Origin of the sequence: Paraburkholderia sp. EB58, from assembly GCF_050436665.1 — a bacterium.
Classification (GTDB): Bacteria; Pseudomonadota; Gammaproteobacteria; order Burkholderiales; family Burkholderiaceae; genus Paraburkholderia.
On sequence record NZ_JBNDMQ010000004.1, the window covers coordinates 115,344 to 172,513 of the forward strand.

At 63.1% G+C, this 57,170-nt stretch carries 52 protein-coding genes and 3 pseudogenes (2 of these 55 cut by a window edge); 13 read left to right on the forward strand and 42 right to left on the reverse strand.

The annotated features are described in order from the left end of the window. Both P3T40_RS07690 and P3T40_RS07695 read right to left on the reverse strand, forming a co-directional pair. Nucleotides 1-70, reverse strand: partial view of an SDR family NAD(P)-dependent oxidoreductase gene (locus P3T40_RS07690; protein WP_429267091.1) — the start only. 716 nt of this gene lie to the left of the window's left edge; only the first 70 of its 786 coding nucleotides appear in the window; it begins with the start codon at nt 68-70; its stop codon lies beyond the left edge, outside the window. A gap of 67 nt (nt 71-137) precedes the next feature. After that, nucleotides 138-1,130 (reverse strand): alpha/beta fold hydrolase, encoded by a 993-nt coding sequence (locus P3T40_RS07695; protein WP_429267092.1) that lies wholly within the window; start codon nt 1,128-1,130, stop codon nt 138-140. Between the two features lie 75 nt (nt 1,131-1,205). On the opposite strand from P3T40_RS07695, the gene P3T40_RS07700 reads away from it, so the two are divergent. The 7 genes from P3T40_RS07700 to P3T40_RS07730 all read left to right on the forward strand — a co-directional run bounded on the left by P3T40_RS07700 (nt 1,206) and on the right by P3T40_RS07730 (nt 9,087). After that, complete coding sequence (locus P3T40_RS07700; RefSeq protein WP_429267093.1) at nt 1,206-2,036, forward strand: SDR family oxidoreductase; 831 nt, start codon at nt 1,206-1,208, stop codon at nt 2,034-2,036. A 134-nt stretch (nt 2,037-2,170) separates the two neighbouring features. Beyond that, the gene (locus P3T40_RS07705) at nt 2,171-3,748 is read left to right on the forward strand and encodes a DUF1302 domain-containing protein (protein ID WP_429267094.1); all 1,578 of its coding nucleotides are present in this window, start codon (nt 2,171-2,173) and stop codon (nt 3,746-3,748) included. Between the two features lie 63 nt (nt 3,749-3,811). After that, the gene (locus P3T40_RS07710) at nt 3,812-5,191 is read left to right on the forward strand and encodes a DUF1329 domain-containing protein (RefSeq protein ID WP_429267095.1); all 1,380 of its coding nucleotides are present in this window, start codon (nt 3,812-3,814) and stop codon (nt 5,189-5,191) included. 103 nt (nt 5,192-5,294) lie between these two features. Next, the gene (dmpE, locus tag P3T40_RS07715; protein WP_429267096.1) at nt 5,295-6,077 is read left to right on the forward strand and encodes a 2-oxopent-4-enoate hydratase; all 783 of its coding nucleotides are present in this window, start codon (nt 5,295-5,297) and stop codon (nt 6,075-6,077) included. A gap of 76 nt (nt 6,078-6,153) precedes the next feature. Continuing rightward, nucleotides 6,154-7,056 carry an acetaldehyde dehydrogenase (acetylating) gene (locus P3T40_RS07720; protein ID WP_429267097.1) on the forward strand — a complete coding sequence of 301 codons (903 nt, stop codon included), beginning with the start codon at nt 6,154-6,156 and terminating at the stop codon, nt 7,054-7,056. A 20-nt stretch (nt 7,057-7,076) separates the two neighbouring features. After that, nucleotides 7,077-8,108 carry a 4-hydroxy-2-oxovalerate aldolase gene (gene dmpG / locus P3T40_RS07725; RefSeq protein WP_429267321.1) on the forward strand — a complete coding sequence of 344 codons (1,032 nt, stop codon included), beginning with the start codon at nt 7,077-7,079 and terminating at the stop codon, nt 8,106-8,108. Between the two features lie 109 nt (nt 8,109-8,217). Then, on the forward strand, nt 8,218-9,087 hold the full coding sequence (locus P3T40_RS07730; RefSeq protein WP_429267098.1) for a tyrosine-protein phosphatase: 870 nt from the start codon (nt 8,218-8,220) through the stop codon (nt 9,085-9,087). Between the two features lie 34 nt (nt 9,088-9,121). Here P3T40_RS07730 and P3T40_RS07735 read toward each other — a convergent pair whose 3' ends face one another. From P3T40_RS07735 to P3T40_RS07870, 28 genes and pseudogenes are all read right to left on the reverse strand, one after another. Further along, nucleotides 9,122-10,714, reverse strand: a complete 1,593-nt coding sequence (locus P3T40_RS07735; RefSeq protein WP_429267099.1) for an aspartate:alanine exchanger family transporter — start codon at nt 10,712-10,714, stop codon at nt 9,122-9,124. A 200-nt stretch (nt 10,715-10,914) separates the two neighbouring features. After that, a pseudogene (locus P3T40_RS07740) lies at nt 10,915-11,547 on the reverse strand (bifunctional enoyl-CoA hydratase/phosphate acetyltransferase); the annotation flags it as partial. A 223-nt stretch (nt 11,548-11,770) separates the two neighbouring features. Then, nucleotides 11,771-12,847, reverse strand: coding sequence for a Rieske 2Fe-2S domain-containing protein (locus P3T40_RS07745; protein WP_429267100.1), 1,077 nt, complete (start codon nt 12,845-12,847; stop codon nt 11,771-11,773). Nucleotides 12,848-12,977: 130 nt separating this feature from the next. After that, a complete protein-coding gene (locus P3T40_RS07750) occupies nt 12,978-15,461 on the reverse strand; it encodes an efflux RND transporter permease subunit (protein WP_429267101.1) in 2,484 nt (827 codons plus the stop codon). 202 nt (nt 15,462-15,663) lie between these two features. Then, nucleotides 15,664-16,605, reverse strand: a pseudogene (locus P3T40_RS07755) (WD40/YVTN/BNR-like repeat-containing protein); the annotation flags it as partial. 22 nt (nt 16,606-16,627) lie between these two features. Next, the gene (locus P3T40_RS07760) at nt 16,628-17,833 is read right to left on the reverse strand and encodes an acetyl-CoA C-acyltransferase (RefSeq protein ID WP_429267102.1); all 1,206 of its coding nucleotides are present in this window, start codon (nt 17,831-17,833) and stop codon (nt 16,628-16,630) included. A gap of 20 nt (nt 17,834-17,853) precedes the next feature. Beyond that, nucleotides 17,854-18,348, reverse strand: a complete 495-nt coding sequence (locus tag P3T40_RS07765; protein WP_429267103.1) for a MaoC family dehydratase — start codon at nt 18,346-18,348, stop codon at nt 17,854-17,856. Further along, nucleotides 18,348-19,151: an SDR family oxidoreductase gene (locus P3T40_RS07770; protein WP_429267104.1), complete on the reverse strand. Its 804-nt coding sequence runs from the start codon at nt 19,149-19,151 to the stop codon at nt 18,348-18,350. Before P3T40_RS07770 ends, P3T40_RS07765 begins: the two co-directional genes overlap by 1 nt. Beyond that, on the reverse strand, nt 19,148-20,374 hold the full coding sequence (locus tag P3T40_RS07775) for an acyl-CoA dehydrogenase family protein (protein WP_429267105.1): 1,227 nt from the start codon (nt 20,372-20,374) through the stop codon (nt 19,148-19,150). The genes P3T40_RS07770 and P3T40_RS07775 overlap by 4 nt, the downstream gene beginning before the upstream one ends. Then, complete coding sequence (locus P3T40_RS07780) at nt 20,371-21,624, reverse strand: acyl-CoA dehydrogenase family protein (protein WP_429267106.1); 1,254 nt, start codon at nt 21,622-21,624, stop codon at nt 20,371-20,373. The genes P3T40_RS07775 and P3T40_RS07780 overlap by 4 nt, the downstream gene beginning before the upstream one ends. Before the next feature lie 4 nt (nt 21,625-21,628). Beyond that, nucleotides 21,629-22,507 carry an SDR family oxidoreductase gene (locus P3T40_RS07785; RefSeq protein WP_429267107.1) on the reverse strand — a complete coding sequence of 293 codons (879 nt, stop codon included), beginning with the start codon at nt 22,505-22,507 and terminating at the stop codon, nt 21,629-21,631. Nucleotides 22,508-22,590: 83 nt separating this feature from the next. Continuing rightward, complete coding sequence (locus P3T40_RS07790; RefSeq protein WP_429267108.1) at nt 22,591-23,742, reverse strand: acetyl-CoA C-acetyltransferase; 1,152 nt, start codon at nt 23,740-23,742, stop codon at nt 22,591-22,593. Then, nucleotides 23,742-24,803, reverse strand: a complete 1,062-nt coding sequence (locus P3T40_RS07795) for an acyl-CoA dehydrogenase family protein (protein WP_429267109.1) — start codon at nt 24,801-24,803, stop codon at nt 23,742-23,744. Before P3T40_RS07795 ends, P3T40_RS07790 begins: the two co-directional genes overlap by 1 nt. Before the next feature lie 63 nt (nt 24,804-24,866). Continuing rightward, a complete protein-coding gene (locus tag P3T40_RS07800) occupies nt 24,867-26,069 on the reverse strand; it encodes an acyl-CoA dehydrogenase family protein (protein WP_429267110.1) in 1,203 nt (400 codons plus the stop codon). Then, entirely contained in the window at nt 26,066-26,887 is an 822-nt protein-coding gene (locus P3T40_RS07805) for an enoyl-CoA hydratase family protein (RefSeq protein WP_429267111.1), read from the reverse strand. Before P3T40_RS07805 ends, P3T40_RS07800 begins: the two co-directional genes overlap by 4 nt. Nucleotides 26,888-26,915: 28 nt before the next feature. Further along, nucleotides 26,916-28,040: an NAD(P)H-dependent flavin oxidoreductase gene (locus P3T40_RS07810; RefSeq protein ID WP_429267112.1), complete on the reverse strand. Its 1,125-nt coding sequence runs from the start codon at nt 28,038-28,040 to the stop codon at nt 26,916-26,918. Further along, nucleotides 28,037-28,978: an enoyl-CoA hydratase gene (locus P3T40_RS07815; protein ID WP_429267113.1), complete on the reverse strand. Its 942-nt coding sequence runs from the start codon at nt 28,976-28,978 to the stop codon at nt 28,037-28,039. Before P3T40_RS07815 ends, P3T40_RS07810 begins: the two co-directional genes overlap by 4 nt. Nucleotides 28,979-28,986: 8 nt before the next feature. Further along, a complete protein-coding gene (locus tag P3T40_RS07820; RefSeq protein WP_429267114.1) occupies nt 28,987-29,784 on the reverse strand; it encodes a CoA-transferase subunit beta in 798 nt (265 codons plus the stop codon). A gap of 10 nt (nt 29,785-29,794) precedes the next feature. Further along, nucleotides 29,795-30,679, reverse strand: a complete 885-nt coding sequence (locus P3T40_RS07825) for a CoA transferase subunit A (protein ID WP_429267115.1) — start codon at nt 30,677-30,679, stop codon at nt 29,795-29,797. 20 nt (nt 30,680-30,699) lie between these two features. Next, nucleotides 30,700-31,596, reverse strand: a complete 897-nt coding sequence (locus tag P3T40_RS07830; protein WP_429267116.1) for a VOC family protein — start codon at nt 31,594-31,596, stop codon at nt 30,700-30,702. A 75-nt stretch (nt 31,597-31,671) separates the two neighbouring features. Next, on the reverse strand, nt 31,672-33,285 hold the full coding sequence (locus P3T40_RS07835; protein ID WP_429267117.1) for a FadD3 family acyl-CoA ligase: 1,614 nt from the start codon (nt 33,283-33,285) through the stop codon (nt 31,672-31,674). Between the two features lie 64 nt (nt 33,286-33,349). Next, entirely contained in the window at nt 33,350-34,477 is a 1,128-nt protein-coding gene (locus tag P3T40_RS07840) for a 2Fe-2S iron-sulfur cluster-binding protein (protein WP_429267118.1), read from the reverse strand. 11 nt (nt 34,478-34,488) lie between these two features. Continuing rightward, nucleotides 34,489-35,253, reverse strand: a complete 765-nt coding sequence (locus P3T40_RS07845; protein ID WP_429267119.1) for a glucose 1-dehydrogenase — start codon at nt 35,251-35,253, stop codon at nt 34,489-34,491. A gap of 26 nt (nt 35,254-35,279) precedes the next feature. Continuing rightward, on the reverse strand, nt 35,280-36,986 hold the full coding sequence (locus P3T40_RS07850; protein WP_429267120.1) for an FAD-binding protein: 1,707 nt from the start codon (nt 36,984-36,986) through the stop codon (nt 35,280-35,282). A gap of 10 nt (nt 36,987-36,996) precedes the next feature. After that, on the reverse strand, nt 36,997-37,515 hold the full coding sequence (locus P3T40_RS07855) for a flavin reductase family protein (protein WP_429267121.1): 519 nt from the start codon (nt 37,513-37,515) through the stop codon (nt 36,997-36,999). After that, complete coding sequence (locus tag P3T40_RS07860; RefSeq protein ID WP_429267122.1) at nt 37,512-39,299, reverse strand: FAD-dependent oxidoreductase; 1,788 nt, start codon at nt 39,297-39,299, stop codon at nt 37,512-37,514. The genes P3T40_RS07855 and P3T40_RS07860 overlap by 4 nt, the downstream gene beginning before the upstream one ends. A 12-nt stretch (nt 39,300-39,311) precedes the next feature. Continuing rightward, nucleotides 39,312-40,505 carry an acyl-CoA dehydrogenase family protein gene (locus P3T40_RS07865; protein WP_429267123.1) on the reverse strand — a complete coding sequence of 398 codons (1,194 nt, stop codon included), beginning with the start codon at nt 40,503-40,505 and terminating at the stop codon, nt 39,312-39,314. Between the two features lie 125 nt (nt 40,506-40,630). Next, nucleotides 40,631-41,770 (reverse strand): LLM class flavin-dependent oxidoreductase, encoded by a 1,140-nt coding sequence (locus tag P3T40_RS07870; RefSeq protein WP_429267124.1) that lies wholly within the window; start codon nt 41,768-41,770, stop codon nt 40,631-40,633. Between the two features lie 271 nt (nt 41,771-42,041). On the opposite strand from P3T40_RS07870, the gene P3T40_RS07875 reads away from it, so the two are divergent. Then, nucleotides 42,042-42,398 (forward strand): VOC family protein, encoded by a 357-nt coding sequence (locus P3T40_RS07875; RefSeq protein WP_429267125.1) that lies wholly within the window; start codon nt 42,042-42,044, stop codon nt 42,396-42,398. On the opposite strand, the gene P3T40_RS07880 is transcribed toward P3T40_RS07875, so the two are convergent. Next, nucleotides 42,395-43,576, reverse strand: coding sequence for a helix-turn-helix transcriptional regulator (locus P3T40_RS07880; protein WP_429267126.1), 1,182 nt, complete (start codon nt 43,574-43,576; stop codon nt 42,395-42,397). The genes P3T40_RS07875 and P3T40_RS07880 overlap by 4 nt on opposite strands. 262 nt (nt 43,577-43,838) lie before the next feature. Here P3T40_RS07880 and P3T40_RS07885 point away from each other — a divergent pair, with 262 nt between their 5' ends. From P3T40_RS07885 to ribBA, 3 genes are all read left to right on the forward strand, one after another. Continuing rightward, nucleotides 43,839-44,780 (forward strand): alpha/beta hydrolase, encoded by a 942-nt coding sequence (locus tag P3T40_RS07885; protein WP_429267127.1) that lies wholly within the window; start codon nt 43,839-43,841, stop codon nt 44,778-44,780. 69 nt (nt 44,781-44,849) lie between these two features. Further along, nucleotides 44,850-45,653, forward strand: coding sequence for an enoyl-CoA hydratase/isomerase family protein (locus P3T40_RS07890; protein ID WP_429267128.1), 804 nt, complete (start codon nt 44,850-44,852; stop codon nt 45,651-45,653). Further along, a complete protein-coding gene (gene ribBA, locus P3T40_RS07895) occupies nt 45,650-46,834 on the forward strand; it encodes a bifunctional 3,4-dihydroxy-2-butanone-4-phosphate synthase/GTP cyclohydrolase II (protein ID WP_429267129.1) in 1,185 nt (394 codons plus the stop codon). Before P3T40_RS07890 ends, ribBA begins: the two co-directional genes overlap by 4 nt. A 51-nt stretch (nt 46,835-46,885) precedes the next feature. On the opposite strand, the gene P3T40_RS07900 is transcribed toward ribBA, so the two are convergent. From P3T40_RS07900 to P3T40_RS07945, 10 genes and pseudogenes are all read right to left on the reverse strand, one after another. After that, on the reverse strand, nt 46,886-47,647 hold the full coding sequence (locus P3T40_RS07900) for an ABC transporter permease (protein WP_429267130.1): 762 nt from the start codon (nt 47,645-47,647) through the stop codon (nt 46,886-46,888). Continuing rightward, nucleotides 47,644-48,570 (reverse strand): ABC transporter ATP-binding protein, encoded by a 927-nt coding sequence (locus P3T40_RS07905; protein WP_429267322.1) that lies wholly within the window; start codon nt 48,568-48,570, stop codon nt 47,644-47,646. The genes P3T40_RS07900 and P3T40_RS07905 overlap by 4 nt, the downstream gene beginning before the upstream one ends. Before the next feature lie 182 nt (nt 48,571-48,752). Next, entirely contained in the window at nt 48,753-49,286 is a 534-nt protein-coding gene (locus tag P3T40_RS07910; protein ID WP_429267323.1) for a PaaI family thioesterase, read from the reverse strand. Between the two features lie 111 nt (nt 49,287-49,397). Beyond that, nucleotides 49,398-49,526 (reverse strand): annotated as a pseudogene (locus tag P3T40_RS07915) (GNAT family N-acetyltransferase); the annotation flags it as partial. A 99-nt stretch (nt 49,527-49,625) separates the two neighbouring features. Beyond that, nucleotides 49,626-49,991 (reverse strand): response regulator, encoded by a 366-nt coding sequence (locus tag P3T40_RS07920; protein WP_090692970.1) that lies wholly within the window; start codon nt 49,989-49,991, stop codon nt 49,626-49,628. Nucleotides 49,992-50,011: 20 nt separating this feature from the next. After that, on the reverse strand, nt 50,012-50,971 hold the full coding sequence (locus tag P3T40_RS07925) for a chemotaxis protein CheX (RefSeq protein WP_429267131.1): 960 nt from the start codon (nt 50,969-50,971) through the stop codon (nt 50,012-50,014). Between the two features lie 25 nt (nt 50,972-50,996). Further along, nucleotides 50,997-51,539, reverse strand: coding sequence for a hypothetical protein (locus P3T40_RS07930; protein ID WP_429267132.1), 543 nt, complete (start codon nt 51,537-51,539; stop codon nt 50,997-50,999). Nucleotides 51,540-51,547: 8 nt separating this feature from the next. After that, nucleotides 51,548-52,270, reverse strand: a complete 723-nt coding sequence (locus P3T40_RS07935; RefSeq protein WP_429267133.1) for a methyl-accepting chemotaxis protein — start codon at nt 52,268-52,270, stop codon at nt 51,548-51,550. A gap of 86 nt (nt 52,271-52,356) precedes the next feature. After that, the gene (locus P3T40_RS07940) at nt 52,357-54,738 is read right to left on the reverse strand and encodes an ATP-binding protein (protein ID WP_429267134.1); all 2,382 of its coding nucleotides are present in this window, start codon (nt 54,736-54,738) and stop codon (nt 52,357-52,359) included. Nucleotides 54,739-55,020: 282 nt separating this feature from the next. Continuing rightward, nucleotides 55,021-55,233 (reverse strand): hypothetical protein, encoded by a 213-nt coding sequence (locus tag P3T40_RS07945; RefSeq protein ID WP_429267135.1) that lies wholly within the window; start codon nt 55,231-55,233, stop codon nt 55,021-55,023. 272 nt (nt 55,234-55,505) lie between these two features. Here P3T40_RS07945 and P3T40_RS07950 point away from each other — a divergent pair, with 272 nt between their 5' ends. Then, nucleotides 55,506-55,805, forward strand: a complete 300-nt coding sequence (locus tag P3T40_RS07950; protein ID WP_429267136.1) for an inorganic phosphate transporter — start codon at nt 55,506-55,508, stop codon at nt 55,803-55,805. Between the two features lie 70 nt (nt 55,806-55,875). Beyond that, nucleotides 55,876-56,883 carry a lysylphosphatidylglycerol synthase transmembrane domain-containing protein gene (locus P3T40_RS07955; RefSeq protein WP_429267137.1) on the forward strand — a complete coding sequence of 336 codons (1,008 nt, stop codon included), beginning with the start codon at nt 55,876-55,878 and terminating at the stop codon, nt 56,881-56,883. A 14-nt stretch (nt 56,884-56,897) separates the two neighbouring features. On the opposite strand, the gene P3T40_RS07960 is transcribed toward P3T40_RS07955, so the two are convergent. Next, nucleotides 56,898-57,170: the 3' end of a glycosyltransferase family 2 protein gene (locus tag P3T40_RS07960; RefSeq protein WP_429267138.1), read on the reverse strand. The gene runs 477 nt beyond the window's last position; the window shows 273 of its 750 coding nt (coding positions 478-750); its start codon lies off the right edge, out of view — the gene reads right to left on this strand; its stop codon occupies nt 56,898-56,900.

Here is a 57,170-nt window from a genome sequence, read left to right on the forward strand (position 1 = left end):
TGCCGCGTGCCGCGCCGGTGATCGCGGTCACCTTGCCGCTCATGTCAAACAGCTGCTGGGGAAATGTCATACCGTCTCCGTGATAGTTATGTTTGCCGCTCGAGCGACCATCGTTGTGCCGCCAACCGAAGCATGCCTCAACTGGCGCGCCGCTCCGCGAGAAATTCCAGACATTCGCGATTGAAATAGTCCCGATGCTCGACCATCACCCAATGGCCGCAGCGATTCATCAGAACGAAGCGCGCGTCGGCGCAATGCTCCAGGAAACGCGACGCGCCGCCGGCCGGATTGAAGCGGTCGTCCGTGCCCCAGAAGCCGAGCACCGGACAGCGCACTTCGGCGAGGCGTGAGGTGAGATTCGGGACCCGCATGGTTGATAGCACTTCGGGGGGTTGCTGTTCGCACACCTGCATCCGTTCGTCGACGAGCGCATCCGTCACGAGGCTGCGGTCAAACACCAGCAATTCGAGCAGTTGCCGCATCGTGCCGCGGTTCATCTGCCGGTTGGTGAAGAGCGACACCATCTTCTGGATGCCCTCCATCCGGAAGTAAGTCTCGCGTTCCTCGACACCACCGGGCGCCATCATGATCAGGCTGTCCACATCATCGGGATAATCGAGCGCGTACTGCAACGCGATCGCGCCGCCGAGCGAATTGCCTAGCAGCGTCGCGCGGCCGATACCCAGCGCGCTCAACTGGGCGCGTAGGGCGGCCACGAAGAAATCGAGCGTATAGGCGACGTCAGACGGCTTGGACGACGCGCCATAGCCCGGCAGATCGACCACAATTGCCCGGTAGCCGGCTGCCGCGAACTGCGGGTAGTTGTGCTTGAAATTGCTGTAGCCGCTCGCGCCGGGCCCGCTGCCGTGAATGAACACGACCGGCGCGCCACTGCCTGCTTCGAAATGATGCAACCTCAAGCCGCCGGGTGCCTCAGTGAAAATCCCGATAGGCAAATTCGACGACTTTGGAATTTCCGGCACATTGAGCGCCTGCGGCGCTTTGAACTCGGTGGGCGTAGCGGTCATGCGCGCGTGTCTCCTGATCTCGCGCCGCGCCAGCAGCAGCGCAGCAGTGGGTGTGAGGTTCGCCAGCGAGACCATCATCTGCGTGGCCGCCCGGTGGCGCATCGTCTTTTCAGACTACGAGGCCAGCGGGCATTTCTCCTACCATCGGGCCAACTCGATCAGACGGAGACAGCAAACATGGTAACGAGAGCGACCGCGGGAAATGCGACGGCAGCATTCGATTTCAGCGGCAAGGTGGTGCTGGTGACAGGCGGCACGAAGGGTATCGGCGCCGGTATCGCCCAAGCGTTTCTCGATGCAGGCGCAACGGTCTATGTCTGCGGGCGCACCGCGCCAGAGGTCGTTCCGCAGGCCGCCCGCGGCACAGCTCGTTTTATCGGCGCGGACGTGCGCGACATCGACTCACTGGATGCCCTGCTCGCGCAGATCGAACGCGAAGCCGGACGGCTCGACGTGCTTATCAATAACGCCGGCGGTGCGCCGTTCGCACTCGCCGCGCAGGCTTCGCCGCGCTTTACCGAAGCGGTGATCCGTCTCAATCTGCTGGCGCCGCTGCAACTCGCGCAGCGAGCCAACGCACTGATGCAACGCCAGGCAACGGGCGGCGTGTTGCTGTTTATCGGTAGCGTCAGCGGCCTGCGCGCATCACCGGGCACAGCCGCGTACGGCGCAGCGAAGGCGGGCATCCTGAACGCAGTCCGCTCGCTTGCGGTGGAGTGGGCGCCGAAGGTGCGCGTGTGTGCAGTGAGTCCGAGTCTCGTGCAGACCGAAGCGGCCACCAGCGGACACCTCGGCAACCATAACAACGTCAGCGCGCTGCACAGCGTAAACGCCACGATTCCGGCAGGCCGCCTTGCAACCCCAGGAGACATAGCCTCCGCCTGTCTCTTCCTCGCATCGCCCCACGCGGCCTATGCATCAGGCAGCAATCTGATACTCGAAGGCGGCGGCGAAATCCCGGCGTTTCTTGCAGCAACCGGCCAGCAATCATTCGCCGTGCAGTCCTAAACCATGCGCACTCACCATCGCACCCTGGGACGCCCTGGGGCAAGCGACTAGTCCGTTTTGACGATTCTCCGTTGGCACGCGCCCCCTAACCTCTGATCACAACAAATTTCAGACGTGACTACAGAGGAGACAGGATGCAGATCAAGGGAACACAAGAGCGCGCACCAACAATGCGTTCAGTGTGCGCGGCTTGCAGGCTTGCCGTGCTGGCCATTTCGGTGGCCACGCTGGCCGCACCGGCCTGGGCCGGCGACACCATCAATCTGGGCACCGACACCACGCTCGATTACACCTTCACGCTCGGTTATGGTCTCGGCATGCGCACCCGTACGCCAAGCGGCGATCTGCTGACGCCCGCCAACATCAACGGCGACGACGGTGACCGCAACTTCGCAAAAGACAAGCTGATGGAAAACCAGGTGAGCCTGCTTGGCGAAGTGAACCTCAAGCACGACGACTGGGGGGTCTTCGTGCGCGCGAACGTGTTCTACGATCAGGCGTACCACCATCCGAACGACAACGACGCGCCATATACCGTCAACCACGGCGGCACGTACAACCAGTTCACCAGCGACACGAGCTATTTCGCCGGCGGCTATCCGCAGTTGCTCGCCGCCTACGCGTACGACACGATCCACCTGGGCGGCACGAGCCTGAACGTCAAGGTTGGGGACCAGGTCGTCGCATGGGGCGAAAGCGTGTTCTTTCCGAACATCGCGGGTGCCCAGGGGCCTGCGAATGCCACCGCCTCGTATGTGGCCGGTGCGGAGGTCAAGGACATCCTGCTGCCGGTGCCGCAGATTTCGACGCAATGGCAACTGGCGCCAAACTTCAGCCTGCTCGGCTACTACCAGTTTGCCTTCGAGCCCAACCAGCTGGTGCCGCCGGGTGCTTACTGGAGCTACTCGGACGTCGTCGGTCCCGGCGCGCAATACATCATCGGCCCAGGCGGCATCCGCATTCCGCGCGGCAATGATATCCGGCCGAACGGTGACGACCAGTGGGGCCTGGGCGCACGCTGGCGCGTCTTCGGCGACACGGAAATCGGCGCGTACTACCTGCACTACAACGACATGAACCCGAGTGTCGTAACGAGCTACTACCCCACGCTGCAGTACCAGGAAAAATACTTCGACCACATCAAGCTCACCGGCCTGAGCTTTTCGACCGATCTGTCGGGCGTGAACGTGGCGGGCGAAACCTCATATCGGCAAGGCGCCGCGGTGCTGGTGAATACGCCTGCCGGTGCAACCGCGACGCGCGGCGACGTGTGGCAATCGAACCTGTCCGCGATCTACTCGATCGGGCCGACTTTCCTCGCCGCTTCGCAAACCATCGTCGCCGAAGTGTCGTATGTGCACGCAGGCAATATCACACCAGTGATGGGGTCCTCGCAGTTGACCAACACACGCAATTCTGCCGCCTATGAAGTCGCGTGGACGCTCAGCTACATGAACGTATTCAACGGCTGGGACCTCGACGTACCGCTGACCTACGCGGACGACTTCACCGGCAAGTCCGCGCTCGACGGTGCGCTCGGCTCGCTCACCGGCGTGGGCGATCACCGGGTGACGGTAGGCGTGACCTTTACGCACCTAAGCAACCTGAAGCTCGGCCTCGTGTACGCGAAATTCCTCGGGACTCCGAATCCGGTCAACACGCCGCTGGCAGACCGCGATTACGTGCTCGGGACCGCAACTTATTCGTTCTGACGCTGTGCGCGTCGCCGCAACACCCTTTGAATCAGTCGTCTTTTACTGCAAGAGGATTTGGTCATGAGTCGAATTTTCCATCCCACGTTGCGTGTCTGCGTTCTCGCCGCGGGCACGGCGCTCGCCGTTGCCTCGTTCGCCAAGACGAGCCCCGAAGACCTTGCGAAACTCGACGGCCCGCTCACGCCGATGGGCGCCGAGCGCGCGGGCAACGCCGACGGTACGATCCCCGCGTGGAGCGGCAAGTGGTTCGGTACCCCGCCGGGGGTCGACTACAAGCCCGGCCAGCGTTTCCCGGACCCCTACGCAAGCGAGAAGCCGCTCTTCGTGATCACGGCGCAAAACATGCAGCAGTACGACGCGCACTTGAGCGACGGTGAAAAGGCGCTGCTGAAGAAGTACCCGGACACGTTCAAGATCCCCGTTTACCCGAGCCATCGCGATTTCCGCTATGCGGAGGACGTCTATAAAGACATTCGCCTCTACGCGGCCAACACGGCCATGACGAAGGACCAGAACGGCCTGAAAGACTTCCCGCCAGTCGCCCCTTTCCCGGTACCGAAGACCGGCGTCGAGGCGATGTGGGATCTGCGCTTCGCATCGGCCATCGAAGCGGAGAGCGCGACCTACGACCAGGCTGTCGTCTATCCCGACGGCAATATTGCGTGGGGCAAGGTGCTCTACGCCATCTATGGGCCGCGCGGCGCTGTGCCGTTCGACGCGAAGAACGATCTGAACTCGAAGAGCTTCTTCCGCCAGACCACCATGTTGCCGTTGTCGGATCGCGGCACCATCATCACGGGCTACGAGATGTGGGACCAGGAGGGGTCCGACACACGGCGGACCTGGTCGTACAACCCGGGCACGCGGCGGGTGCGGCAAGCGCCCGAATTCGGCTTCGATCAGCCTGAGGGTCCGGGCGGGTTCCGGACGGTGGACGACGACCGGCTCTTTAACGGTTCCGGCGAGCGCTATGACTGGAAGATCGTGGGCAAGCGCGAACTGTATGTGCCGTACGACAACTACAAGTTGATGGACCCGTCGATCAAATACACCGATCTGCTGACCAAGGGCCACGAAAACACCCAGTACATGCGCTTCGAATTGCATCGCGTGTGGGTGCTGCAGGCAACGCTCAAGTCCGGCTACCGCCATCAATACGCGAAACGCGTGCTGTACCTCGACGAGGATACGTGGAACGCCGTGGCTGCCGACAACTACGATGCACGCGGCACGCTGTGGCGCACCAACCTGGCTCCGACGCTCTACGCGTATGACGCGAAGACCTTCTACTCCACCTCGGTGTTCTATCACGACCTGATTTCCGGCGCCTATTACGCGGACCGCCTGTCCAATCAGGAACCGATGCCGGTGCTCACGCCCTCGTCGCAGATGACGGAGGCGTACTTCTCGCCTGATGCGATTCGCGGCGACGGCAACTGAGTCCCGGCGTCGCGCCCAGGTTCGCGCGTCTCTCTGGTCATGCGTTTGACAACACGCTGCATGACCGGAGTGTCGGACTCTCTCTCAACTCACTACCGCATCTATGTCCTCAACCCTTCATGCCACGCTCGGCGACGAGCTGTACCACGCCTGGCGCGACCGCACGCCGGTTGCACCTTTCTCCGCCCGAACGGGTGGGCTGTCGCTTGACGATGCCTATCGTGTCCAGCAGCGCTTCGTTGCGCGGCGTATCGCTGCCGGGGAGACGATTGTCGGCAAGAAGATCGGCGTGACAAGCCAGGCGGTGCAGGACATGCTCGATGTCCGTCAGCCTGATTTCGGCGTGCTGCTCTCGGGCATGCACTACCGCGCGGACGATGACATCGACATCTCGACGCTGATCCAGCCGCGCGCGGAGGGCGAAATTGCGTTCTACCTGAAGCACGATTTGCGTGGACCGGGTATCGACCGCATGGACGTGCTGGCAGCGACCGAAGCGGTGGGCGCCTGCTTCGAGATTGTCGATTCACGCATCCGCGACTGGGCTATCCGCATTGGCGACACGGTAGCCGACAACGCCTCGTGCGGCGTGTATGTGCTCGGCGAAGCGCGCGTCGCACCGCACACGCTCGATCTTGCCGCCTGCCGCATGACGATCGACAAGAACGGCGCGCGCGTGGCCGAAGGTATCGGCGCCGCGGCGCTCGGCCACCCTGCCGACGCAGTCGCGTGGCTCGCGAATACGCTCGGTGAACTGGACGTGCCGCTGCTGGCTGGGGAAATCGTCCTGTCGGGTTCGCTTGCGGCATTGATTCCCGTCACCGGCGGCGACCACTTGCAGATGCGCATCGAAGGCATCGGCAGTTGTGCCGTACGCTTCGTGTGACCTGTGCATGACTTGTGCGCGCCTTTTCAACGGACTCCCATCTGACCACCTTCATCTGACCATCAGGAAGCATTGAATGAGCAAGATCAAATGCGCGTTGATCGGACCCGGCAATATCGGCACCGATCTGCTGTACAAACTGCGCCGCAGTGCGGTGCTCGAACCGGTCTGGATGGTCGGCGTCGACCCGGCCTCCGACGGCCTTGCGCGGGCCCGAGAATTCGGCCTGAAGACCACCTCGGACGGCGTCGACGGCTTGCTGCCGCATATCGAAGCCGACGGTATCCGCATCGCCTTCGACGCAACCTCGGCCTACGTGCATCGCGAGCACTCCGATAAGCTCACTGCCCGCGGCGTGCGCATGATCGACCTCACACCCGCGGCCATTGGTCCATTCTGCGTGCCGCCTGTGAATCTCGGCGCGCAAATCGGCCAGGATGCGATGAACGTCAACATGGTCACGTGCGGCGGCCAGGCCACCATCCCGATGGTCCATGCTGTCTCTCGCGTGCAGAAAGTGGCCTATGGCGAGATCGTCGCAACGGTCTCGTCGCGCTCGGTCGGCCCCGGCACACGTAAGAACATCGACGAGTTCACACGCACCACGGCGCGTGCCATCGAGCAGATCGGCGGCGCCACAGTCGGCAAGGCGATCATCGTGATCAATCCGGCCGAGCCGCCGCTCATCATGCGCGACACGATCCACTGCCTCACCGAGGACGAGCCGGATGTCGTCGCGATTACTGCATCGGTTCACGCGATGGTCGAAGAGGTGCGTCAATACGTGCCCGGCTATACGCTGAAAAACGGCCCGGTGTTCGATGGGCGGCGGGTGTCGGTGTTCATGGAAGTCGAAGGACTCGGCGACTATCTGCCGAAATACGCCGGCAATCTGGACATCATGACCGCGGCCGCTGCGCGCACCGCCGAGGTCTTCGCTCAACAGATGCTGGCCGCCGCAGCGGCAGCCACCGTGTAAAGGAGCCGACCATGTCAACCATGTCTCTGGCAGGCAAGCGCATTACCGTGCACGACATGACATTGCGCGATGGTATGCACCCGAAGCGTCACCAGATCTCGCTCGAGCAGATGCGCTCGATTGCCCGCGGACTCGACGCCGCGGGCGTGCCGCTCATCGAAGTCACGCACGGCGATGGCCTTGGCGGTGCGTCGGTCAATTACGGCTTTCCGGCGCATACGGACGAAGCGTACCTCCAGGCGGTGATCTCCGAACTCAAGCAGGCGAAAGTGTCCGCGCTGCTGCTGCCCGGCATCGGCACCGTCGATCATCTGCGCATGGCGCACGAACTGGGCGTGCATACGATCCGCGTCGCCACCCATTGCACCGAAGCGGACGTGTCCGAGCAGCACATCGGCCTCGCCCGCAAACTGGACATGGATACGGTGGGCTTCCTGATGATGGCACATATGGCGCCGCCCGAGCAGCTCGTCGCGCAAGCGAGGCTGATGGAATCGTACGGCGCCAATTGCATCTACATCACTGATTCGGCCGGCCATATGCTGCCCGACGACGTCACCGCCCGGCTCTCGCTAGTCCGAGACGCGCTCAAACCGGAAACCGAACTCGGCTTTCATGGGCATCACAATCTTGCGATGGGGGTTGCCAATTCGGTGGCGGCGGTTGCCGCCGGAGCGAATCGCATCGACGCCGCGGCCGCGGGCCTCGGCGCAGGCGCGGGCAATACGCCGATGGAAGTATTCGTGGCCGTGTGCGAACGCATGGGCATTCACACCGGTGTCGATGTGTTCAAGATTTCCGATGTTGCCGAAGACCTCGTGTTGCCGATCATGGACGCGCCGATCCGCATCGACCGCGACGCGCTGACGCTCGGCTATGCAGGTGTCTACTCGTCGTTTCTGCTGTTTGCCAAACGCGCGGAAGCGAAGTACAAGATTGCGGCGCGCGACATTCTTGTTGAGCTCGGGCGCCAGCGCCTCGTGGGCGGGCAGGAAGACATGATCGAGGATACGGCGTTGACGCTGGCGCGGGCCCGCGGTATCGCCACCTGAACGCGCCACAGTGGCTTTTGTAGAAAGAAGCAGCGGGCGCGGCGCGAGTCACGCCCGCTATGCCGTTTGTTTGACTATCGAATGTTTGATGCAGGAGGATCGATCCGTCGTGCCCATTTCTCTCAACCGAACCCGTAACCTGACCGCTGCCGCGCTGCTGGGCGTCGCGAGCTTGACAGCCCAGGCACAAAGCAGCGCCGCACCCGACACGGACCAATACATCCCGCTCGAACGCGTGCAGAATACGCGCGACCTTGGCGGCCTCGCGACTGAAGACGGCCGGCGCATTTTGCCAGGGCGCCTGTATCGCGGCGGCAATCCCGCATTCGCTACGCCGTCGGATATCGCGCGTCTGAAGGCCATGCACCTGGACGTTGTGCTGGATTTTCGCGCCGTCAGCGAAAAGACACCTGCCGAACAGGCTTTCGCCGCGCAATTTCCGTGGCAGGCCGATCCGGTGCTTGCGGGGAATCTGTCGCCGGCTGCGATCGTGCCGATGCTCAAGCGCTCGACGCCCGCGCAGATGCACCGGTTCATGGTGGGGCTCTATCAGCAGTTCCCCATCGACTATCAGCCGCAGTTCGCGCGTTTCCTGAAGCTCGCCGAAGAAGACAAGACCATGCTGTATCACTGCACGGCGGGCAAGGATCGCACGGGTTTCGCGACGGTGCTGCTGTTGTCGGCACTGGGCGTCGATCGTGCGACGGTGATTGCGAATTACCTCGAGTCGAACCGCTATAACGCAGCGGGCAACGCTCAGGCTACCGCGCAGTTGCAGAAAATGGGTGTGGCACCCGAGGTGGTCGCGCCGCTGCTTGCAGTGGATCCGGACTACATCGGCGCGGCGATGGAAGTCATCGATCAACGCTACGGCGGGATGCAGCACTATCTCGTCGACGTGCTGCATGTCGATATCCAGCGGATCCGCCAGAACTATCTTGGGCCAGCGACCGTGGTGGGTGCCACCGGACAGCCTTGAGCGGCTTTACGCCGGTCGAGCTCGGGCCGCCGCTTCAGTGCCCAAGCAATGCCGGAACGATGTCGACGAACAGGATCTTGATGATCGTCATCCCCGGAAAAATCATCGCGTAGCCGATATCCGGCTCATCCGTCGGCGCCAGTTTGTTGGCGTATGCAAGGATGGCCGGATTGCCGCAGGCCCCGGCAACAATGCCCGCGACCTGGTCAAACGACATGCTGCAGACGAACATCCCCAACAGAATGACTGGGACAGCAAGCGCGAGCAGCACCACGGCACCGAGTCCCAGCATCAGCAACCCCGTCTCCGAGACGGTCGCGGCAAAGCGCGGGCCCGACGTCATGCCCACCTGCGCGAGAAACAGCGTCAGCCCCAAATTGCGCAGCACAAGATTGGCCGAGAGCGGGATGGTCCAGTTCAGGCCAGCGGTGCGGCGCAATTTGCCGAGGATCAACGCGACGATCAGCACCCCTGAGAGTCCCAGGCCAATCTTGCCGATCCCCGGCAGAGGAATGTTGACTGCGCCGACCAGGAAGCCGAGCGCCATCCCTATGCCGATGGAGATATAGCTGAATTCCGCGGTCCCCTTGATCGAATTACCGAAGAACTTGCGCAACGCCGCGAAATCCGCGGGGCTCGCGAGCAGCCCCACCCGATCGCCAAACTCGAGCACGAGGTCCGGGGTTGGCAGCAGATCGGTGTCACCGCGGCGAACATGCGCGATGACCGTGGCGTTGTTGCCCGGCAAACCGAGTTCGCCTAGCGTCTTGCCTACAACTGCGGGACGGGAGGCAAACACGCGCAGATAGTCGAGATGCTTGCGATCCTTGAGCATCCGGCCCGGCTCTGCCTCGCCCAGACTCTTCCCGGCAAGGTCGAGCGTCTGCCGGTTCGGTCCGACCATCAGCAGCACGTCATGCTCTGCAAGCACCACATCGGGCGTGGCCGGTTCGTTGTGATGCGCCCGGCGGCGCGCCACGATCTGCACATCGCCGGGCAGACCGCCCATCAGTTCGGCCACCGTCTTGCCCGCAAACTGCGGATTGCCTAGCGAGACTTCCAGTATCTCCATGCCGCTGCCTGAGGGCACGGCGACCTTCGGCTTGAGCAGCGCGAAAGTGATGTACAGCAACACGATCGGCCCCGCCACCCCGAATGGATAAGAGACCGAATAACCCACCGCCGGATCGTCGTTGCCAAGCCCGGCAATGGCCGCCTGCAGGGTGGCCGTGCTCGTGCCCGAGCCCGCGAAGAGCCCGAATGCGTGGCCCAGATTGAGTTGATAGATCTTCATGCACACAAGGCTCGCCACGCCGGATAGCAGCACACCAACCAGCGCGATGAGATTCGCCCTTCGTCCATAGGCGCTAGTGAAGCCGAGAAAGAACTGCTTGCCGTACTGTGCACCCACTGCATACAGGAAGAGCGCGAGCCCCAACGTACCGACCATGGCCGCGGGTGCCGACCTGGGCGCGAACCAGCCAATCGCCAGCGCGACAAACAGGACCGCTCCGACGCCGAGAGAAAATCCCTTGATGTTGATTTCTCCCACCCCATAACCGATCGCGATCGTGAGGAACAATGCGAACATCGGCTGCTGCTCAAGCAACGTCTTGACGAACTCCATGGTGGCCTCTCGTCTCGGTTCAATAGAGGGTGCAGCGCGTGCCCATCGGCAAGCCGTCGAGTGCCGTAAATCCCGTGGTGCTGGCGGCGCTCTTATTCAGCACGAGGATCGCGTCGCGCGTCATATGAGTGCCTTTGCAGGCTGTTCCCGCCTCCAGCGAGCGAACAGAGCAGCCACCGCGCATGATGCGAGGCGCGCCGTCCCCCGGTTATCTGGCCACGATCTGCCATCTTGCACAGCGCGCCAGCTTCAACCGTTGTGGGCATACTGGGGTTGACCGTTTCGATTGCTGAAAGTATCGCCACCTTCGGCAACGTGCGGCCAAGCGCATGAGCCAGATCGATCGCGTTCTGGATGATATGTACCTTGTCCTGCAAGGTTGGGAAGATATTGACGGCCGCATCGCTGATGATCAGCGGCTGCTCCAGCGCCGGCACGTCCATGACGAAACAGTGACTGATGCGCCGTTCGGTGCGCAGCCCTGTCTCGCGCTTGACCACGGCGCCCATCAATTCGTCGGTATGCAGACTGCCCTTCATCAACGCGTCGACCGCACCCTCGCCGGCAAGACGCACCGCTATCTCGGCCGACGCGTGACTGTGCGCGGCGTCGACGATCGAGTAGCCCGAGATGTCGAGTTCGCAATGCGCGGCAACGGCGCGGATTTTCTGCTCGGGGCCAATGAGGACAGGGGTGAGCAGGCTCTGCCTTGCCGCATCCACCGCGCCACGCAAGGCGCTCTCATCGCAAGGATGAACCACGCCACATTGCATCGGTTCGAGAGTCTGACACCTGGCAATCAGGCGCTGGTATTTCTCGTGCTTGTATTCCATCGTCTGCGACTCCCGGGGGCTTCGCGCGTCGACGCGCCTTTGCTTCGCCCTGGCTCACCGGCGCGTCCGGGCGACTTCGTCAGAGACTGACTGGATAACTTTAGTATCTCCGATTAATGTTTTCAATGTACGGCCGCCGCCAACCCAGGACATGGTGCGGTAGAACCATGCAACAAGCATGTTCACCCAGCACGCTGCAACTCGCGCCGGGTGACTTGCGCGCTTATTCTTCAAACACGTGATGCAACGGCGGCGGCGTGCCCGAATCGCGCACCTTGATCTCGAACACCTTCCGCGCGATGCTGGCCGGCCGCACATCCGCCGTGTCCAGATAGAACTGCGAATACCAGTCGCGCATCTGATACAACGGACCATCGCCTTCGCACAGCAACGGGTTGTCGATACGCGTCTTGGTGTCCCAGATAGCAACATCTTCATAGAACGCCGCCTGCGCCTGCTTCGAATACGCCCGCGCGATTTCCAGGTTCTGTTCGTCCGAGAGCCCGGGAATCTTCTTGACCATCACGCCATAGCGAAGCTCGAAGCTGTTCATATCAATAGGTACATGACAGTTCAACAGGATCGAGTGAATCGGATGACCGCCGCTCTGCCCCGTCATTTCGGTGATGTGGTACGCCGGTCCGAAATACGTGGACAAGGCGATAAGTTCGTCACCACCCAGGCGTTCGCTACGTCCAACCAGCAGTTGGGTCGCTTTATGCGCTTCGAACAGATTCGCAAAGTAATCGACCGGTGCACCATGCACGGTGGCGAAGTGCGCCATGTCCGAGATGTTGTCGACGAGCTCACGGCAATTGGTCCCGATCACCATCCTGTCGACGACCCAATCCGACCATTCGCCGCTAAAGCAGGCCTCGATGCGCGGAATCGCCACATCCTCACACGGCGCGTTGCCTTCAGGGTCATGCCACACAAACAGTAACTGATTCTGCTCGCAGGTTTGCCACGTGCCGATTTTCGCTTTCGGTGGAATCCGTTTGCAATACGGGATCGACTGGCAATTGCCGGCGCCGTCCCACTGCCAGCCGTGGAACGGACACACCAGCGTATCGCCCTCCACCCGGCCGGTGCTCAGATCCGCGCCCATGTGCGGGCAATAACCGTCCACCACATTGACGTGTCCCTGCGAATCCATAAAAGCAGCGAGCCGTCGCCCGAAGATATTCAGCGTGTGCGGGTTGCCATCCTTGAAATCGCTGGCGAGTCCGAGGCAATGCCAGCCGCGTGCGTAACGCTGCACGAGCGGCTGCGATTCGATCTTGTAGGGACGTGCGGACATGTCTTCTCTCCTCCAATTGAAAAACGGCGGCTCTTCGTGGTGGCCGCCGCTGTCGGTGTTGCTATGGGTGTTGCATGACTTCATGCCTGACGATAGACGCGGCCCGCGCCGCGTTCATCGTCCCGATGGACTAGAGGCGCAGCGAATTGCCATGCTCCAGCGCAGCGGGCTCAGCGTCGTGAGCAGCTGTACCGCGCGCAGGAGCGGACGTTGCCGCCCCGGGCACGGAGCGGCCCGCACGCCGCTCGGCCTGTTCGACACCTAGCCACGCAGCCAGCGCGGGCAGCAAAAACACCGCGCCGAACAGATTGACCAGAAACATGAACGCGAGCAGCACGCCCATATCGACCTGGAACTTCAACGCAGAGAAGGCCCACGTTCCCACGCCGATAAACATCGTCACTGCGGTAAACAGCGCCGCGGTGCCACGCTGACGCATCGCCGCGGCAAACGCGTCAGGCAGGCTCGCACCCGCACGCACCTCGTGCTGTAAACGCTCGTAAAGATAGATGCCGTAGTCGACCCCGACGCCCACGCCGAGCGTAATGACGGGCAGCGTCGCCACTTTCAGGCCAATGCCGAGCGACGCCATCACGGCATTGCACAGAATCGACACGACCGTGAGCGGCACGATGATGCACAGCACCGCGCGCCACGAGCAAAACGTCACGAAGCACAGCAGCGTGATCGCACCGAAGATCGACAGCAGCATGGCCACCTCGGCGTCGCCGACCGCTTCGTTGGTTGCCGCCATCACGCCGACGTTACCGCCAGCAAGGAGAAACTGGATATCCGGCGTGCGGTTGGCCGCCGACAAGCGCTTGATCTCGTCGACGATATGCGCGATGGTCTTGCCTTCGTGATTCGCCGTATAGATCAGTACCTGAATCGCCTGGCAGTTCTCAGTGTTCATGCCGTTGTCGGGATCGAAGGCACTGGCGCCTTGCGTGAGGCCATCGCTCGAACGCGGCAGCGCGCCCCAGCGCGGATTGCCTTCATTGAAGGCGGCAATCGAAACCTTCGCCAGCGACGGCACGCTCACCACCGACTGCACACCCGCCACGCCACGCATCTCCATCTCGAAGCGTTCGATTGCACTCATCACCGGATAGTGCAGACAGGCATCGTCGAAGCCGTGCGTCTCGACGATCACCGCCAGCGCGTCGACGCCAATGTTGTACTCGCTCGTGATGCGGGCATTGTCGAGGTTGTAGCGCGACGCGCTGCGCAACTCAGGCGCGCCCGAACCGATGTCGCCGATCTGCAGCCGGCGCGATTCCTTCGCGCCAAACGCCAGCAGCACCAGTGCAATGGCGAATACGCCCAGGGCGGGAACAGGGCGGGAAAACGTCGCAAAACGCGTCCACAGCCGGCTGCCGCCCGCAGCCGCCTTGCGTTGCGCGCGCGCCAGGGTCCGCGCTTCGAGCCGGGTGTAAGACAGCAGGATCGGCAGAAACACCTTGTTCGTGACGATCATCAGCAGCACGCCCAGGCACGCCGTGACGCCCAATTCGCGCACGATATCGATCTGGATGCGCATGATCACCATGAAACCCAGCGCGTTGGTCAGCAGCGCCACGGTGCCCGGCGCGAACAGCTTGCGAAACGCGTCGCGCGCCGCGTCAGTGGACGACATGCCCGCGACCAGCGCCTGCTTCCACGCGTTGGTCATCTGGACCGCATGCGATACACCGATCGAAAAGATCAGGAACGGCACGAGGATCGACATCGGATCAATGCCGAGACCGAGAATCGGCAAGGCGCCGAGCAGCCACACCACCGGCAGCAGCGCCACGAAGAGTGCAAGCACCGTGGTTTTCGCCGAACGCGTATAGGCAAACAGCAGCGCGGCGGTAATCAGGAACGCCAGCGCAAAGAAACCCACTACGCCACTGATGCCGGCCTCGACATCGCCGACGAGCTTCGCAAAGCCGATGATCTCGACTTCGACATCCTGATTCGAATAGCGCGCGCGAATCTGCTCCAGTTGTCGCGCCACGGCCCCGTAGTCGAGACGTTTGCCAGTAGCCGGATCTGTTTCCCGCAACTCGGCGCGGATCAACGCCGACTTCAGATCGTTGCCGACGAGGCGCCCGATCTGCCCCGAGCGCGCCACGTTACGACGTACTTTGGCGAGATCGTCGGGATTGGCACTGCTGAACTGGCCGGGCACCACCACGTCGCCGCGAAAACCGGCTTCGGTCACCTCGGTATAGCGGACGTTCGGTGTAAAGAGCGAAAACACCCGCGAACGGTTCACGCCCGGAATGAAGAACACGTCGTCGGTGGCGTGGCGCAGGTCGTCCATGAACGCCTGGTTGTAGATATCGCCGTGGCCCTTCCAGCGCAGACTGACGAGGATGGTATTGGCACCGGGGAATGCGCTCGCGTAGCGGTTGAACACCTGCATGTACGGATGCTGCATCGGGATCATCTTGTTGAACCCGGGATCGAGCCGCAGCCGCGTGGCGGAGCAGCCTAGCGCGACGGTGAGCGCGAGGCACAGGACGAGCAGCACACGCCGGTAGCGCATGATGGCGTCCGCGCAACGCTCCACGAAACGTGACAGGCGCGAAGAAGACGGCAAGGGGGAAGGACGGGATGAGGCTTTCATGGACGTCTCACGGCAAGGCAACGGGAAGCGCAGGAATCAAGGCACTTTGGCAGCGAAGGGCCGCGCAGCAGTAGGTGAGTTGAATCGCGCACGCTCGGGAAGGCGCGACGCTGCGCGCGGGTGACGCTGGCGAAGACGGCGGCGAATGCGCCGACGAGGGTGTCGATGAAGATGCCGAAGACTGCGACCGCGCAACGGCCGGCAATAGCGCCATGCCAGCCTCGCCGCCGAGGACGAGTTCCCCGTGCCCCGCATCGACGACCGCCGCCAGGCTCTGCACCCCGCCCACCTTGCGCACTGCAAAGGTTTGCCCGTCGTCGCGCGATGTAACAATCGCGCCGCCCTGCCCGACCAGCACAAGCTGTCCGTCCTTGAGCTGCGTCGCCCCGAAATACGAAGTACCCACGCCGCTATCGACGTGGGTCCACGTGTCGCCCTCATCCGTGCTACGCAGCACGTTGCCGCGCATCCCATAGGCGAGCCAGTCGCCGTCGGCGAGACTCATTACGCCGAACAGCGACCCTTGATATGGCACCGGACGTTTTTCCCAGCTCGCGCCGGCGTCGTCGGAGCGCAATAGCGTGCCGGTTTCGCCTGCAATGACGAGATGGCCGTGATCATCGCCTGCAATCGCATTCAAATGGCGGTCGCCGGCGGGTGTCTTCTCTTCATTCCACGTTGCGCCCGCATCGTGCGAGACGAAAAACTGGCCGAAGCTACCGGTTACGAACACATGGCCGTCCGCATTGCCCCAGACAGACAGCAACGGATCCGAGCGCTTGTGATCGAAATGCACTTCGTTCCAATGCTCGCCGCCGTCGACGCTGCGCACAATCCAGCCGTCATGACCCACCGCAATGCCAATGCGCGGCGAGATGAAGAATACCTGGGTGAGCGTCGAAGCCTCATCCGGCGCAACCGCCGCGCGATGCCACGAACTGCCCGCGTCATCGCTCAGCAGGATCACGCCACGCTCGCCGACCGCGACAAGCCGTGTACCCGCGAAGGCCAGACCGTTGATCTGCAGATGGTTCGCCTGAATCGTGGTCGCCGGGAAAGCCGGCAACGGACGCGGCGAGAACGCAAACAGCGCCGCGCCCAACACCGCTGCCGACAGCAGCAAACCAGGAAAGGTTGTTTTCATGTTTGTCTCCTCCGATTGCGGTCTATGCCGCTATTTCGAAGAGTGCGGCGGCACCCATGCCGCCACCGATACACATTGTCACGACGACATAACGCACGCCGCGCCGTCGCGCCTCGAGCAAACCATGCATCGTCATGCGCGTGCCCGACATGCCGAACGGGTGGCCGACCGCAATGGCGCCGCCGTCAACGTTAAGCCGTTCTGCGGGAATGCCGAGCTGATCGCGGCAATAGATGACCTGGCACGCAAATGCCTCGTTCATCTCCCATAGACCGATGTCGCCCACCGTCAGGCGATGCCGTGCGAGCAGCTTCGGCACGGCAAGCGCTGGACCAATACCCATTTCATCTGCTTCGCAACCCGCCACCGCCATGCCGCGATAGATTCCCAGCGGCGCGAGTCCTCGCGCACGCGCCTCAGCGGCGCTCATCACCACGACCGCCGCCGCGCCGTCCGATAGTTGCGACGCGTTGCCTGCGGTGATGAATTCGCCCTGGGCGACCGCTTCGCCGCCGCTCCATACTGGTTTGAGCGCCGCGAGACTTTCTGCGGTGGTGTCCGCGCGATTGCATTCGTCACGCGTGGCCCGCACGCTCTCGCTGCCGGCCGGTTTGCCTTCCTTGTCGAACAACGCCCTCTGCGCATCGAACGGCACGATTTCAGCGTCGAAGCGGCCCGCTGCCTGCGCCGCCGCCGTGCGCTGCTGACTGAGCAGCGCATAGTCGTCCTGGGCCGCGCGACTGATGCCGTAGCGGCGCGAGACCACCTCCGCCGTCTCGATCATCGCCATATACGCTGCCGGCTGCCGCGCGAGCACCGCCTCGGAACGGGCCCGATACGCGTTCTTGTGCTTGTTCTGCGTGAGCGTGATCGACTCGACGCCGCCGGCTACCACGACGCGCGCATCGCCGCACATCACGCTTTGGGCTGCGCTCGCAATCGTCATCAGGCCGGACGAACACATCCGGTCCATCGCCATGCCCGCCACCGAGGCGGGCAAACCCGCTGCAATCGCCGACAGGCGGCCGACGTTGTAGCCCTGGGTGCCCTGCTGCGCGGCGCATCCCATCAGGACATCGTCGATCTCTGCAGGGTCGAGCTGGGCGCGCTCCACGGCCGCCCGCACCACATGTCCACCCAGTGCGGGCGCTTCGGTATCGTTGAACACGCCCCGGTACGCTTTGCCGATCGGTGTGCGCGCAACCGAGACGATGACCGCTTCGTTCATGAAATATTCCTCTACGGGTTCTACAGGTAATAGCGGCTAATGGTGTCAGCGACGCAAGCAGGCTTGCGCTCGCCTTCGATTTCAACCGTCACGCGAATCCAGGCCTGCACACCGCCTTCAATCGCTTCGACACGCAGCAACTCGCCCACGCCACGCAAGCGCGCGCCGACGCGCACCGGTGCCGGAAAGCGGATCTTGTCGCAGCCATAGTTGACGCCGAGGCGCGCGCCATCGATGCGTACAATCTGCGGCAAAAAGAAATTGACGAGCGACAGTGTCAGGAAACCGTGCGCGATGCACGCGCCAAATGGACCGTGCTGCGCGCGTTCGGGGTCGACGTGGACCCATTGATGATCGAGCGTCGCGTCGGCGAAGCCATCGATGCGCGACTGCTCGATGGTGAGCCAGGCGCTTTCGCCCAGGCGCTTGCCGACCGCCGCCGCGAGTTCATCCGGATGGGCAAACACGCGAGCGTGCAGTGTGTTTTGCACCACAGGAGCGAGTGCGCTGTCCATCACGCGTGCTGACTGCTGACCGACAGGACTTCGCCTGTCATATACGATGCGTAATCGCTTGCCAGAAAGACCATCACGTTCGCCACCTCCCAGACTTCGGCGGCGCGCCCGAAGGCTTCGCGCGACGCCAGTTGATCGAGCAGTTCGGCCGAAGCCGCTTTCTTCAGAAAATCGTGCAGTGCAATACTTGGCGCCACCGCGTTGATACGCACGCCATAGGGCGCCGCTTCCAGTGCTGCGCAGCGCGTCAGGGCCATCACGCCGGCCTTCGCCGCGGCGTAGTGGGCCTGTTCCGCCTGCGCCCGCCAGCCCAGCACCGACGCGTTGTTGACGATCACGCCACGGCCACGTGCCTGCATGTGCGGTAGCATCGCGCGCGTCATGCGGAAGGTGCCGGTAAGGCTAATGTCGATCACCCGCGACCATTCGGCATCGTCCATTTCGACGATGCGGCGTGCGCCGCCGAGACCCGCGTTGTTGATCAGCACATCGACGCCTGCCATCCGCGCTTCGGCATCGGCGATCAGGGCGCGGACCTCTTCCTCGACCGATACGTTGCACAGGCGGCCATAGACTTCCTTCAGGCCGGTCTCCTCACGCAACGTCTCAACGGCCTGGGCAAGCCGCTTCTCGTGGATGTCGGAGATGAACAGCGCGCGGCAGCCTTCTTCCGCACAACGCTTCGCGGCGGCAAAGCCGATGCCGGCGCCCGCTGCGGCCGTGATCAGCACCGCTTTGCCGGCAAGCAGGCGATGGCCCGGCACGTAGGCCGGCGCGGCCCTGACTGCGTGGGATTCATTCATGACGTTCCTCGGGGTTCCCTGGGCATGCCGAGCCCGCGCTCGGCCATGATGTTGAGTTGAATTTCGTTGGTGCCGGCGTAGATTGTGTCGGCTCGCGAAAACAGGAACATGCCCTGCAGGCGCGTGCGCTTTTCGTCCTCAGCGCTGACCAGGTTGGCGTTCGGACCGAGTACGTCCATTGCCAGTTGGCCGAGCTCGCGGTGCCAGTTCGACCAGTAGTATTTGTAGATCAGCGCCTCGCGGCCCAATGCGCCGCTGCTCGTTCCATTTGCGCCGCCGCTTTTGGGTTCCGCGCCGGCTAGCATGCGCAGCGCGTTGTAGCGCATCACGCGCAAGCCGGTCCACGCGCGTGCGATTCGCTGGCGGACCACCGGGTCGTGGACGAGGCCTGCATCGCGCGCCGCATCGATCACCCAGTCCAGCTCGCGTATGAACTGCATCTGCTGACCGAGCGTCGACATGCCGCGTTCGAAACCGAGCAAGGTCATCGCAATGCGCCAGCCGTCGCCGGGCGCGCCGACCAGATCGCCAGCTGCCGCGATGGCCCCGTCGAAAAACACTTCGTTGAATTCCGCCCCGCCATTCAATTGCTTGATGGGACGAATCTCGATGCCGGGTTGCGTGAGCGGTATCAAAAAGAACGACAGCCCGCGGTTGCCACGCGATTCCGGATCGGTGCGTGCGAGCACGAAGATCCAGTCGGAGTCGTGCGCGAGCGAAGTCCAGACCTTCTGGCCAGTCACACGCCATGAGCCGTCTGCATCCAGCACGGCACGCGTGCGGACGTTCGCGAGATCCGAACCCGCGCCGGGTTCCGAATAGCCCTGGCACCAGAACTGTGTGCCTGCAAGAATGCCCGGCAGGAAGCGGGCGCGCTGGTCCTCGGTGCCGCACGCGATCAGCGTCGGGCCCAGCAGACCTTCACCGATATGCCCCATGCGGCCGGGGCCACCCGCTCGCGCGTACTCCTCGTGAAAGATCACCTGTTCGGCCACCGACAACCCGCGGCCACCGGCTTCCTTCGGCCAGCCGAGCCCCGTCCATCCGCCTGCTGCGAGTTCGCGCTCCCATGCCTTGCGCAGGGCCGGCCAGGCTTCTTCGTCGCCTGGACCGCCGCGATACCTGAGGCAGGCGAACTCGCCGACGAGATGAACGCGCATCCAGGCGGCCACTTCGGCGCGCAGCGTCTCGTGCCGGGTTGCTTGATCTGTTTCGTGGTTCATGGCGTAACTCCTGCCAGCACCTGGGCCGACGGCGACGCATGACGGGACACAACGGCGTCCACGAACGCAGTCGTCGAGGCGAACGACTCGCGCTGATCGATCAGTTGTTGTGCGACATATGCGAGCAATTGCTGCGTCGTGCCGAACTGCGCGCTCGATGCATAGGCCCGTTTGAAATAGAACTGCGGGTCGTATTCCCACGTGAAGCCGACACCACCATGCAACTGGATCGCTTCCTGCGCGCAGAAACGGAATGCGTCATTCGCGGTGGCTTTGGCAGTGGCGATATCGGCGAGTACCTCAGCCGCGAGCGTGCCGCGCGTGCCATGCGTGATGCCTGCGGCATCCCACACTTTCGCCGCGCCGAGCACGGCAGACCGGGTTGCTTCGACCTCGACCATCATCTGCGCACAGCGATGCTTGACCGCCTGGAATGAAGCGATCGCGCGGCCAAACTGCACGCGCTCTGAGGTGTAGGCCACGGTCAGATCGAGACACTGCTGCGCGCCGCCGAGTTGCTCGGCGGCCAGCGCCAATGCCGCGAACCATGCGGTGCGTGAGAGCGCCCATTCAGCAGAGCGCCCCTCAGCAAGCACTGCCGTCCGCGGCACTTCCACGGATTGCAGTTCCACTCGCGCCAAGGGCCGCGTCGCGTCGAGCATGACAAGCGGCGTGCGGGTGAGTCCGCACGCATCGGGGTCGATCTCAAACAGCGCCACCGCCTGCGCTTCGTTGGCGATGCGCGCGGGCACCAGCAGAAGGTCAGTTGCCGCGCCGTCGAACACCTGCTCGACCGTGCCGTACAGCCGATACCCCTGCGCCGTTCCCTCAGCGTGCACGCGAAGCTCGCTCACACCGAGGGGCGCCGTCATCGGCAGCGCCAGCGTGGCACTCACCTCGCCGCTCGCGATTCGCTCAAGCCACACGTCGGCCTGTGCGGAGTCACATTGTGCAAGCGCCGTCGCCGCCAGACATGCCGTGCTGAAGTACGGTACGCAGGCAAGACGCCGCCCCATCTGCTCCATCAGCAGGACCAGTTCCATCGCACCGAGCCCCGCGCCACCCGCTGCCTCCGGCACCGCAAGTGCGCACCAGCCGAGTTCGCCGGCAAGCGTGCGCCACAACGCCTCGTCGCGCCCGCCGCTGTGCTCAAGCGCATGCCTGACCGCCGCCGACGCACTGCGCTCCGTCAGCACATCCGCCGCGGCCTCGCGAATCATGGTCTGTTCTTCGGAAAGTGCGAGGTTCATCGCGTCAGCTTCCGTAGACCTGTTGCGCGGGGCGCGCTTGCGCGACCAGTTGCGCCACCGCAGCGCCGACCTCGGCCGCATTCCAGCGCCCGCCCTTGTCGACACGCGGCCCGGTACGCCAGCCTTCGGCGACCGCGATCATGCCACCGGCCGCTTCAAACACCTGGCCCGTCACCTCAGCGGATAGCGTACTTCCCAGCCACACCACGAGCGGTGCGATATTGGCCGGATCGAAGTAGTCGAAGGCACCGTTCGCGGGCTTTTTCATCATCTCCGCGAACACGCCCTCGGTCATCGAGGTGCGTGCCGCCGGTGCCAACGCATTCACACGCACGCCGTAACGAGCCAGTTCGGCTGCCTGCATTAACGTCAGCGCAGCAATACCTGCTTTAGCAGCGCCGTAGTTCGCCTGACCAATCGAGCCTTGCAGTCCCGCTCCAGAACTCGTATTGATGATACGGGCATCCACCGTCTGCCCCGCCTTCGACGCCTCGCGCCATTCACACGCAAGCAATTGCGACAAACAGAAATGTCCACGCAAATGCACGCGCATCACGTCGTCCCAGTCGCGCTCGGTCATGCTCGTGAACATCCGGTCACGACAGATACCGGCGTTGTTCACCAGCACATGGATCTCGCCGAATGCGGCATGCGCGGCATCGACGATGCGTTGCGCCGTGCCAAGGCGGGTGATGTCGTCGGCATTGGCGAGCGCACGTCCACCTGCGCGAATGATCCCGTCGCAGACCGCTTGCGCGGCCTCAGGGCGGATATCGTTGACCACCACGGCGGCGCCCTCGGCGGCAAAGGCGAACGCGTATTCGCGGCCCAGCCCGCCGCCCGCGCCGGTGATGATCACGGTGCGGTCTTTGCAGATTCCCATGCTTTACCTCGTGAAGGGTGATGCGAGTGATAGGTGTGATTCGGATGAGACGCCCGGAGACGCTCAGGGGCTCTCAGGGGCGCTCAGAGCCTCTCGATGATCGTGACGTTTGCAAGCCCGCCGCCTTCGCACATCGTCTGCAAACCGTAGCGCCCTTGCGTGCGCTCCAGTTCGTGCAGTAGCGTAGTCATCAGACGCGCGCCCGTGGCGCCCAGCGGATGGCCCAACGCTATCGCTCCCCCGTTCGGGTTGGTCTTCTCGTGCGGGTAATGCGTTTCGGCGAGCCACGCCATCGCGACCGAAGCGAACGCTTCGTTGAGTTCCACCACATCGATGTCGGCAAGGCTCAGGCCTGCTTTGCGCAGCGCATGCCGTGTCGCAGGAATCGGCGCGGTCAGCATCCACAACGGATCGTCACCGAGCACGCTCAGATGATGGATACGGGCGCGCGGCTTGAGGTCATAGCGATGCAAGGCATCCTCCGAGACGATCAGCAGGGCGGCGGCCGCATCGCAGGTCTGGCTCGATACCGCCGCGGTCAACGCGCCGCCCGGCAGCAGCGGTTCGAGCGAGGCCATCTTCGCCAGCGTCGTGTCCTTACGCGGCGTTTCATCGTGCGCGATACCGGCGAACGGCACGATTTCCCGCGCAAAGTGACCGCCTTCGATAGCGGCGAGCGCGCGCCGGTGACTTTCCAGCCCATAAGCTTCCATCGCTTCGCGCGACAGGTTCCAGTGGTCCGCGATTCGTTGCGCCGCGTGGAACTGCGATACGGGTGCGTCGCCGAAACACTCGCGCCAGCCACTGCTGCCGGAAAACGGGTCTGTAAAGCCAAGCGGCTGCGCCGCAGTCATCGCCGAAGAAATCGGAATCTGCGTCATGGTCTGCACGCCACCGGCGATCACCACGTCCTGCGTGCCGCTCATCACCGCCTGCGCGGCAAAATGCACTGCCTGTTGCGACGATCCGCACTGCCGGTCCACCGTTACGCCAGGCACAGTGAGAGGCAGGCCGGCCGCAAGCCAGCAAGTACGGGCGATGTTGCCCGCAAGCGGGCCGATGGTATCGACGCAACCGAAGATCACGTCGTCATAGTCATCAGCGGGAATAGCGTTGCGCGCCACCAGTTGTTTCAACACGAAGCCGCCGAGGTCCGCAGCGTGCACCTGCGCGAGCCCCCCCTTGCGACGTCCGGTCGGCGTGCGCAATGCATCGACGATATAGGCTTGTTTCATCACGATTCCAGTTCGAAAGTCCGGGCCGGCCCGATCGGCGCACGCGCCCCGATCAGCGTGTCGGCCACGCGTGCCTTGTGAAACGTCGTGTCGCCCCAACTGCCCGCGAGCGCCCAGATGCGTTTCATGAAAATCTGCAAGTCAAGTTCCCACGTGTAACCCATCGCGCCGTGCACCTGCATCGCGTGGCGGGCGGCCAGCTGGGCTGCGGCAGTCGCGGCCAGTTTTGCGTGCGAGACATAGAGAGCGCGCTGCGGGTCGTTATGCGCAATCGCGTAGGCGGCCCGATACACGACCGGTCGTGCAAACTCGTAACGGATCGCCACATCGGCCAGCAAATGTTTGAGCGCCTGATAGGAACCGATCGGCTTGCCGAACTGCTTGCGCTGTGCGCTGTAATCGATCGCGACATCGAGCACGCGTTGTGTCAGACCGAGCAGTTGCGCCGCGACTGCAAATGCGCCACGATCGAGCGAGGCCGCTAACAGCGGCGCCGCTTCATCCGCGGATGCAATGCGTGTGCTCGCATCTGGTTTCCAGTCGAGTTCAAAAAGCCGGCGCGATGGATCGACGCTTTCCACTGCCTGCCACGAACACGCATCCGGCATAACGCGATGCAGTTCGCCTTCGTGTTCGCAAAACAGCACCTGGGCGACGTGCGCGTCGCTGACATACGGATTCACCGGATGCGTAACCGCCACGCGTGCAGCCCCCGCTGCAATGTCGCGCAGCAGTTCGTCGCGCCAAGCGCCGGAAGGCAAACCATTGAGCATGCCTACCGCGACCAGCGAGGTATCGAGCAGCGGCTCGGGCCCGGCAAAATAACCATACGTTTGCGCGAGCAATGCCCACTCGACTTCCGAGAGCCCCATGCCGTCATAACTTTCGGGCACCGACACGGCCATCAACCCTTGCGAAGCAAACAGATCCCACAGCCGGTCCGAGCGTCCGGTCGGCGTGGCCCACAGCTCGCGGATCAACTCCGGGGTCATCTCGGTCATCAGGAACCGCTTGACCGTGCTCGCCAGCGCTTCCTGGTCTTCGTTGAATACGAAATCCATAATTTCTCGCTCAATCCTTTGACAGCTTGTCTGCACGATTCAAGACACACCTGCACGGACGCATCACGAGCGCGGCATGCCGAGCATCCGTTCGGCAACGATGTTTCGCTGAATCTCGTTGGTGCCTGCGTAGATCGGACCGGCCTGTGCAAACAGGAAGCCGTCGAGCCAGTTGCCGAGCGCGGCGTGTTGTCCTGTCGTGCGCGGCACGACTTCCGAGTGCGCGCCGAGAATCTCCAGCGCGGTGTGGTGCATGCGCAGATCCAGTTCGGACCAGAACACCTTGTTCGTGCTCGATTCCGCACCAATGTGACCGCCCTTCTGCAGCCGGCTCGCGGTGGCGTAGGTGGCCAGCGCGTAGGCCTGCGCATCCATCCATGCACTGGTGACCCGTTCGCGCAGCGTCGGATCGCGGTCGGCACCGGCTCGATGCGCGAGGTACAGGTCGCGCAGCGCCTCAGCAGTGCGCTGGAAGCGGGCGGGCGAGCGCAACATCAAGCCGCGTTCGAAGCCCGCAGTCGCCATCGCCACCTGCCAGCCCATGCCCTCGCCCGCGAGGCGGTTTTCAACGGGAACGCGTACGTCGTCGAAGAAAATTTCGGCGAAACCGGTGTGACCGTTCAACTGACGGATCGGGCGCACCGTAATGCCAGGCGTCGACAAAGGCACCATCAGGAAGGTCAAACCGTGATGACGAGCCGATTGCGGATCGCTGCGAAACAGGCCAAAGAGCCAGTCCGCCCACACCGCGCGGGTCGACCAGATCTTCTGGCCATTGAGGATGTATTCGTCGCCACCGTCATTGCCGGTTCCGTTGCTACTGCCGTTACTACGAATGGCACTCGCGCGAATCGCCGCCATGTCCGAACCGGCATTGGGCTCCGACCAGCCCTGCGCCCAGACATGCTCGCCCGCGGCCATTGCCGGCAGGAAACGGGCCTTCTGCGCGTCGGTGCCGAAATCCATCAGCGTCGGACCGAGCAGGAAGATGCCGTTCTGGTTGACGCGCATCGGTGCGTCCGCACGCCAGTACTCTTCTTCGAAGATCAGCCACTCGATCAGATCGCAGCCGCGTCCACCCAGTTCGCGCGGCCATGTCACCATGCTCCAGCGGCCCGAGTGCAGCGTGCGCTCCCACGCACGATGCGCAGCGAAGCCTTCTTCCGTGTCGAAACTCGGCAACGGTTCCCGTGGCACGTGTTCTGCGAGCCACGCGCGGATCTCGGCACGAAACGCACGCTGCTGCGGCGTGTAGTCGAGCTTCATGCGTGCTCCCCGGCGGTCTGCGCCACTTCGCTTGACGGTGTGCCAAATTGAGCGTCGCGCTTTTCGACGAAGGCCGAGCGTGCTTCGGCCGAATCGTTCGTCATATATGCTTGCAACGTGAAGCCCTGTTCCCAGCGGTACTTGTCTTCGAGGTCACCGTCTTCGACGCCATTCAGCGCTTCCTTCGCGAGTTGCAGCATGGCTGGGCTCTTCGCGGCAATCTTGCGCGCCATCTCCACGGCCGCGTCGCGCAACTGCGCACGGGGCACCACGCGTTCAACCGCGCCGAGCCGCCAGGCTTCCGTTGCGTCCACCATGTCGCCGGTGAAATACATCGCGCGAACCTTCTGCACACCGAACATGCGTTGCAGATGCGCGCCGCCGCCCATCGCACCACGGTCGATTTCGGGTACGCCGAAACGCACACACTCAGATGCAATGATCACGTCCGCAGCGCCGCAGATGCCAATGCCACCCCCGAGCACAAAGCCATGCACCGCGACAATCACCGGCTTCGGATTGCGGTGCACCGCACGAAACGTCGCGTAGTTTCCCGCGTTGACCGTGACGATACGTTCCGGATGCGCCGCCAGTTCCTTGATATCGACGCCCGCGCAAAAGCCGCGCCCTTCGCCGCGCAACACAATCACGTTGACGGTATCGTCGCGGCCCAGCGCATCGATTGCCTCGGCCAGTTCATGCCAGCCGCGCGAGTCGAGTGCGTTCACCGGCGGCTGGTCGATCACCAGTTCGCCTATCCCGTCTGCGCGTTCGATCCTGAACGGCAGCGAGCGGACGCTGCCAAGTGGTTCTGTCATGTTCCCCGTCCCTCGTGGATGAATTCAGTTATGCATCGAGCACGGCAGACGCTTGTGCTTGAAGTTGCGCCTGGGCGCCGCGCAGTGCCGCGAGCGCGTCGAGCCGCGCCACGGCCTCATCGACGATGCGCGCGATCAGCGTCTCGCACGGTTCGATCGCGCCAATCACCGCGGCGACCTGTCCGCTAGGCAACACGCCTTCGTCGGGCATACCGTCGACAATCGCGCGCTGGATCAGAAACGGCGCGTTCGCCGCCATCAGCGTCTGGCTCGCGGTGTAGTCGTGCTGGCGCAGCGCCTTCAGGCCGAGCGCAAGCATCTGCGCGAAGCTCATGCCGCTCTGGCGGCGCCAGGCTTCTGCGGCGCGCAGCGCAAACAGCGTGCGGCGCAGCGGACCAAACGCTTCGAGGCGCAGCAGATACGGGTTATCGATCATGCGCTGCGGCAACCCGTCGAGCGCGGCCGAGACGCGGATCTGCGCCGGGTCCGCGACGGCGACGTAGCGCTCGAGCGTGCTGCGCGGCACCGGCGATTCCTCAGCCATCAGAAAGCGCGTACCCATTGCGATACCGGTTGCGCCGTAGCCGAGCGCAGCCGCGAGGCCGCGTCCATCGAAGAAGCCGCCCGCGGCGATCACCGGCACGTCCACTGCATCCAGCACGCGCGGCAGCAGCAAGGTGGTGGGCATCGAGCCGGTGTGGCCGCCGCCCTCGGCGCCCTGCACGGTCACGGCGTCGGCGCCGAGTTCAACCGCCTTGGCCGCATGTTTCGGTGCGCCGACCGTGGGAATGCACAGCACGCCCGCATCCTTGAAACGGCGGATCGTCTGCGCGTCGGGGCCGCGTCCATAGCTGACCGCGCGCAGGCGGTGTTTGATCGCGAGATCGACCACCTGCGTGGCGTTGCTCTGAAACATGTGGAAGTTGATGCCGAACGGACGGTCCGTCAGCTCCTTCACGCGCAGGATTTCCGCTTCGACATGCTCAGCTTCCAGCGTCGCCCCAGCGAGAAAGCCGAAGCCACCTGCATTGCAGGTCGCGGCGACGAGCCGCGCGTCGGCGACCCAGCCCATGGCTGTCTGCACGATCGGATAACGACAGCCGAGCAGGTCGCACAGCGGCGTGTGCAATGCAGAATGCGCTGCCGCCGTCATGCCGCTTCTCCATCGGGCTGGGCTTGCGCGACTGGGGCCGCGGCGGGCGTCGCGGCCTCGGCGTTTGCCGACTCCGCCACCGGCCGCTGCGACTGCGCCATCCTGCGAGCGTCGTACCCACCCAGCTTGTCGCCGCTGACCAGTTCGTTATGCGCATGGGCGAAGTGATGCCATGCGAACGCCGCATCCATCGCGGCGCGTTTTCCTTGCAATTCCTCGACGTGATTGACCGCCTGCTTCGTCAACGCGAGTCCAAGGCGTGGCATGCGGGCGATCTTCGCGGCCATCTCGAACGTGACGTCGCGCAAGCGTTCGCGGGACACAACGCGATTGACCATGCCCATCTGATACGCACGCGCCGCATCCATCCGCTCGCCGAGAAACAGAAACTCCTTGGCGATACGCGGATTCAACTCATAGGCGTGAGCAAAATATTCGACGCCCGGAATGCCCATCCGTACCACGGGATCGGAAAAGAACGCATCTTCCGAGGCGACGATCAGATCGCACACCCACGCCAGCATCAACCCGCCAGCAATGCAGGCGCCCTGGACCATTGCGACGGTCGGTTTCGGCAGATCGCGCCAGCGGCGGCACATGCCGAGATATACCTCCTGCTCCCGCGCGTAGAGAAATTCGCCGCCTTCCTTGTTGGTGTGGTCGTACCACAGCGACGTGCGCTCGAACGATTGGTCGATATCGCGGCCCGGCGTGCCGATATCGTGGCCCGCCGAAAAATGCTTGCCCGCGCCTGCCAGCACGATGACCTTGACGGCGTCGTCGTGCGACGCGCGCCGGAACGCGTCGTCGAGCGCGTAGGTCATCTTCGAGTTTTGCGCGTTGTGATACTCAGGACGATTTATCGTGATGGTGGCGATGCCGTCGGCAACCTCGTACTCGACCACGGGTTCACCCACGGAAGACAATGTGGCTTGCATGACAGACCTCATGCGCGCCGCGGCGCGGGGTTGTTGCGTACGACGCTCGCACGCAGGTTGTGCGGATCGAGTGCACGGACAATGCGCAGATCGTCCGCAGTGGGCGCAGGGGTGACCGTCATCTGCGAATGCGCCAGCAATTTGAAGCCCGTCGCCTCCTGAACTTCGTCGAAGCTCACTCCCGGATGCAGCGAACGCACCTGAACCGCATGCGCCGGGCCGCCGAAGTCCATCACGCACAGATCGGTGACGATGCTGCGTAGATCGGTGAACGTACGCATGCCGGGAATCTCGCGCGCCGGGTTATAACCGACACTGCACACCATATCGACTTCGCCCGCGACGAAGGTGCGTTTGCCATGACCGCTCACGAAGAACGAATTCGCATGATTGATGCTGTTACCCGGAAAACCGCGCGCGCCTAGCAATTGTGTCTTCGGCTTCGAGTAGTCGTCGCCGAGCCACGAGATATTGGCTTGCCCGAAGCGGTCGATCTGCGTCGGCATCACCAGTGCATGCCGGCGGCCGTGCCACACGCAGTCGAACACGCGCTCGTAAGTCATCAAGCCGGATGCCTGCACGCGATAGCCCGCTTCGCGCGGCCCGAGCGGCACTGGGCTTTCGACCAGATACGCTTCGCCATCGGTCAGCATCAGTCCCGCGTTGTAGGCAAGCCGCGCAAGACCCGCCGCGAGGCGCGGGCCGGTACCGATACCGGTCGCCAGTACTTCGCCATCGTCGCGCCACAAACGCGCCGCGGCGACGATCATCAATTCGGCAAGGGAATAATCGAGAGAGTCGCTCATACGCGCTCCTTTACAGAATCGGCAACGGCAACGCCGCCACATGGGACGGACCGCCTGCGCCTTGCAGATAGTCCCGCTCGTTCGCGCCCACCACGTCGCGCAGATAAGCCGCCGTGTGAGTTGGCTCTTCCGCGCTCGCGCAATACGCTTTCAGGTGCGGCAGATCCCAGCCATAGGCCGGCGCGCACGAGGTGGGATGAGCGCCCGCCGGCGCATGAACCACGCCGCTCACGAGCGAACGCTCAAAGGTGTTACGGCGCGCAAGATCGAGGTCCTCGGTCGCGAGCGTTTCGACCAGGGTTTCGCTACTGACGAAACACTTTGCCGCCGCGCGGGCGAACCACGCGTCGAAGAACGGATCGGGACCGTCGATACGTGTATTGCCCATCCGGTCCGCCGCATTCACGTGCAGGAGCGCGGCGTCGAGTTTGATGGCGGGCATTGCCAGCAGCGTCTCGCCGTCATATGGCGATTGCACCGTGCGCATATGCGGCGCGTGCTTCAGCAGATCGGTGCCGAGACCCACCCGCGTGGGCAGGAATGGCAGACGCGCCGCCGCGGCGCGCAGGCCCAGTTGCAACAGACCTTCGTCAAGCTCCCACACATCGATCGCGCCGCTTTCCCGGGCACGGCGGAAATGCGGTTCGAGCGGAATCACATCAAGCGACACGAAGCCGAACACCACTTTCCTGACCTTGCCTGCTGCGCACAGCAGACCGACGTCGGGACCGCCATAGGCGACTACCGTCAGGTCCTTGAGATTCGAGCGGACGATTTCGCGCACGAGGACCATCGGCTTGCGACGCGGTCCCCAGCCGCCGATGCCGATCGTCATGCCGTCGGCGAGTTGCGCGACCACGTCGCGCGCGCCCAGTTGTTTATCGAGTATCTTCATACGAGTTTTTCCGGTTCGCTCTAGCGGTATCCCACGCTGAAATCGTGGCCCCACAGACTCACGCGAGTCGCCTCGAAGACGGTGTGCTGCGCCCAGTCGACCGTGAGTCCGCCGTAGCCGTACTCGAGGTCGAAGCCGCCAGGCGTCTTCATGTAGAACGAGATCATGTGGTCATTGCAGTGGCGCCCGAGCGTGGCGGAGAGCTTCACGCCCTGCGCTGCCATCCGGTCGAGCGCACGGCCCACCTCATCCATCGAGTCCACCTCGGCCATCACATGAATGCAGCCGGACGGCACCGCCATCTCCATGATGGCGAGGCTGTGATGGCGCGCGTTCTTGCAATGCATGAAGTGGATGCGCTTTTCCGGTTCGGCGGGGTCATCGGTGAACTTCACGCGAAAGATGTCCGAGAGCTCGAAACCGAGCACCTCGCGCACGAAGGTGTCGGTGAGATCGAACTGCGGTGCGGGCAGAACGGTGTGGCCGAGGCCCATTTGTCCGGTCACGAAACCCGATACGCCGAGCGGCGACACGAAGCGCCGGAATTCGGCCCGCACACCCCAGTAGAATTCGTGGCGGTTGCCGGACGGATCGACACACCAGACCATCGCCTGCACGCGGCGCAGTGCGGCGTCTTGCGCACTGGCGCGCACCGGCTCGACGCCGGCCCGCTCCAGCGCCCGCACGGCGTCTTCGAGTGCCACCGCATCGGGCAGCTCCCAGCCGGAGGCGAAGTAGCGATCCGCGTCGCCCGGCACAACCAGGTAGCGGAAATCGCGCTCGTCCATCTTCAGATACAGCGCACCGTGCGCCGCATCGTGAGCCTGCATGCCCAGCACGTTTTCCGCGTAGCCGCGCCATGTTTCGACGTTCGCCGACTGCACGACGACGTAGCCTAATGCCCGTACATCGATCATCTCCGACTCCTCCAGACCTGTTGTTGTCAGGCTTATTCTGGCGGCCCTGGAGGCCCGTAACATCGTCTGTTGGGACTAGCTTTGCGCGTCGTATGCCGCGTCGGAAGCGGCCGCTGCGGCTGCGCGCAGGCGGTATTTGAGGACCTTGCCGGCGGCGCTAGTCGGCAACCGTTCGACGAAGGTAATGAGGCGTGGGACTTTATAGTTCGCCATGTTTTGCCGCGCCCAGTCGCTGAGCTGGCCAGCGCTTGCGTCGCTTCCGGCACGCAGGACGACGTAGGCATGGCCCACTTCGCCGAGACGTTCGTCGGGCACGCCGACTAGCGCCACTTGCGCCACCGCCGGATGCGCGCTGAAAAGGCGCTCGATTTCCGCCGGATAGCAGTTGAAGCCGCCGACGATGAACATGTCCTTGATACGGTCCGTGATGCGCAGATAACCGCGCTCGTCGAGACTGCCGAGGTCGCCGGTGTGCAGCCAGCCGTCCCTGTCGACCGTGTCAAACGCATCGTCGGGCTGGCGAAAATAACCTTGCATCACGTTGTAGCCGCGAATCAGTACCTCACCCGTCTCGCCTGCTGCGAGCGCTGCGCCGCCGGGCCCGGCAATGCGGATCTCGACACCGGGCATCGCACGGCCCGAGGTCTGCGCGACCGTCTGCGCGTCGTCGCCGCCGCGGCACAGCGTGGCGAAGCCGCACGATTCCGTGAGACCGTAGCCGGTCAGCACGGTCTCAAACCCCAGTTCGGCGCGCATTCGCTCGACGAGGCTCGGCGCAATCGCTGCCGCGCCCGTCACGGCCACGCGTAGCGACGATAGATCGCGTTCGGCCAGACCCGGCGTATTGAGGAGTGCGTGGTAAAGCGTCGGCGGTCCAGGCAATACCGAAACCCTCTCTTTAACGACCCGTTCCAGCACCTGGTCCGGATTGAACACAAGATGGGGCAGCACGGTGGCACCGCACGCCAGTGCCGCCAGCCAACCCGCCTTGTAGCCGAAAGCATGAAAGAACGGATTGACGATCAGGTAGCGATCGCCTTCGCGCACGGTCGCGATGCTGGCCCAATCGTGGACCCCGCGCAGGTTCTGCCCATGCGTCGTCATCACCCCCTTGGGACGGCCGGTGGTACCCGACGTAAACATGATGTCCATCAGCGTATCAGGACGTACCGTCGCTTCACGTGCGCGAAACGCTTCTAGTGTCGTGCCGGCCGCGCGCAACAGGAACGCGTCCCAGCGTTCGTCGCGTCCGCTTCTTGCAGCGGACGGCGTGCCGTCGAACACCACCATCCGTTCTAGCGCAGCAGGACGGTGTGCGGCAAGCATCTCCGGATAAGAATCGCCGAGGAACGTACCACAGCAGAACAGCAGCCGCGCACCGCTGTCCTCGAGGATGGCACCCGCCTCCATGCCTTTCATGCGCGTATTGATGGGCACGAGCGCCGCGCCCGTGCTGTGAATCGCGAGAGCAGCGATGATCCATGCCGCGACGTTCGGTGCCCAGACCGCCACGCGGTCGCCCGGGGCGATACCGCAACTCATCAGCGCTCGCGCCGCTTCGATGCGTGCGGCATCGAGTTGCGCATAGCTATAGCGGCCATGTTCCGTTTCAACGGCAATGCGTGCGCCATAGCGCGCGGCGCCGCGCGCTATCAGCGCGGGCGTCGTCAAAGTGTCGTTCAGCGTCATGATGAGATTCGAGGGAAGCGGTCCAGAGGGTTCGGAACAGGTCGGCGTTCCGAACCCTCTGGACCTAGTCGGGGAAAGCCACGCGCAGCGCCGCGCTGGCTGGCAGCGCGCTGCAGGCCAGCGTCCAGCCGTCGGCCAGATCGGCTGCGTCGAGCACGTGGTTCGCATTCAGGGTCACGCTACCGGTTTCAACGCGGCACATGCAGGCGCCGCACAGGCCGCTGCGGCAGGAATTCGGCGCGGGAACCTCGGCGCGCAACATCGCATCGAGCAGGTTCTCGCCGGGCTCACAGACGAAGTTGAAGGTTTGACCGTCCAGCACGGTTTCGACGGTAGTGGGAGTGGCCGCGACGGGCCCGGTTGTGCCCGCGCCAGCGACCAGGTCGCAGGCAGTAGCTTCGGCGGTCACCTCAGCAAGCGGCGCATCCAGATGCGCCTGCGCAGCGATGGCACCGCGGGTAGCCCCCGCGCTCGCCGGCAGTTCGGTCAACGAAGCAAACCGCTCCACATGAACCCGCGCACGCGCGAGCCCAAGTGCCAGCACGGCAGCGAGCGCACTCTCCATGAACGGCGTGGGCCCGCAGATAAAGCACTCTTGCGTGCTCCACGGCCGCGCCAGCTCTTCCAGATGACGTTGCTGCGGCACGCCCTGCACGCTATCGAGCCAGTGAATCACGCGCAGGCGGCCAGGATGGCGTTGCGCGAGTTGACGCAGCTCGTCGCCGAAGATCACCGAACGCTCGTCACGGTTCGCGTAGATCAGCGTGAGCATGCCGCGCCCGCTCACCAACGCCGACTTCAGGATCGACAGCACCGGCGTAATGCCGCTGCCGCCCGCGAACAACAGCAGATCGTCGTCGAGCGAGCGTGGACTGAAGACACCTGCCGGCGCCATCACCTCGAGTTCGTCGCCGGGTTGAACGTAGTCGCACATCCAGTTCGACGCGCGCCCCTCGCGCACGCGCTTGACGGTAATCTTCGGCGCGGCGTCGATACCCGGCGCGCTCGAAAGCGAATAGCAGCGCTGCACGGTCGCCTTCTCGCACGGCACCCTGAGCGTGAGGAATTGCCCCGGGCGATAGCGAAATGCATCGCGCAAGCTCTGCGGCAGATCGAACACGAACGAGCGCGCATCGGCGCTCTCCGCGATCACGTCCGCCACCTTCAGCCGGTGAAAACGCGAATCGGCCATGGCGGGCGAACTCAGGCGATGCCCATGATGAGCTGCGCATTATCGATCCGGTACTCGCTGCCGTTGATAAAACGCGAGTCGTCGGAGGCAAGGAACAGCACAAGGTTGGCGATATCTTCCGGCAAGCACATACGCCCGTGCGGATCGACCGATTGCGTGAGCGCATCGCGCGTTTCCTCAGCAGAACCGAAGAACGGCGCGGTCATAGGCGTGAGAATGCCGTCCGGGTGGATCGTATTGCAGCGAATCTTGTAGCCTTGCTGCTTGCAATGCGCCGCAATCGCGCGCGTCAGCGCCGTCACTGCGCCCTTGCTGGCCGAATACGCGCAGAACATGCCCAAACCGCCCAGCGCCGCGACCGACGACATGTTGACGATCGAACCACCCGTCTCCTTCATCGCCTTGACTGCCGCGCGGCAACCGAGGAAATAGCCTTCGGCGTTGATGCGCAGCACACGCTGCCATTGTTCGAGCGAGGTGTCCTCGATACTGCCGAGCAGCAGCACCGCGGCATTGTTGACGAGCACGTCGGGCGTACCGAAGCGTGTTTGCGCCGTGCCGAATACGTCGTTCCAACCCGCTTCGGAGGTGATGTCGTGACGCACGAACACCGCCGCATCCCCGATCTGCGCGGCGACTTCATGACCGGCTTCCTCGTTCACATCGGTCAGCACGACGCGCGCGCCTTCACGTGCAAACAGCAGCGCGTCCTGCTTGCCCACGCCGCTTGCAGCACCGGTCACGACGGCGATCTTGCCTTTGAGTCTGTCTCCCATCTTCGTTCTCTCTTCTTCAGTGTTGATCAGCTTGATTCAGCTTCAGTCAGGGAATGGGCGGAGTTCGCGAGAACCGCGCCCGCTGCGGCCCGGCCCGCCTGGCGGCCCGACCAGATACAGTCCGCGAGCGAGAGGCCGCTCACGTAATGATTCGATGCGAGCCCGCAGGCGGCGCGGCCGGCCGCAAAGAGACCCGTCACCGGCTTGCCCTCCTCGGACAACACGGCATTCGTGGTTTCGTCGACCCGCAAGCCGCCAAGCGTGATGGACGGGCATGGAAAGACGCGGCTATCCGACGAGATATCGATTGCGTAATACGGCCCGTGAGCGAGCGGCTGCAGCATCGCGGCCGACTTGCCGAACGCGGGATCGCAAGCGTTATGCGCTGCGGCGTTATAGGTGTCGACGGTCCGCTGCAGCACGGCGGAGTCGACGGCAATGCGTGCCGCCAGTTCGGCAAGCGAGTTCGCGCGCTTGCGGCCGAATAGCATCAACAGCAAAGCTGGAACGCTCTGAAACGCCCACAGGCCACCGCGCAGGCATTCGGTCAACGCGAGGCCAACCAGGCGCGCATCGAGAATCAGCCAGGCCCGGCCCTCGCGGGTTTCGCACATCGCATGGCCGAGCGCCGCCCCGTACACCTCTTCATTGCAAAAGCGCTCGCCGTGCCGATCGACCACGCAGCCTTGGGCCCAGGCATAGGGCGGGTTGATGAAGCGCCATGCCGAGACACGTTCAAGCCGCAGCGCCTCGCCGCCTGCCGAGACGCCGAGGCGAATGCCTGAACCATCGCAAGCGGTCGTGCCAAGCCGCCAGTTGCGTAGATAGCGTGGCGCGTGCTGCGCCACCATCGTGCGGTTGAAAATGAAACCACCGGTCGTGAGGACGACGGCATCGGCCTTGATGGTCAGCGGCCGGCTCTCGCGCATCTCGATGCGATGCAGCGCGGCGCGCAACCGATCGGCGAGCGCAGGCAGACCGTTATGCAGCCGCTCCGCCCAGCGCGCAAGACGCCGATGTTGACGCTGCGCGCGTCCGGGCGCGACCTGCCAGACCTGGGCGCCGATTACTCGCCCCGCTTTATCCACGACCAGCCTGCGCACGGCAGCGTTGCACAACGTGTCAACCAGCGGTTGTGCGTCAACCGCCCGGCGCAACGTGTCGTACAGCACCCGCCCCGACATCCCGTGCCCCACCACGCGATGCCCGCGTGGCGCCGGCGGATATTCGCGCGATGCATCGCCGACAGCCTCATTGCCCGAGTAGTACAGGTAGTAACGATCCTGCGGATACGAGGTCTTGCGCGGCGGCACCGATGCCGCGAAGCGCACGCCAAGCCGCTCGAGCCAGCTCAGCATGCTGACGCTGCCCGCGCAGAAGCGACTGAGCGCCGCAGCGGAAACGGCGTCGCCGACTTCCCGCTGCAGATAGGCGAACATCGCTTCGGGCGTGTCGGTATAACCCGCTTCCTGTTGATAACGCGTGCCGCCTCCCGCGTAGATCACGCCACCGCTCTTCGCACTCGCGCCGCCACCGTCGAAACGCTCGACGATCCGCACCCGCGCGCCTGCCGCGGCGGCTTCGAGCGCAGCGCATGCACCGGCCGCGCCGAAGCCGACGACCAGTACGTCGCATACCTCATCCCAGCGCACGCGAGCGGGATCGTCGACCACGAGCGGCGCGTCGACAGGCGTCGCCGAGCCGGAGTCCATGACGGCAGAAGCACCGGGCATACGCTGCGCCTCAGGCCGCTGCGCAGCGCACAGGCGCTGCAGCGGTGGTGTACATGCCATCGACGTACACCAGAGGATCCACCTCGCCGCTCATCAGAACCTGCTGCAACTGGCCGATAAAAACCGTGTGCGTCCCGTACTCGAAGCGGCCATCCTGCCGGCAGATGAGGCTCGCCTGCGCATCGTGCAGATAGGGCACGCCATGGCCCGATGTCTGCCAGTTGCCGGTGGTAAAGCGCGCCTCGCCTTTTAAACGCCCGCTGCAGTCGATCGCAATGTCCTGGTGCTGTGCCGCGAGCACGTTGATGCAGAAGTCGGCGCCCGCATCGAGCGGCGGAAAGATCGATGCGGTGCGATTGATACAGATCAGCAGCGACGGCGGCTCGGTCGACAGCGAATCGACCGCGGTGGCCGACATCGAATAGCGCCGCTCGCCGTCGCAACAACTGATGACCGTGACCGAGCGGGCGAGGCGCCGCATCGCCAGCAACATGTCGGCACGCAGCGGATGGGAAGAAAGATCGGTCATGACGTGACTCCACGAAGTGCGGTGGTTGAGTGCTGCTGTGCATGCACGCCGAACGTTCGTAACGTTTCCGACGATCCGGAAGGCGCACCGCCTGCAGCCAGATGATTCGCGGCGATGAAGCCGAATGTCATTGCCGGTCCGAGCGTCGAGCCCGCACCCGGATAGCTCGCGCCCATCATCGAGGCACTGGTGTTGCCGATCGCGTAGAGACCGGGAATAGGCGTCGAATCGTCGCGTAGCACGCGGGCGAATTCGTCGGTGACGAGGCCGCCTTTGGTGCCGATATCGCCCGCGTCAATGCGCACGGCGTAGAACGGTCCCTGTTCGATGGGCGCGAGACACGGGTTCGGCTTCACGTGGGGATCGCCGTAATAGGTGTCGAACGCGTTGTTGCCCTTGCCGAATTCCTCGTCAATGCCGCTTGCCGCGTAACGGTTCATATTCGCAACCGTGTCGCAGAGGCCCTCGGCGTCGACGCCGATTTCTGCTGCCAGCGCTTCGAGCGAATCCGCACGCTGCAGCAATGAGCGAAATGCAGCAGGAATGCGCGCGTCCGGCATCATCGAACCCGGCATGATCGGTCCGCACGGATACTTCTTGCGAAACTGCGCGTCGAATACCATCCATGCCGGCACGCTCGCCCCGGTCTGGGCGTGATCCCGGTACATCGCGGGAACAAATTCGGAATACGGCGCAGCCTCGTTGACGAAGCGTCTGCCAAGTCCATTCACCACCACACAGCCCGGCAGATTGCGCTCGACGAACAGCGCTCGCTGCTTTTCCTCCTGCTCGACGTGGACAGTCGGTGCGCCCCACACGTGTTCCATCAGCGCGATTGCCGCGCCGCAACGCATGCCCGCGGCAATGCCGTCGCCGATGTTGTTCGGCGGTGTTGCACTCCATTGCGCCTGCGTGGGACGCGACAAGTAGCGCTCGCGCATCGCCTGATTGCGTTCGAAACCACCCGCGGCGAGGATCACGCCTCGCCCGGCGAGCACACGCACTGACTCTCCCGCGTGCTCCACCAGCACGCCGCTCACGCGGCCGTCGTCTTCGATCAGATCGCGCATCGGCGCATCAAGCCACAGCGGCACATCGCGATCCAGCAACGCCCGGCGCAGCCCGCCTGCCAGCGCATTGCCAAGCGTCAGCCTGCGGTCGCGGCGCGAACGGCTGCGGGCGCGCCAGTCGAACCAGTAACGGCCGAACTGCCGCAACGCAAGGCTCACATAACCAGGCGCCTTCGAGAGCAGCATATGGGCCTCTTTCGACGTCACTGCAACCCGTCCGCCAATCAAGGTGCCCGGCGACGGCAACCGCAGCCGCGCGAATTCCTCGCCGAGGCTTGCGCCGTCCACCGGTAACGGATCGAGCGCACGATAGCCCGGCATCGACCCCGGCAGATGCTGGAAATAGTCCGCGTATTTCGGCAGCGATTCATAACGCACCGGCGTATTGGCCTCGAGATAGCGCAGCATCTGCGGCGCGATATCGAGGTAGGCATCGACTTTTCCCGCAGCGGTGACACCTTGCGTGCAGGCCTCGATATAGGTGCGGGCCGCCTCGCGCGTATCGGTGGCGCCAAGTTCGGCGATATGGTGATTGCAGGGAATCCAGATTCCGCCGCCGGACACCGCCGAGGTGCCGCCGTACACCTCGCTCTTTTCGAGCACGATGACGGACAGGCCGTTGTCGGCAGCACGGCAGGCCGCCAGCATGCCGCCGGCGCCTGAGCCGACCACCACCACGTCGAAACGAAAGGTCTGCACGTGCTGTTCAGTCATGGCCGCCGCCCGTCAGACGAAGAAGTCGGTGTTCGGACGGCCGAGCATCACGGCACCGAGATTCTGGCCGAAGCGGTCCACGTTGTTCGCGTAGTGCGCGCGCGCCGCATGCAGATCGAGAAAGCGCCGCACCAGCGGATTGCGGTGATAAATACCATTGCCGCCCGCATAGCGCAGCAGCACATTGGCTGCCTGCGCGCAACGCTCAGCGACTTGTGCCGACTGATAGCGGAAATGCACGCGCCGTTCGATCGATACGGCAGGCCCGCCATTTACTGCCGCCAGCAGCTCGGCGAAATTGCGCATCAGCAGCACTTTCATTTCGTCGATGGCGACCGCGGCGTTCGCGCAAGCGGTCTGCGCACCGGTGTCATCGGTGGTTTTCGCGCCGCTGTTGGCGCTCACACGGGTCGCCGCGTACGACGTGAAATCGTCCAGTGCGCCCTGCAGTGCACCGATACAGGCGGTGCACACAGCGCGCACGAAAATCTGCGCGAAAGGCAGTTGAAACAGCGGCGCATCGTTGACGGCGAGGCCGGGACTCGTGCCCATCATGCCGTCAATGGCCTTGTGCGTGCGGTAGTCCGGCACGAAGGCATCGTCGACCACAATGTCGTGACTGCCGGTTGCGCGCAGACCCAGCACATCCCAGTCCTGGACGATGGTGTAATCGCTCTTGGGCAGCAGGAAAGTGCGATATTCCGGCGGCTCACCTTGATTGGCGGGCGGCACCAGCGCACCGAGGAAAATCCATTCGCATAGCTCACTGCCGCTCGAGAACTTCCAGTGACCCGAGAGCCGGAAACCACCTTCAACCGGCGTCACGCGACCCACCGGCATGTAAGTGGAAGCAATCAGCGTGCTCGCGTCCTTGCCCCACACGTCCTGCTGAGCGCGCTCGTCGAACAACGCCAACTGCCAGTTATGCACGCCGATCACGCCGTAGACCCATGCCGTCGACATGCAACCTCGCGCCACGGCCATCTGGATCTCGAAGAAGGTCTGCGGATCGAGTTCGTAGCCGCCGTAACGTTTCGGCTGCAACACCTTGAAAAAACCGGCTGCCTGAAAGTCGGCGAGCGTTTCGGCGGGAATGCGCCCGTTTGCTTCGGCCTCTGCCGCACGCTGCGCCAGCACCGGCGCGAGCACTTCGGCGCGGGCAATCAGTTCGGCTGCAAGGGCGTTCGAATCGTTGTCGCGATGCACGGCTGTCTCCTGGGATGGCGCGCGACGCTCGCCGCGCTTTTTCTGTAGGGTTCATCTTCGAGCCCGGGGCGCGGCGTCGCATCGTCCGAAGGGACTAGCGAAACCGCGGCCCCGTGGACCGCCGCTCAGGCGTAAACGCGCGTTTTCTCGCGATTGAAGTACGGAATGACGTGCTCGCCAATATTGCGGATCGTCTCGAGCTGAGCGGCTTGCGGCACCGTGCCCATCTGGCACAGGAACAGCACTTCATCGACGCCCGCCTCCATCAGACGGCCTACATAGCCGATGCAGTCATCGACCGTGCCGTAGGCGTGATTCGGGTTCATCATCGAGAGCGCCGGATCGCTGAAATTGACCACCACCTCTTCCGATGCAAAGCGCGAGCGGATCACCATTTCGCCGGTGTCGGCCTTCACCAGATCGTCGCCCCAGCTATCGGGGTTCGGCCGCTCGCCGCCCGTGTACCAGTACGCGAGCGACTCCATGAAGTAACGCTGGCCGCGAATGCCGATCTTGCGGGCCTGCTGGCCGTCGCTCACCACCACCGTCGGGCACAGTGCCGCGAGATGCTGGGTTGGGCGGAAGCCCACCTGATCCTCAGCCTTGCGGGTGCGCCAGGCTTCGCGATACAGCGTGTTCTTTTTCGCCACTTCGTCCGGGCCGCCAAAACCTAGCACCAGCGCGCCGAGACCGCGCTGTCCGGCGCGCAGCAGGCCGTCGTTGTTGGTGCAGGCCATGTACATTGGCGGATGCGGGTCCTGGTACGGTTTTGGGTGAATCGGCCGCTTCGGGATCTTGATGTACTTGCCGTCGTGCTCGATCTCGTCCTGCACGAACATCTTCGGCACCAGGTACATGGATTCGTCGATCATCGGCTGCAGTTCGGCGAGGTCGTAGCCGAACGCGCCAGCCTCCTGCTGGCTGCCGCCCTTGCCGACGCCGAAATGCACGCGCCCCTGCGAGAGGATGTCGAGCATCGCGACGCGCTCGGCCACCTTGATCGGATGGTTCATTGCAGGCGGCAGGCAGATCACACCGTGACCGAGACCGATGCGCGTCGTACGTCCAGCCAGATAGGCAAGGAAGGTCTCCGGCGCGCTCATGTGCGCGTAATTCGTGAGCGAAGTGTGTTCGACGCACCAGACGGTATCGAAGCCCATCTCTTCGGCGAGCAGCGCCTGCTCGACGGTCTCCTTGAATACCCGGTGATCGCCTTCCCGCGAAGCGTCCGTGGTCTGGGCTTCGTAAATCAGAGAAAACTTCATTGCGTGCGTCTCCATGAATTTTGGACTGTGCTGAGTCGGGCGGTCCGCCCGCGACCAGTCGATGATCGTGACGGCCCACGGAATGGAGTTTCAGATCGCGCGTGCTTGCCGGCATCGTCTGTTTGGATTAACGCGGCGTGCTTTGTCGTAGAAGGGTTTGCCGAGGGGTGAGCGCTCAACGGATAGTCCGATTGGACCTCGTGCAGCCCGGTACTCGGGCGCTAGCATCGGTTCGTTCTTTAGTGACGCTAACCAACGGGAGTGAGATGCGATGAAAGCTTCGATGATGCTGTACCCGGTCGACACGATCGATGCGGCGTTGCCGCTCTTTGTCGACGGACTGGGTTTGACCGTGAAGTTTCGCGACGGCGAGCGCTACTGTGCGCTGGATGGCGCCGGCCTGACGATTGCGCTGATTGCCGGCGAGGAAAGGATCGTCGAGCGCACCACGCTCGCGTTGCGCGTGGACGAAAACGATGACCTGTATGCAGCGATGGCGCGAGTCGTGGCAGCGGGAGCGTCGGTGCGCGTGCCAGTGCAGCAGGGGCCGCACGAATTGCGCGCCGTGCTGGAAGACGCGAACGGCGCGCTACTGGTGTTGTCGCAGAAGCGGGCGGTGGGTGCTTAACCCAACGGCACCACACTGCCCAGCAGAATCCGCACCAGCGTCGCCTGCCGGGTGACACCCGTCTTCGAGAAGATCGCCCGCAAATGCGCGCGCGCTGTGTTTTTGCTGATACCCAGTTCTTCCGCCGCCTCTTCGAGCGTAAGCCCATTGGTCAGCAGCATCGCGAGCGACGTCTCGGCGGGCGTCAGATCGAACAGCTTGCGCACGATCTCCTGCGAGCCTTGCGACTTGCGGTCCGGATCGCGCAGGAACAGCACGGTTGCGGGCCGCCGCTTGTTGTCTTCCGACCAGTCGGAAAGCGGAATCGTGCGCACTAGTACGCCGAGCTTCGCCTTATCGCAGCCGCGCGTGATCGGCATCGCTTCGACGATCGGCGCGGCGGTGCCGAAGTGACCCATCAGCGCGTGCCGCACGAGCCGTTGCAGGTTGCGGTTTTCCTGCGCGTCGGTGGCTTCGACCGTACCGTGTGCGATACGCAGTCCGTTGGACTCCGCGAGAATTTCATCGGCCACGCTGTTGGTGCGCATGATGGCGCCGCTCTCGTCGAGCGTCACGGTGCCGACCAGCATGCGATCGATCGCGCTCGCATAGAGCGTACGCTCCGACTCCACGATATCTAGCCGCGAATGCAGTTCGACCGCTCGCCTCAGATGCGGCAACAGCAACGCGCAAAATGCCTTGTCGCGTGCCGCAAAATTTCTCGACTCGTGATTGCGGCAGACCCTGAAGCGGCATTCGACGCCCGATTCGGTGCGCAGATCCGCGCCCATGATGTAGCGGATGTCGGCCGGCTTGAGAAACTGCTTGTACAGCTCGCTCGTGAGCCAGCCGGTGTCACCGAATACTTCGTCCACCGTCACGACGCGGTCCGCGGGCAGGCCGACGAACGGGTCGAGCGAATAATAGTAGTTGTTGTACGACGCCTCGCCCGGCACGCCTGGGCCGCTCTCCGAGGCATGCACCATCAGTCCGCGCCGGTCGCTCGACGGCGAGCGCAAGATCAGCGTCGCGTAGTTCGCGCCGAGAAAGGTCCGAATCAGCTCAAGTGCACCGGCCCATGGCAACGACTCCAGTGGCCCCTGGTACACGCGCGCCAGCAGTTCGCTGAACTGCGCAACACTCAAATCCGCGAGTTCGCTCGCGGTATGGCCCTCTTCAGGGGCCCATTTTGTCTCCATCAACACGCTCCGTCCTCCATGCGACTCTCCGTCGCGACGCCAAGCTTACGGACCGATCTTGCTGCCGGCATCGGGAAAACTACTTAGCGTGGGCAACTTTCGCTTTCCGCACAAATGAGCCCTCGTCCAATCGGACGATGTCGGCATAGAGCCGCTGCGCTCCAATTCATTCAGCGCTGAACAATCAGCCCATGGCTACCGTGCGTGCACCCCGCACCACGGTGGCCTCCACTATCCGCTGCCCGATCGCACAGGAGACCCGATGGCGCTCGATCCCCAGGCTGAGGCTTTGCTCGCCGCCTTCGCAGGCACGCCTGCCATCGATTTCACCCAACTCACGGCGCCGGCTTATCGCGCCATGATCGCGGCAGGCGGCGGCTTCGCCCCTGGCGATCAGGTCGCCGCGGAAGAGGACCTGAGCATTCCCGCGAGCGGTGGCGCACTTGCCGCACGGCTTTACCGGCCATCTGGCGAAGGTTCTTTTCCCCTTACGGTGTTCTTCCACGGCGGCGGCTTCGTCGCCTGTAGCCTCGATACGCACGCGAACCTGTGCCGCTCGCTGGCGCAGCGCGCGCAAACCCCGGTGCTGTCGGTCGACTACCGGCTGGCTCCCGAAGCACGCTTTCCCGCCGCCGCCCACGATGCCTGCGATGCAGTCCGCTGGGCTGCGGCAAACGCCCGCGATCTGCGTGCGCGGTCAGGCCCGATCGCCGTCGCAGGCGACAGCGCCGGTGGCAACCTCGCGGCGGTCACTGCTCAGCAACTACGCGGCAGCAACGTGCGTATCGCGCATCAACTGCTGTTCTACCCCGTGCTCGATTGCGCAAACGAGCATCCTTCATACGAATCCTGTGGCGACGGCTATTTCCTCACGTCCGCGATGATGCGCTGGTTCAAGGACCAGTATTTCGATGCCCGTGCGGAGCGCGCCGATCCACTCGCCAGCCCGCTCCTTGCGGCGGACCTGACGGGCCTCGCCAGCGCCACGATCATCAGCGCCGCTTACGATCCGCTGCGCGACGAGGCGGAGCACTATGCGGCGCGGCTCGCGCAAGCCGGGGTGTTGACCACACACGTGCGCTGGCCGGGGCAAATGCATGGTTTCGCCAGTGCGCTGGGCTTTCTCGACGCTGCGGAACACGCGGTCACCGTGGGGGCGCGGGCACTGCGGCAAGCCTTGCATCAGGGCGGACACCGGGACTGACACCAGGCGTGCCTCCAGGAATTGCCCACCTGAGCCGCTCCTCTTCTTCGCTCTGCTAGCTGGAATGACATGACTGCACTGATTCGTCTCGCGGCCGAAGATGGCATCGCGACTCTCACGTTCGACCGCCCCAATGCGCTCAATGCGTTCAACGAGGCGCTGGCCGTAGAGTTCAACGCCAAGCTCACACGTCTCGTGCAACACGACGCCGTACGCGCGATCGTCCTGACCGGCGCGGGCGACACTTTCATGGCTGGCGGCGACCTGCATGCGATGCGCGCCGCGCTCGACACGGCACCCGCGGTGCGCGACCGCTCGATCTGCAAGCTGGTCAGGCTGGCGCAAACGGTTGTCGAAACCCTCACGCGCTCGCGCAAGCCGGTGATCGCCAGCGTCAACGGCGCTGTGGCGGGCTTTGGCCTGAGCCTCGTCGCTGCATGCGATCTCGCGATTGCCGCGCAACGCGCCACCTTCACGGCGGCCTACGGCCATGTGGGGACGTCGCCCGACGGCGGTGCAACCTTCACACTGCCGCGCGCACTCGGCATGAAACAGGCCGCGCAATGGATGTATCTGAACGAGCGGCATACGGCCGAGGAAGCCTTGCGCGCCGGCATGATCAACTGGGTCGTAGCCGATGAGGCGCTTGATGCCGAAACGCGCAGGCTGCTGCAGCGTATCGGCGCAGTGTCGCCCAGGGCTTTCGCGCAGACCAAGGATCTGCTGTTCAATGCACAGCATCGCAGCTTTGCCGAGCATCTGTACGCAGAGCAGCGCAGCTTCCTGCAATGTGCAGCAGGCGACGATTTCCGCGAAGGCATCGACGCGTTCTTCGACAAACGAGTGCCGGCGTTCACAGGTGCACAATCATGAAGCTCGCCACCACGGCTGAAATCGTTACTGAACTGAAGGCCGGCAGGATGATCATTCTTGTCGACGAGGAAGACCGCGAGAACGAAGGCGATCTGCTGATCGCCGCCGATTGCGTCACGCCCGACGCGATCAACTTCATGGCGCGTTTCGGACGCGGGCTCGTCTGCCTGACCTTGACGGCCGCGCGCTGCGCGCATCTGAACCTGCCGTTGATGACCGAACGCAACGGCACGCAGTACGGCACCGCCTTCACGGTCAGCATCGAAGCGGCGCACGGCGTGACCACCGGCATTTCCGCGGCCGACCGCGCGCATACGATCCGTACTGCGATTCAACCGGATGCCCGCGCCGAGCATCTGGTGCAACCGGGCCACGTGTTTCCGATCGCTGCGCGCGACGGCGGCGTCCTGGTGCGCGCGGGGCATACCGAAGCGGGTTGCGATCTCACGGCGCTGGCAGGCATGACACCCGCCGCCGTGATCTGCGAGATCATGAACGACGACGGCACCATGGCGCGCCTGCCGCAATTGATTGAATTTGCCGGGCGGCATGGACTGAAGGTCGGCACGATCGCCGATCTGATCCACTATCGCAGCATCAACGAGTCGCTGATCGAACGGATCGGCGAGCGGCCGCTGCACACGCCGTGGGGACCGTTTCGCGCGATTCAGTACCGCGATACGGTGCGCGCGTCGTCGCATCTGGCGCTGGTGCGTGGCACGCCATCAGCGGATGTGCCGGTGCTCACGCGGGTTCATGAGTGCTCGTCGATTCTCGATCTGCTCGATGCCGAACCGTCCGCACATTCGTGGCCGTTGCATGCGGCCTTGCAGAAGATCGATGCAGCGGGCTGCGGTGTCGCGGTGCTGCTCGACTGCGACACGCGTGCCGACGCAGTACCCGGCCAAAGCCCCGCTGCTCGCAGGGATGGACGACACACAGGAATCGGCTCGCAGATCCTGCGCGAACTCGGTTTGCGCCGCCTGAATGTGTTGTCGAGTCCGTTCCGGCTACCGGCGCTGTCCGGCCACGATCTTGAGATCATGGCGTTTATCCCGCTGGGCGAAGCCGATATCGAAAGCGGCATCGCGGACGAAACAGCGCGGGCCGCGTTCGACCGAACGTGTAACCCGTCCCTGCACGCCGTCACGCAAGACAGCGTCTCACGCGCGGCGGCCTGACCTGCACGCGCTCGAATCGCCCACGTAGATGCCGAACGCGTATTCCGTACGCTACGTCTTCAACCGGTACCCCGTCTTGAAGATCCACGCCACAATGGCCAGAAAGATCGCCAGAAACAGCGCGGTCATGCCGAGGCTCACGGCGACATTCACATCCGCCAAGCCGTAAAAGCTCCAGCGAAACCCGCTCACCAGATACACGATCGGATTGAACAAGGTGACGATCTTCCAGAACGGCGGCAGCATGTTGACGGCGTAAAAGCTCCCACCGAGGAACGTCAGCGGCGTAATGATCAGCAGCGGCACGAGTTGCAGCTTTTCGAAACTGTCTGCCCATATGCCGATGATGAAACCGAACAGACTGAAGGTCACAGCTGTGAGCACCAGGAACAGCACCATCCAGAATGGGTGCTGCACCTGCAGCGGCACGAAGAGGCCAGCAGTCGCAAGAATGATCAGCCCGAGCAGGATTGACTTGGTCGCGGCCGCGCCGACATAACTCACCACGATCTCAAGGTAGGAGACAGGCGCAGACAACAACTCGTAGATCGTGCCGGTGAACCTTGGAAAGTAGATCCCAAACGACGCGTTCGAAATGCTTTGCGACAACAGCGACAGCATGATCAGGCCCGGCACGATGAACGCGCCATAGCTAATGCCATCCACTTCCTTGATGCGCGAGCCGATTGCTGCACCGAACACCACGAAGTAAAGCGAGGTTGAAATCACCGGCGCGATGATGCTCTGCATCAGCGTGCGCCAGGTCCGCGCCATCTCGAACTTGTAGATTGCCTTGATAGCGTGAATGTTCATTGATCACCTCTTAGCAGGCTGACAAAGATGTCTTCGAGCGAACTCTGCGTGGTCTGCAGATCCTTGAAGCGAATGCCTGCGTCATCGAGCGCCTTCAGCAAGGCAATGATGCTGTTGCGCTCTCGCTCCGTGTCGTAGGTATAGATCAACTCGTTGCCATCGCCCGATAGCGTGAGACGATAGTCCGCGAGTTCGGCCGGCACCTCTTGCAGCGGGCTTTCGAGTTGCAGCGTCAATTGCTTCTTGCCGAGCTTGCGCATCAACTCCGCTTTCTCCTCGACCAGCATGATCTCGCCGCCGTTGATCACGCCGATCCGGTCGGCCATCTCTTCGGCTTCGTCGATATAGTGCGTGGTGAGGATGATCGTCACGCCACTCTCGCTCAGCGAGCGCACCAGTTTCCACATGTCACGCCGCAGTTCGACGTCGACGCCTGCAGTCGGCTCGTCGAGAAACAACACGCGCGGCTCGTGCGAGAGCGCCTTGGCAATCAGTACCCGCCGTTTCATGCCGCCTGAGAGCGTGATGATCTTGTTGTTGCGCTTGTCCCACAGCGACAGGTCCTTGAGGACCTTTTCAATGTAGGCGGGATTCGCCGGCTTGCCGAATAGTCCGCGGCTAAACGACACCGTGGCCCAGACCGTTTCGAAAGCGTCAGTGGTCAGTTCCTGCGGCACGAGTCCGATCAGCGAGCGCGCTGCCCGGTAGTCGGTGCCAATGTCGCGACCGTCCACCAGCACCGCGCCTTCAGTCGCTTTTACAATCCCGCAGATGATGCTGATCAGCGTCGTCTTGCCGGCTCCGTTCGGTCCCAGCAGCGCGAAAATCTCGCCGCGGCGAATCGCCAGATTGATGTTTTTCAGCGCGTGAAAGCCGGAAGCGTAGGTTTTGGAGAGATTGGTGACGGAGACGATAGGCTGCACGGAGGACACGGGTGCGGACGCCGATACCGGTTGAGTATGCCGGGCCTCAGCCCGGGGAGGTGATCCAGAATCGATGATGACTCTCGCAATGTAAATGGAAATGGCTGACCGCACGGGCAGCGCCGTAACCGGGCGCATCGACCCTGCCGTCAGCAGGCAACTGCGCCTCGCAGCGGATCAGGTTATCGCTGGGGAATCTCGAACACGAGACAGGTGGTCGTGGCGTGTGCATATAAAGTGCCATCGGGACCGACCAGACGCGCCTCGGCCGTCGCCAGTTGGCGGCCGCAATGAATCACCTTGCCCTCCGCGCGCACGCGCGCCACGCGGGGCGTGAGTCCCTTCACATAGTTTACGCTGAGCTCGGCCGTGGTGTAGCCGCGGCCCGGCGGCATCATCGTGTGCACGGAACAGCCGAGCGCCGAATCGAGCAGCGTTGCGAACCAGCCGCCATGAATCGTGCCGAGCGGGTTCAGATGCTGCGTGCGCGGCGTGCCCTGAAACACGGCCCGGCCTTCGCTGACCTCTATGAGCGTGAAGTCGAGGGTCTTCGCGATCTCAGCAAAGGGTATCTCGCCACGCACCATGGCCTGCAACACTTCGAGGCCCGTCTTGCCGGCCAGTTGTTCAGGGCTCGCGAGCCCAGGCCCGGGCCCGGGCCCCGCCTCCAGCCGGCTGCGCACCTCCGCCTCCTCGGCCAGCCATGTCTCCAGCATTTGCTCGGATGTCAAATCGATTCTCCGGTTTTTATCGCGGCCCACCGCTGCTAATCCCCGCTTCCCGATGCCCGGCTCAGGGTGTGGCGGGTTATGGCTCGCGTTGGCTCCTCAGCCCTCCGGGCGCGCTATTTTCTGCTCCAATCCGGCGCGCACCTCGGGCCACTCGGCGTCAATGATACTGAAGCGCACGGAATTTCGCTTACGACCGTCCGGCATGATGCGTTCGTGGCGCACAATGTGGTGTCCGCGTCCGGCACGCGCTGGTATGAACAAAGTCTGGGAGATGCTACCCGCGTTGCTGTCCGGCGCAGCGAGCGCCGCGCCGTTTCACCTCAATCAGCTCGCCAGCTTGCGGAATGTTTCGAGCACGGCATCGCCCTTGAACGGCTTGACGATCCAGCCCTTCACGCCCGCGGCCTTGCCGCGCTCCTTCATTGCCGGGCTGCTTTCGGTGGTCAGCATGATCACATTGACGGTGCTGTTGCCCAGTTCACCGCGAATCTTCTCGACCATCGTCAAGCCGTCCATATTAGGCATGTTGACGTCGCTGATCACGAGCTTGATGCCCGGGCTGCCCTTGAGCTTGGTGAGGCCGTCTTTGCCGTCCACTGCCGTATCGACGTCCAGCCCGTTCTTTCTCAGGAAGCCAGCCACCTCGTCACGCACCGTGCTCGAGTCATCTACAACCAGAATTTTCGACATGTCTGTTCCTATAGCATCAATCAAAATAGTTCGAGTTCGCCCGCGCCTACTGTGGCGCTGGCATCTTGTTCGAATTCCTGAAAGTCTTCCGGCGACCAGCTCAGACTAAATGCAAAACGCTGATGCAGCTTCACCGTCCGCCCCGACTGTTCATCTTTTAACCGGTACGTAAAGCACAAATGCGGGCTCTCCGAACCGAATGAAATGTACTTCTGCTTATGGTTGATCAACAGCGGCACCTGCACCTGACTACGCGATAACGCATCCGCGTCGCCCACGTAGCGATTCTTGAAGCCGCCCCAGATCATATTGGTCAACTCGCCGAGCAGACTGTTCAGGTCACGGAAATCCGCCGCAACCTGGGACGTCTCACGCCGGTTGAGCAGATCGAGAATCGGTTGCTCTTCTGCCTGAATCATCATGTAGCCGCGGCACCAGGTGCTTTCCAGCGGAATCAGGCTGAACACTTCGCCGAAGATAATGCGGTCGCGAACGATACAGGGCGCATCCACCGCGACGTCCATATCGCTGAACACGCTACCCAGCACCCAGCTGGTCAGCTCCGAAATGCCGCGCACCAGCGCGTTCGGATACTCGCGGTTGAAAATATATTCGTCGATCACCTCGCGCAGAGACGCCATATCGCTCGCCGCGTAGGTGCCGCACACCACGGCATCCAGACCCGGCGGCAAATCATCGGGCATGGTATGGGTTTGCCGTCGCATGATGATCGGCAATTCGGGCCGCGCCCCGTGAATTTTGCGCGCAATCCCGGCACTCTCTTCGGTCGATCCGCCATAGCTTTCGGCGAGGAAAATCGCGCCCAGATCGAAATTCGTGCGCAACGCCGACGCCAGCCGGCTCTTGGCCACCTTCACGCCAATCAGGTTGTTCTCGTCGCAGAAATTCCTTATCGCTTCCACGTGCGCCGGACAATCCTCAAGGACTAGCACCTTGCTGACCGGCTTGTTCTCGTTCATCTTGCTTCCCTGCTTACTGCAACATTCAAAACAGCTCGAGTTCACCACTGGTTTCTTCGACTGCGCTTACTTCGGCGACAAAATCGATCGGCGCATGCGCACACATGCAGATCGTTGCCCCCAAACTGATTGCATCGTTGATCGTGACCGCATACGACGCCAAAAACTCCGGCTTGAGTGCCTCCAGATAGGGCATGCAACGCGCGCTCAGCACATACGGCGTCGACATTCCCAGATCCGGGAAATAGTGGAGCAGTTCCTGATTCACCACTCCACAGCACAGATTGCAAATCTCCAGAAAGACTTCCAGGAATGCCTGCTCCGACTCCTCCTTGATGAAGTACTGATGAGTACGTTCGTCCTTTTCATCGAAATGAAGGACCAACAGAAGCCGGAACGCAATGCCCGAAATCGTCAGCACGACCAGGTTTGCGTCGGGCATGCTGCTCGCGCCGTGCGCGCCGGCCGGCACAATCTCGCAGACGTCGCCCGCATCCATCGTCAGGCGCGACTTCGTCGCCTTGAAAAAGATGCGTTCGATGCTGTCCTTCGCATGCGCACTGATCACGTCGATGCCTAATGAAGCGTGGATTGAAACTGATTAGCAAGCGACTCGACACTGGAGAGCGAGGCGGTAATCATCTTGCCGCCTGCCTGAATGTCCTGGAAGGTCGCCGTAGTCGTCAGATCGTTGCGATGCAGACTATCGCGGTAGCTTTTCGAGAGCTCTTCGGAGCGTGCCGCAAGTGCCCGAACCTCGCTCGCCACGACCGCAAAGCCACGGCCCGCCGTGCCGGCTCGAGCCGCCTCGATCGAGGCATTCAGCGAGACGATGACCACATGCCGGACAATCGAAGACAGCTCACGGTTCTTCGCGTGCATGTCCTGGTTCTGCGTCATCAATGAGATCATCTGTTCATGCCAACGCTCGAACGTGCTCGCAAGGCCTTTCAAACGTGCTGCCTCGGCAGCAAGCTGGGCGGCCTTATGGGCCAACTGGTCCTTACCCTCCAGGGCCGCTTTCAGTCCTGCACGCACCTCGTCGGCGCTCTCCGACTGCCGTTGCAGCTCATCGCGCAGCTGCGCGACCGAGGCATCCAGTTCCTGCTTCTGCTGCTCATGCAAACCAATTAGTTCGCTTTGCGCGGCATTCGCCTGCGTAAGCGTTTCCACCTGCCGATCCGCTTCGAAACGCAGCCGACGCGTCGTCTTCGCGTTTGCCAACCGATGCGCCGCCAGCGCCACGAGGGCGGTAACGACACCGCCCGCCAGTGCGCCTAAAAGATACTGTTGAATCACAACCCATCCTTCCGAGTGCCCATCACAGCGATGGGCGTAGAGTTACGCCGCTCAGTTGGCCACTCTTTTGGCCGCACATTTGGGCGTTAATCAGCCATCGTATCGAGTTCCAGTTCGCTCGCGTCCCCGCGCGCGGGCGTGCCGGCCGTGTCCACCGCGAGCCTTTCCGGCAGGTTCACCACCGTCTGGAACTGACGGAAATCCGCGCCCTTGTGGTCGTCGGTAAAACGCAGCGCGATGCTGCCATGCTCGCGCTTGAGGAAGTCGCGTACCGCGTCCATGCCCACGCCGCGTCCCGATACTTCGGTAACCTTATCGGCTGTGGAGAAGCCCGGACGGAAGATCAGCTCGGCGATTTCTTCGTCGCTCAGGTGCTGGTCTGCTTCAATCCAGCCCTTCTCGATCGCCAAGGCGCGGATCCGGTGCAGCGCGAGACCTCGGCCATCATCGCTAAGCGTGATCTGCAGCGCGCCTTCGTCGACGTCCACTTCGATATGGATGGCACCCGGGGCCGGCTTGCCTTGTGCGCTGCGCAGGTCGGCGGCCTCGAGCCCGTGATCGACGGAATTGCGCAGCAGATGCATAAACACGTTCTTCAACGCGCTGCCTGCCTCGCGACGCAAGCGGTAACCGTTATCGTCGATGCGCACAACCGGCGCTTCCTTACCCAATTCCTGAGCAAGCGACGGCAGCGATTCGAGCACGCCGGACAGGGCTTCGCCCAAGGTTTCCGTGCCCAGCACGCGCAAGGTTTTGCGCACGTTCTCGCGCATCGACTGCAACGCGTGCAGATCGTCGGACTTGGCCGCTTCGATCAGACGCAGACTTTCCTGGATATGCGCGATGTCGACCATCAGGTAGCGGTCCGCGCTGTCGCGGCGGCTCGCGCCCCTGCGACCGAGGCTGACTTCGTTGATCGTCGCGTAGCTTTCGACAGCAGCCCGCACGCGCGCCAGTTCCTGCATCAGGCTGTCCTGATCCCACGCTTCATCGGCCTCGGCGTGACGCAGCTCGTGATAACGCTGCTCCGTCTCGTGCACGATGTCGGTCAGGTGCTGCAGGTTATAGGTCCGGGCATTGCCCTTGATGGTGTGCATGTTGCGGAACAGTTCGGCAATCGCTTCGCGGTCAGCTTGCGAATGCTGGCGGATGATGCGCTCGTTCTCGTTGATAAAGCCCGCCGAACTCTCAATGAAGTGGTGGAACTTCTCTTCGCTGACCGCGAGAATCTCCCCGATCATTTCGAGCCTGCGCTTCTGTTCGCCCGCTTCGGCTGCCAGCTTGCGCAGTTCGGTAACGTCGCGCACGCACAGCATCAGGCGCACGATCGTGTCGCTATCGTCGGTAATCGCCGACCAGTTCAGGTCGAGAATCTTCACGCGTCCATCTGGCATACGCTTTGAGATTTCCGTGACCAGCAGATGTTCGTTGAACGCGAAGTTGATGGCGTCTTCGCCGAGACATGCATAGCTCGCTGCGTCGACTTGCGACAGAACATCGGCACCGAGATCCGTATCGGCAAAAACCAGATCCATCAGGCTGCGGCCTGCAATGTCGTTGGTCTCGAAGATGGCTTCAAGGTACGCCGAGTACTCGGAATGAATCACCGCCCCTTCGACGACCGTCAGGATGCCCTGCTGCATGTTCTGCAACATCGCCTGAATATCAGCGGTCTTCTGCTTGAGCTGGAGCGAGCTTTCCTGAATCTTCTCGATCATGCCGTTGAACGCCACAATCGAATGGCCGATTTCGTCCATGCGGCCAACCGGCACCCGGCGCGTGAAGTCCTGGCTGGACGCGATCTCGCTCATCATGGCCTGCATACGTGTCAGCGGACGCGTGATCTGGCGATAGAGCAGCGAACCAATCGAGGTCAGCAGAATGATCGCAATGCCCGTGACAATTCCAATCGCCGTGGTGGTCGTCGCGAGCGTGCCGTTCAGCGTCGTAATCGCTTCATCCTTCTCGCGATTCTTTTCGATGCGCAGCGTCTCAACGATGCCTTCGAGTTCGTCGCGATACTGCGCCACGTTCGCGAACAGATAGGCTTGCGCGAGTTCGTTCTTGCCGGCGGCCTTCATCTTGGCCGTGTCGTCGATAGCAGAGAAATAGTTTTCGAGGCTGTCGGCAGCCTGGGAGACCAGACCCTTTTGCGCGTGGCTTGCGGCATCACGCGCCTGCAGCGCCAGCGCCTGTTGCAAGGCGGCCTTCTTGGCCTTGAGTTCGTCCTGTGCCTGCGCGACGACATTGCCGTCCGGCGCATAGACTAGCGTCATGATCGCAAGCTGCACGTCCTTGACCTGCGAAACCAGATCAGCTGACGCGAGCGCGCTAGGCACCACACCTTCCGTCACCTGCTTGACCTCGGCGGCACTGTGCCGGGTCTGGTAGACCGCATAGCCGCCAATAGCGGACAACGCGACGAACATCAGAATTACCAATAGCGTGATGCGATGACGGATAGTCATTTCTGCAAATTCCCCGGGTGTAACGTGCGTGGCCTGCTCTTCATGAGAGCTGCTCGATCTTGTGGTGTGGACGATTTGTCGAGCGCCACGATTATCGTGGATGGTATGTGACCGATCGATGACTAAAGATAGAGCCCCGATTGAATCCACTGAGGAATGCGCAAGAAACGATATGTCATTGTTGCGCATTCCAAATGCGCGATATTTCTCTAAAGATTTTCCTAAAGTTCTCCAAGTTCCTGCCGTTAACCGTAGCCCTCTGCGCGCGCCCCGGGTCGTGAGCTAGTTCAGTACCCTTAAGCGGCGCCATCGTGCATCCATGTCTTTCAACAGCGCGATATAGCTCACGGCACGCTCCGTGCCGAGGCTTGCGCTCGCGGCTTCGTTCGTTTCGTTCCACAAACGCTCGAAACGGTTCGCAGCCTCCACTCTGGCGAGCGGCTGGTTCAGCAGAACCACAAACGCAAATGACAGTTCTTCTACACTTCGATGCATCGGCGAATGCACTGAGATCGATTTGGCAGAGTGATTCAAACGGCCCTCAGACGATGATTTTTATATGAACGTGTCGTGCTGCGTGATAGCGGACACAAACAGGATTCTCAACAAAGTTTGTCACCAGAATATTACGGAGTGGTTCGATCGCCAACATTGAATCCATCCGGCGCAAACGCATCGGGCATGCGCCCTGCTGCAGTCGGCGCACGGCGCAGCAGCAACAGCAGGCCGCCGTCGCTGACTTAAAAGGTTCATCGGGGCGACCTAGCATGAGACGTTCGCATTCATGGAGCAGCCGGCCAGCATGCAAGCAGCACATGACGCCGGGCCAGGGGGCCAGCGCGGAACTGGTCGGCTCGGCGCTGACGGGTACGGCTGGATTTACCGGATTACCGGTCAGTACAACTCACATCATTACGTCGGGAATTGCAGGCACGATGGTAGCGGGCGGCCAGGGTGTGCAAGGCGCCATGCTGTGGCGCATCGCGCTCACATGGGTAGTCACCTTGCCTGTCACAATCCTGCTTTCCGCATGCTTATTCTACGTCCTTGCGAACCCCAATTTCTGACGACGAGAGCGCGCGCGGCGCCGGCTCCGCGCAACCTGGCCAGCCCTGCGCGGGTCTCTGGGCGAAACTTATGACGCGGCTGCACGTGCGCCATGCGGCGACGCTGCTGGCGGTGCTTGGCGTGGGGCTGGCGATGGGTGCGCCCTTTATCCTCGGGGCGCATGCAGTGCTGGCCGGGTTGCGCAGTGTCTCCTTGCAGATCTTCGCCGTGCTGGCTGCAAGCGCCGCCTTGAGCGCCGCAGCGAAGGCGGGCAAGCTGCATCTGATGCAAACGGCGCTCGGGCTCAAGCTGCGCTTCGTCCGTACCTTCACGCTGACCGTTGTCACCGATTTCGCTTTTCTTGTCTCGCCGCTTGGCGCTGCGGGTTACGGCGTCAATATGGGCTTGCTGCAGCGAGCGGGGGCGTCTTGGGCGCTCGCCACGACCGTGGTCGGCGCCGATCAGGCGCTCGACCTCACGTTCTTCGCCGCCGCTGTGCCGATTTCGTTTCTGCTCGCACTCGGTCCACTGACGCAGGTGACGCCGAATTTTCCCTTGCCGGCCATCGTCGGCACGCTGGCAGGTCTCGCGATCCTCGCAGGTGTGCTGTGGCTCTGCCGTCGTCCCGCCGCAGCAGCGCTCGACGCAGCCGGGCGCCGCATTGTCTGGCTGCGGGCGCGACGGGCACGCTGGAACAGGTTTCGCCAAAGCGTGGGCCGGCAATGGGTGCTGTTGCTGACAGGACCGCGCTGGCGCCTCGCCGCCCTGCTCGTGTTGACCACCTTGCAATGGCTGCTTCGCTATAGCGCGCTGTGGTTCATCCTGCATGAACTCGGCTACAGGCTGCCGCTCGGGTTCGTGCTGGCCGTGCAAGCCGTGGTCTTGCACGCCGCGCTCTGGACAGGTGTGCCGGCCGGCGGAGGCGGCGGCGATCTGGCGTTAGCAGCCGCATTCGCGCCGTGGGTTCCCCGCGCGGCGATGGCAACCGCGTTGGTGCTATGGCGCTTTGCGACGCTCTATTGCCCGTTGCTGCTCGGCGCTGCGGGATTTATTGCACTGGCCTGGCGGCGGCGCTCCGCCTCGACTGTTGCGCAGTGAGGCCCCGCCGCACATCATGCGGCCGTATCGCGCGGTTTCCTCATCCGTACCGAAAGCCGCGCACGCCCCGGATGATCGACCCGCAGCGCGAATAACTGCAGCGTCTGCGAAATCAGCGCAAGCGGATACGTGACCTTCAGCAGGTCGGCAATCATGCGCCATTCCGCGCGCAGGCCCTTCCAGTAGCCGAGCTTTTCGGTTTTGCGGGCTTGCGTGACGTGCGGCCAGTGAGTGACCGCAATGGAAAGCCGGCGCGCGATGATGCGCCGGTTCATAAACACTTCGAT

What these genes read in the sequence shown, in the direction of transcription:
- P3T40_RS07695 (WP_429267092.1), bottom strand. Translation starts at nt 1,130, where the DNA reads ATGCGCCACCGGGCGGCCACGCAGATGATGGTCTCGCTGGCGAACCTC.
- P3T40_RS07700 (WP_429267093.1), top strand. Translation starts at nt 1,206, where the DNA reads ATGGTAACGAGAGCGACCGCGGGAAATGCGACGGCAGCATTCGATTTC.
- P3T40_RS07705 (WP_429267094.1), top strand. Translation starts at nt 2,171, where the DNA reads ATGCAGATCAAGGGAACACAAGAGCGCGCACCAACAATGCGTTCAGTG.
- P3T40_RS07710 (WP_429267095.1), top strand. Translation starts at nt 3,812, where the DNA reads ATGAGTCGAATTTTCCATCCCACGTTGCGTGTCTGCGTTCTCGCCGCG.
- dmpE (WP_429267096.1), top strand. Translation starts at nt 5,295, where the DNA reads ATGTCCTCAACCCTTCATGCCACGCTCGGCGACGAGCTGTACCACGCC.
- P3T40_RS07720 (WP_429267097.1), top strand. Translation starts at nt 6,154, where the DNA reads ATGAGCAAGATCAAATGCGCGTTGATCGGACCCGGCAATATCGGCACC.
- dmpG (WP_429267321.1), top strand. Translation starts at nt 7,077, where the DNA reads ATGTCTCTGGCAGGCAAGCGCATTACCGTGCACGACATGACATTGCGC.
- P3T40_RS07735 (WP_429267099.1), bottom strand. Translation starts at nt 10,714, where the DNA reads ATGGAGTTCGTCAAGACGTTGCTTGAGCAGCAGCCGATGTTCGCATTG.
- P3T40_RS07745 (WP_429267100.1), bottom strand. Translation starts at nt 12,847, where the DNA reads ATGTCCGCACGTCCCTACAAGATCGAATCGCAGCCGCTCGTGCAGCGT.
- P3T40_RS07750 (WP_429267101.1), bottom strand. Translation starts at nt 15,461, where the DNA reads ATGAAAGCCTCATCCCGTCCTTCCCCCTTGCCGTCTTCTTCGCGCCTG.
- P3T40_RS07760 (WP_429267102.1), bottom strand. Translation starts at nt 17,833, where the DNA reads ATGAACGAAGCGGTCATCGTCTCGGTTGCGCGCACACCGATCGGCAAA.
- P3T40_RS07765 (WP_429267103.1), bottom strand. Translation starts at nt 18,348, where the DNA reads ATGGACAGCGCACTCGCTCCTGTGGTGCAAAACACACTGCACGCTCGC.
- P3T40_RS07770 (WP_429267104.1), bottom strand. Translation starts at nt 19,151, where the DNA reads ATGAATGAATCCCACGCAGTCAGGGCCGCGCCGGCCTACGTGCCGGGC.
- P3T40_RS07775 (WP_429267105.1), bottom strand. Translation starts at nt 20,374, where the DNA reads ATGAACCACGAAACAGATCAAGCAACCCGGCACGAGACGCTGCGCGCC.
- P3T40_RS07780 (WP_429267106.1), bottom strand. Translation starts at nt 21,624, where the DNA reads ATGAACCTCGCACTTTCCGAAGAACAGACCATGATTCGCGAGGCCGCG.
- P3T40_RS07785 (WP_429267107.1), bottom strand. Translation starts at nt 22,507, where the DNA reads ATGGGAATCTGCAAAGACCGCACCGTGATCATCACCGGCGCGGGCGGC.
- P3T40_RS07790 (WP_429267108.1), bottom strand. Translation starts at nt 23,742, where the DNA reads ATGAAACAAGCCTATATCGTCGATGCATTGCGCACGCCGACCGGACGT.
- P3T40_RS07795 (WP_429267109.1), bottom strand. Translation starts at nt 24,803, where the DNA reads ATGGATTTCGTATTCAACGAAGACCAGGAAGCGCTGGCGAGCACGGTC.
- P3T40_RS07800 (WP_429267110.1), bottom strand. Translation starts at nt 26,069, where the DNA reads ATGAAGCTCGACTACACGCCGCAGCAGCGTGCGTTTCGTGCCGAGATC.
- P3T40_RS07805 (WP_429267111.1), bottom strand. Translation starts at nt 26,887, where the DNA reads ATGACAGAACCACTTGGCAGCGTCCGCTCGCTGCCGTTCAGGATCGAA.
- P3T40_RS07810 (WP_429267112.1), bottom strand. Translation starts at nt 28,040, where the DNA reads ATGACGGCGGCAGCGCATTCTGCATTGCACACGCCGCTGTGCGACCTG.
- P3T40_RS07815 (WP_429267113.1), bottom strand. Translation starts at nt 28,978, where the DNA reads ATGCAAGCCACATTGTCTTCCGTGGGTGAACCCGTGGTCGAGTACGAG.
- P3T40_RS07820 (WP_429267114.1), bottom strand. Translation starts at nt 29,784, where the DNA reads ATGAGCGACTCTCTCGATTATTCCCTTGCCGAATTGATGATCGTCGCC.
- P3T40_RS07825 (WP_429267115.1), bottom strand. Translation starts at nt 30,679, where the DNA reads ATGAAGATACTCGATAAACAACTGGGCGCGCGCGACGTGGTCGCGCAA.
- P3T40_RS07830 (WP_429267116.1), bottom strand. Translation starts at nt 31,596, where the DNA reads ATGATCGATGTACGGGCATTAGGCTACGTCGTCGTGCAGTCGGCGAAC.
- P3T40_RS07835 (WP_429267117.1), bottom strand. Translation starts at nt 33,285, where the DNA reads ATGACGCTGAACGACACTTTGACGACGCCCGCGCTGATAGCGCGCGGC.
- P3T40_RS07840 (WP_429267118.1), bottom strand. Translation starts at nt 34,477, where the DNA reads ATGGCCGATTCGCGTTTTCACCGGCTGAAGGTGGCGGACGTGATCGCG.
- P3T40_RS07845 (WP_429267119.1), bottom strand. Translation starts at nt 35,253, where the DNA reads ATGGGAGACAGACTCAAAGGCAAGATCGCCGTCGTGACCGGTGCTGCA.
- P3T40_RS07850 (WP_429267120.1), bottom strand. Translation starts at nt 36,986, where the DNA reads ATGCCCGGTGCTTCTGCCGTCATGGACTCCGGCTCGGCGACGCCTGTC.
- P3T40_RS07855 (WP_429267121.1), bottom strand. Translation starts at nt 37,515, where the DNA reads ATGACCGATCTTTCTTCCCATCCGCTGCGTGCCGACATGTTGCTGGCG.
- P3T40_RS07860 (WP_429267122.1), bottom strand. Translation starts at nt 39,299, where the DNA reads ATGACTGAACAGCACGTGCAGACCTTTCGTTTCGACGTGGTGGTGGTC.
- P3T40_RS07870 (WP_429267124.1), bottom strand. Translation starts at nt 41,770, where the DNA reads ATGAAGTTTTCTCTGATTTACGAAGCCCAGACCACGGACGCTTCGCGG.
- P3T40_RS07875 (WP_429267125.1), top strand. Translation starts at nt 42,042, where the DNA reads ATGAAAGCTTCGATGATGCTGTACCCGGTCGACACGATCGATGCGGCG.
- P3T40_RS07880 (WP_429267126.1), bottom strand. Translation starts at nt 43,576, where the DNA reads ATGGAGACAAAATGGGCCCCTGAAGAGGGCCATACCGCGAGCGAACTC.
- P3T40_RS07885 (WP_429267127.1), top strand. Translation starts at nt 43,839, where the DNA reads ATGGCGCTCGATCCCCAGGCTGAGGCTTTGCTCGCCGCCTTCGCAGGC.
- P3T40_RS07890 (WP_429267128.1), top strand. Translation starts at nt 44,850, where the DNA reads ATGACTGCACTGATTCGTCTCGCGGCCGAAGATGGCATCGCGACTCTC.
- ribBA (WP_429267129.1), top strand. Translation starts at nt 45,650, where the DNA reads ATGAAGCTCGCCACCACGGCTGAAATCGTTACTGAACTGAAGGCCGGC.
- P3T40_RS07900 (WP_429267130.1), bottom strand. Translation starts at nt 47,647, where the DNA reads ATGAACATTCACGCTATCAAGGCAATCTACAAGTTCGAGATGGCGCGG.
- P3T40_RS07910 (WP_429267323.1), bottom strand. Translation starts at nt 49,286, where the DNA reads ATGCTGGAGACATGGCTGGCCGAGGAGGCGGAGGTGCGCAGCCGGCTG.
- P3T40_RS07920 (WP_090692970.1), bottom strand. Translation starts at nt 49,991, where the DNA reads ATGTCGAAAATTCTGGTTGTAGATGACTCGAGCACGGTGCGTGACGAG.
- P3T40_RS07925 (WP_429267131.1), bottom strand. Translation starts at nt 50,971, where the DNA reads ATGAACGAGAACAAGCCGGTCAGCAAGGTGCTAGTCCTTGAGGATTGT.
- P3T40_RS07940 (WP_429267134.1), bottom strand. Translation starts at nt 54,738, where the DNA reads ATGACTATCCGTCATCGCATCACGCTATTGGTAATTCTGATGTTCGTC.
- P3T40_RS07945 (WP_429267135.1), bottom strand. Translation starts at nt 55,233, where the DNA reads ATGCATCGAAGTGTAGAAGAACTGTCATTTGCGTTTGTGGTTCTGCTG.
- P3T40_RS07950 (WP_429267136.1), top strand. Translation starts at nt 55,506, where the DNA reads ATGAGACGTTCGCATTCATGGAGCAGCCGGCCAGCATGCAAGCAGCAC.
- P3T40_RS07955 (WP_429267137.1), top strand. Translation starts at nt 55,876, where the DNA reads ATGACGCGGCTGCACGTGCGCCATGCGGCGACGCTGCTGGCGGTGCTT.